The sequence below is a fragment of the Caproiciproducens lactatisolvens genome, from assembly GCF_052443335.1.
Taxonomy (GTDB): Bacteria; Bacillota; Clostridia; order Oscillospirales; family Acutalibacteraceae; genus Caproiciproducens.
The window spans coordinates 1,899,760-1,957,430 of record NZ_CP195750.1 but is presented as its reverse complement, the minus strand read 5'-3'; the positions used below and the strand labels follow the sequence as shown (position 1 = coordinate 1,957,430).

The following is a 57,671-nucleotide window of genomic DNA, read 5'->3' as shown; positions in this document are numbered from 1 at the left end:
TTAAGTTGCTGAAATTCTAACCTGCGGCCGTGAATCCGGCCGGGGGACATTGTTAGACGGGCAGTTTGACTGGGGCGGTCGCCTCCAAAAGAGTAACGGAGGCGCTCAAAGGTCAGCTCAGCACGGACGGAAACCGTGCCTTTGAGTGTAAACGCGTAAGCTGGCCTAACTGCGAGGGTGACGGCCCGAGCAGTAACGAAAGTTGGAGTTAGTGATCCGGCGGTATGAGAGTGGAATTGCCGTCGCTCAACGGATAAAAGCTACCCTGGGGATAACAGGCTGATCTCCCCCAAGAGTCCACATCGACGGGGAGGTTTGGCACCTCGATGTCGGCTCATCACATCCTGGGGCTGTATTCGGTCCCAAGGGTTCGGCTGTTCGCCGATTAAAGTGGTACGCGAGCTGGGTTCAGAACGTCGTGAGACAGTTCGGTCCCTATCTGTCGTGGGCGCAGGATATTTGAGGAGAGCTGTCCTTAGTACGAGAGGACCGGGATGGACGCACCGCTGGCGCACCAGTTGTCATGCCAATGGCACAGCTGGGCAACTATGTGCGGATCGGATAAACGCTGAAAGCATCTAAGCGTGAAGCCGGCTCCAAGATTAGATATCCCATAGCGTAAGCTAGTAAGGCCCCTTGAAGACTACAAGGTTGATAGGCTGCGTGTGTAAGTACGGTAACGTATTCAGCTTGGCAGTACTAATAGGCCGAGGGCTTGACCATATTTTTCTTGGCAACCCTCTATTTCTCATTCTGCTTCCCTCCCTTTATTCAGTTTTCAGTGTACAAAAGTACCTGAAAAGCAAAGAGCAGCGGATGAAAATCCGGAGCGTGCAGGCTCAACCTGCCATATGCACCATTAGCTCAGTTGGTAGAGCACCTGACTCTTAATCAGGGTGTCCCGGGTTCGAGTCCCTGATGGTGCACCATTAAGAAGTCGGAACGGGGGCTGGAGCCTCTGGCCTCTGCATCTGACTGTATGAAAGATATGGCCCGTTGGTCAAGCGGTTAAGACACCGGCCTCTCACGCCGATAACGGGAGTTCGATTCTCCCACGGGTCACCATTTTCTGTTCAATCGCAATTGGTTTTTGTTTCCGCTGAGCCGGAGAATCGAACTCCGGTCTTCCACAGGAAAGCAAGGGCAGAGATTTCAAGTGGCTGTCTGAGGTCATCGCCGAAGGCGTGTGCCGACTGCAAAGTCCTCCCACGGGTCACCATTTTCTGTTCAATCGCAATTGGTTTTTGTTTCCGCTGAGCCGGAGAATCGAACTCCGGTCTTCCACAGGAAAGCAAGGGCAGAGATTTCAAGTGGCTGTCTGAGGTCATCGCCGTAGGCGTGTGCCGACTGCAAAGTCCAAAAGTAAATAAGTTGGTGCTGATGACGGTGAGGGTCCACCCGTTCCCATCCCGAACACGGAAGTTAAGCTCACTGGTGCCGAAGATACTTGGCTGGTAACGGCCCGGGACAATAGGAAGGTGCCAACACAAATAATCCTCAATAGCTCAGCCGGTAGAGCATGCGGCTGTTAACCGCAGGGTCGTTGGTTCGAGTCCAACTTGGGGAGCCAGAGAAGATCACCAGTCGAATGATTGGTGGTCTTTATGTTTTATCCGCATATCCTGAAGGAGATTCAGGGCGTTAAGGAAACACCCCCCCTTAGATTTGTTTGGGCCTTGGATCAAGAGACGGGCTAATCCGGAGAGACGAAGGAATCTGTTATTAAGATAATAAAGAAGTTCTTTATATTTTCACGTATCTGAGAGAAAGCCGATCGACGTGGCTGTATTGATCTGCACCTTTTATTCAGTCTCTGCAACGAGGTGATCGCTTATTTGATGACAGCGTTTGGGTTGTAAAAATTACAACTTGAGATTGCATTTTATACGGATTTATGGTATTATATTCAAGCGCTTTGTTAGGCAGAATTCTTTTCTGCCCTTCGTTTTAATACGGGCCATTAGCTCAGTTGGTTAGAGCAACCGGCTCATAACCGGTCGGTCCAAGGTTCGAGTCCTTGATGGCCCACCATGAAAAAGCCGCATCAGATAGCCATTTGTGAGCTGTTTGATGCGGCTTTTTTTATTGCGCACTCTGCTAAAGAAATTTTACGTTTTGCTAAAGTAGGCGGGAGTCTTGCGAAAAGCACCAAAATCGACGGATATGAGCTCGATGAGAAACGGCGTGGGAAAAAGAAAATAATATTTTAAACAGCAAACAGCGCACAGATTTTTGAAGTCAGTGCGCTGTTTCTCGTTTCCGCATTAAGCTGCCGATACTTTAACATATTCTCTCAGGCAAAGACTGTCCTCAATAATATACCATTTCATCTTGTTTTCCGGCAAGGTCCCATCTGACATTTCCCGGATAAAGGGATGCTCTAAATAAGCATTCCAGATATCCATGACCGAATCTGTCATTTGCGGTACAAATCCCATGTTATTTTCCTTCCTTTGCATCAATATGGCTCCCGTAGGAATGTCCACCAAAGTCCATTGACGATATTGAGGATATTACCCGGTATGACACTTATGCCACCGCCTTGAAATTTTTATGTAGCAACACGAAACGGAAAGACGAGGTTAGGGGAGTCGAGCAAATCCATGAAAATGTTTACAGTATTTTGCAACAAGAACAGAGGGAGCAAACGCAAAAGGAAAAGAATATGGAATTGTAATCATTTCATAATCTTTATATATGGGGGTGTGGTTCCTTGGCGCTCCCACATAGCTTTTCGGTATTCCAGGGGCAATATGCCCTTGGCACTACGGAACAGTTCGGCGAAATGCCCGGCGGCGGTATAGCCCACAGCCTTTGCCACCTCTCCTACTGGCAGGTCGGTATAGGCCAACAGATGCTCCGCCTGGTCAATGCGTACCCGCTGGATGTAGTCGGCCACAGTGCAGTCAAAGTAGCTTTTGAAACAGCATTTGAGCTTGGTTGTACCCATACAGGCGATCTTTGCCAGCATTTCGATGGAGAGAGAATCGGCAGGTCAATGTCTACGGCATCCGAAAGAACCGGGCTCGGGAGGAAAATGTCAGCGTCATTACCGAGTATCTCACCGGCAGCCAGACCCTTCGCTCCTATGCGCTGGTAGGCACCAAGAATGAATCGGTGACCGAGGCCATGCGGGAATATTCCAATGTCAGTTACGAATATGAAAAGGCAATTCTGCCAATTGGATTCGGTTTTGTCTTCTGCAGCTATGTGGCGTTGGCGGCGGCCATCATCCTGTCGGTGCAGGGCTGGCTTTCCGGCGCGCTGGAGCCGGCAGCTGTGATTTTACTTATTATGCTGCCCATCTTTGTGGCGAAGCTGAACCTGACTCTGTTTATCGACCTGACAGCCTACCGCAATTTGCTTATCTCCAAAAAGAAGATCAGCGGCATCCTTGCAGAAGAGGAGGAACCGGCCGAAGATGCTTCCTTCTTCCCCAAGAACGCCGAGATTCGGTTTAAGGACGTGGACTTTTCCTATGTGGAGGGAAAGCCGGTGTTGCAAAGGGCCAGCTTTACCATTCCCGCGCGCAGCCTTACCGCCGTCGTCGGCGACTCCGGCGCGGGCAAATCCACCATACTCAACCTGATCTCCAAGTATTACGCGCCCCAGCGCGGGAGCGTCACCATCGGCGGCTGCAACATTGCAAACGCTCCATCCGAGCAGGTACTGTCGTATATCAGCCTGGTGGATCAGGATGTATTCCTCTTCAACGATACGGTCCGCAATAACATCCGCTATGCCCGGCCGGGCGCCACTGATGCGGACATTGAGGCAGCCTGCCGTCTTGCCAACTGTGACGGTTTTATTCAGGCGATGGAACAGGGCTACGACACCGGGATCGGTGAAAACGGAAACCGGCTCTCGGGCGGCGAGCGCCAGCGGCTCAGCGTGGCGCGGGCCATTCTGAAGGACAGCCCCATCATTTTGCTGGATGAGGCCACCGCCTCTCTGGACATTGAAAACGAACTGCTGGTGAAGCAGGCGGTGACAAATCTGCTGGGTGCCGATAAGACCGTGGTGATGATTGCCCACACCCTGCCCATTGTAAAGCACGCCGATAGAATTCTGGTGCTGGATAGCGGCCGCGTGGCAGAGAGCGGTACCCATGACGAGCTGGCCGCCGCCGGCGGGAAGTATGCGGCCATGTGGGCGGCGTCTCAGACGCTAAGATAGAGAGGCACGTTCCAAACGGACGCTTTTTTATCACATTTGGACGAACTCCGTCCGCCCCAATTGCGAAACCGCATACTATTCTGTATGATAAGTTTTGGGTTAGCAATGCCTAACCGGATATATATTGCCTCTTTCATGGATACAGGATGGGGCAATGGCAAGAGGAGGTTTCTACATGGTAAATCAAAAAGTTTCCAATCAAAAGGGACTGACGGTCAAAGACCTGGTGACTACCGGTATTTTTGTAGCGCTCATTTGGGTGACGATGCTGACCGGCGGTCTGCCCTTTGCGCCGAATCCACTGCTGACATTTTATATGCCTTTGGGCAGCGCGCTGCTGGGTGGTCCTGTCTTTCTGCTGCTGGTGGCCAAGGTGCCCAAGCGCGGCCCCATTCCCATCGTCGGCATTTTGGCCGGTCTGATTTTTTTTGCCACCGGTATGCACTGGGACATGGATATAGAATATGTTCTGGGCGGTCTTCTGGGAGATCTGATTGCCGGAACTAAAAAGTACCGCAGCGTGAAGCTCAACATCGTGGCGTATATCTGCCTGTGTCTGGGAGCTACCGGCACCTACATAGCGTTTTTTGCGGATCCCACTGCGTGGAGCAGCCTGATGCTGGGTGGAGGCACGGCCCAAAGTTATCTGGACGCCATGAACGGCGCGGCGCAGGGGTGGATGCTGCCGGTGATCCTGCTGGGCACCGCTGTGGTTGGCGCTTTCAGCGGCTTCGTGGGCGGCAAACTGTTGAAAAAACAGTTTGAAAACCGGCATTACCGCATGAGCGATGGAACAAAAGCGGGACTGCGGTTTGACCCGAGGACAAAACTTCTTTTACTGCTTTTGACCGTACTGGGCGCCACTATGGCGCCCAGTCTTATGTATGAGATAGGTCTGGTGGTGCTGGTGGCCTTGATGGCGCTGGTGTGCGGTGAGTGGAAAAAGGCCGTCCTCGGATTCACGGCTTACGTACTTTTCTACCTGCTGACCCTTGCCGTCACGCGGACAGATGGTTCGTCACTCCAAACCACGCTAATGGCTTTTCTGGGCCTCTTCCATAAGGTCTATCCCTGCGGGTTCCTTGCGGGGATTATGATTGCCACAACAAAAGTAAGCGAGTTTCTCTCCGCCATGAGCCGTATCCACGCGCCGAAAAAGCTGGTGATCCCTTTCGCCGTGATGCTGCGCTATATGCCTGCCATCCGCGAAGACTGGCATTTTATCAAGGACGCCATGCGGCTGCGGGATGTGTCCCCCAGCCTTGCGGGACTTCTGACCCACCCGGTCAGGACGGTGGAGTGCCTTTATGTTCCCCTGATGATGGCGGCCTCCAAGGCGGCGGACGAGCTCTCCATCGCCTCGGTCACCCGGGGGATTGAAAATCCCCGCCCACGCACCTGCCTGGTGCAAATCCGTTTTCGGGCGGCGGATCTGCTCGCTGTTGTATGCTTCACTGCGTATTTTGCGGCAGGACTGTTTTGGAAGGATGTGTTTTTATGATCGAGTGGAAGGACGTTTCCTTTACCTACCCCGGTCAGGAATCCGATGGGCTGCAGCATGTAAACCTCAGCATTTCCCCGGGTGAGTGCGTGCTGTTCTGCGGCCGCAGCGGCTGCGGGAAAACCACCATGCTGCCGGGGAGAAGCAGAAAATCGCTTTCGCCTCCGTCTATGCCATGAACCCGGACATCTATTTGCTGGATGAACCCTCCTCCAATCTGGATATGGACTCCATTCGCGCGCTCAAGGAGTACTTAAAGCTCATCAAGGCCCAAGGGAAAACCATCCTGATTGCGGAACATCAAAAATGTGCGGAATGCGCATAGGCACCGATGCTGGAACTGAAAAATGTAAGGCTATGCTACCCAAAAAAAGCGGTGCTGGAAAATATCTGCCTGCAGGCCGCCCGCGGTGAAATCATCGCCGTGGCGGGGCACAACGGTACCGGCAAGACCACCTTCTCCCGGGCTCTCTGCGGTCTGCACAAGGGCTGCGAGGGGGAGTTCCTTTGGGGAGGGAAGTCCCTCAGCGCTAAGACTCGCCGAAAACGGTCTTATCTCGTTATGCAGGATGTGGGATACCAGTTGTTTGCGGAAAGTGTGGAAAAGGAGTGCGTGTTCGGAATCAAGAACCCGGATGCGGCGCTGGCAGACAGGACGCTAAACGAACTGGGGCTTTCTTCTTTCCGGGAGAAGCATCCAAACACCCTGTCCGGCGGGCAGAAGCAGCGGCTGGCTGTGGCGGTGAGTATGGTGTGCGGCAAGGATATTCTGGTGTTCGACGAGCCGACCAGCGGCCTCGATCACGACAGCATGATCCGGGTGGCAGCCCTGATGGAGCGGCTGGCAAAGCAGGGCGGCGTCGTGTTTGTGGTGACCCATGATTATGAGCTGGTCTGCCGGGTCTGTACCCGGGTTGTCCACTTTGATGAAGGCGAAATGCCGGACGATCTGCCTGTTACGACGGAGAATGAGGGAAAAATACGGGAACTGTTTGGTCTTCAACCATAACCATTGACATTTATGTTTCAAGGCTTGTGTTCTCAAAGAAGAGAGCGCAGGCTTTTTCTATACTGCCGAAACTTGCAGTGACTCGCCGGAGACACCGGCTGACAGTAAAATCAAAAAGTAACAAGTGACGCCTGCAGCTGGCATCACTTGTTATGCTTTGGGGTGCGGCTGGTATTATGGCCCCTGGGGCTGTTGTTCATATCCCACGTTTTGCATGAGCCCTGATTTTAGAATCTTCACAAATATTTAACAGTTTAAAGAGTGTCGGCACTTGACAATAAATGAATGATCGTTTATTATAATAGTAATCCTTCCGCTTTATCAAAAATTTTGGTGGTGCGTATGAGAAAAAAAGATGATGAAAAACAGAGATGTATTAAAACCGCAGTTGTTGAATTAATTTTAAAAGAAGGATTTCAGGGCGCGTCCATCTCTAAAATTGCCCATGCCGCGGGAGTCTCTCCGGCGACGGTGTATATTTATTATGAGAACAAGGACGCGATGCTGCGCGATATTTATCAGGAATATGCCGAAGACACCTTTCAATATCTGCTGGAATGCTTAAACCCGAATATGGAGGGCGAACAGATCATTGAAGAACTGATCCGCAGCTATTATTCCTATATTGTTGAGAATCAGGAGATCTTTCACTTCATCGAGCAGTTCAGCACCTGTCCCGCCCTTCAATCCGGATGTGGGTTTATGAAGGGACCGGGAAACCTGAACCAACTGCTCACGGATTTGAAGAGGAGACGAATTCTCAATAATTACAGCAACGATAACCTGTACGCCATTCTGTTCTCTCCGGTGAAAACCATTGCCGTGAAGCACTGTGACTCCGAGGAGGCCGCAAGAGACCGTCTGGACGAATTAATTGCGATTATTCAGAAAGCATTAATCAGAGGCTATTAAGATTCAAAATCCACCCTGTTTTATTTACAAAGATTATAAACGAACATTCATTTATAAAAAGAAAGGATACTGTTTATGTTGATAATACCAATTGAAGATCTCGTTCTACTGCCCGGTATGGTTTATCCGCTGGCATTCAGCCGGTTAAGCGAAGAGGAGCTGTCCGTCCTGCAAAATAAAGATCAGAAAATCGCAGCGCTGCCGTTAAAGCGTCGGGTGGACAGAAAGGAACTGGAGACGGAGGATTTCTATAAAATAGGAATTGCGCTGCAGGTGCTGGATATTATGTCCGGCGAAAAGGGCCATCTTGTTAAGGTAAAGGCAATGAGCCGTGTGGAAGTCTCCGATCTTGTGATTCGGGAAGACGTCATCACAGGCAATACCGTTGATATTCCCGAAGTCATTGACCTCAATGAAAACAGCCAGAAAGAAATGGCAAGCTATATTCAGAACATCGCTCACCAGATCGGAGCGAATTTCAAGAATTCCGGCGGCGTCATGAAGGCTATCGATGAAATCAGGGACCTGAATGTGCTGATTGGCTACATATGCCAGTTCCTGCCGTTTTCCAGACAGGAAAAGTATATCCTGATGGAAACTTCTTCCCTGAAAGACCGCGGCTTGACGTTTATCGATTATTTCCTCCATTACAAAGAGGAAATAAAGCTTCAGATTGAGATGACGGAGCGCTTCTCCGAAAAGGCAAACAAAAACTACCGCGAGGCGGTCCTGCGCGAGCAGCTTCAGGCCATTCAGGAGGAGCTGAACGAAGGAAAGCCGGAGTCCGCGAAAAAAGGGAAGGACTACAGAACCCGCATTGAGAACGCGCATATGCCGGAAGAAATACGGCAGGCAGCTCTGGAAGAGCTAAGCAAGCTGGAAAGCCAGAATCCCGCGAGTGCGGATTACAACGTCATTCAGAATTATCTTGACCTGCTGGTAGAGCTGCCGTGGGAGACGAAGGAAGAAAAGCCCGTGGATATCAGGGAAGCCCGCCGCATTCTGGACGAGCAGCACTACGGCCTTGAAAAGGTAAAGGACCGCATCATCCAGCAGTTGGCGGTGCTGCATCTGAAAAAGGATAAGCAGGGTTCCATCCTGCTTCTGGTCGGACCTCCCGGTACCGGGAAAACCAGTCTGGGACGGAGCATTGCCGAAGCGCTGGGCAGAAAATATGTCCGGCTCAGCCTTGGGGGAATCCGCGACGAGGCGGAAATCCGCGGACATCGCAGAACCTATATCGGCGCAATGCCGGGACGGATTATCCAGAGCATGAAGAAAGCCGGTACCATGAACCCGGTCATGGTGCTGGACGAAGTCGACAAGCTGATGACAGGCTATAACGGAGACCCGGCAAGCGCATTGCTGGAGGTTCTTGACCCGGAGCAGAACGATACCTTTACGGATCATTACCTTGACCTTCCCTACAACCTGTCCAACGTCTTTTTCATCGCGACGGCAAACTCGCTGGAGACTATCCCCGGACCCCTGCTGGACCGGATGGAGGTCATTCAGCTTTCCAGCTACACCTCAAGTGAGAAATTCCATATCGGGAAGAACCATCTCATTCGCGAAGCGCTGGAAGAGCACGGCCTGACCGAAGACGACGTGCAGATCAGCGACGAAGCCCTTCGGAAGATCATAGCCGATTATACCATGGAGGCCGGCGTCAGAGGGCTGAAGAAAAGGCTGGATTCCATTGCGAGAAAAGCGGCGGAGAAAATCGTTCTTGGGGATGTCGAAAGGCCTTACACCGTTTCCGCGGACGATCTGGAGGAGATTCTGGGCAGCAAAATGTCGAGACACGACGTTGCTCAGGAAATGAATCCTCCCGGAGTGGTTACCGGTCTGGCATGGACGCCGGTGGGCGGGGAAATCCTGTTCATTGAAGCGACCGAGATGCCCGGCAACGACCAGATCATCCTGACCGGCCAGCTGGGGGACGTCATGAAGGAGTCCGCAAGGATTTCGCTCAGCCTGCTGAAATCCCGTCTGCCGGTCAATGCGATCAAGTTCAAGGAAAAGGATATCCATATCCATGTGCCGTCCGGCGCCGTGCCGAAGGATGGGCCCTCGGCGGGCATTACGCTCTTTACGGCCCTTGCCTCTCTGATTACCGGCATAAAAGTCGATTCCAGACTGGCTATGACGGGTGAGATCACTTTGAGGGGCACGGTGCTTCCGATCGGCGGGCTGAAAGAAAAGCTTCTGGCCGCGGAACGCGCCGGAATCAGAAAGGCGTTGATTCCAAAGGACAATGTGGCGGATTTGAAGGATATTCCCGACGAAGTCAAGGAAAAAATCCGGATCGTCGCGGTAGAAACCATAGAGGACGTCCTGCGGGAAGCGCTGGGCATTGCTCTGCCAAAGCCGGAATACGTAATACCGGACCCACGGTTCTTTACCAGGCTGAAGGAGCAGCGCAGCGAAATCCACTGATACAGCTACGACATTATAGGATATAGGCTGACCGGTTAATCGACAGATGCGCTTTTAACCGCGCAGGCAATAGGAACCCCCGGCTTTTTACAGGCCGGGGGTTCTTTTGGGTTGACGGCAAACATAAATATTCCTGTAGGCAATCGGGATCAATATGGGATTGAAGGTGATTGTGTGGGGTATTACGTATCGGTAGAGCAGAACGTCAATATTTACGTTGAAGATTTAAACCCGGCCGGGAATAAAACCATTCTGTTTGTTCACGGCTGGCCCGGAAATCATAATCTGTTTGAATACCAGTTGAACCAGCTTCCCAAGCTGGGGTACCGCTGTGTGGCCATCGACTGCCGGGGCTTCGGAATGTCCGACAAGCCCTGGAGCGGGTACGACTATAACCGGCTGGCCGACGACGTACGCGCCGTGATCGATGCTTTCCAGCTGAAAGACATTACGCTGGGAGGGCATTCCACGGGCGGAGCGATCTGTATCCGCTATATGGCCAGGCACAACGGGTACGGCGTGTCAAAGCTGGCTCTTTTTGCCGCGGCCGCGCCCAGTCTCATTCAGCGGCCCTATTTCCCGAATGGGCTGAAGGAACAGGCCGTGCTGGATATCATTCAGGGTACTTACACGGACCGTCCTAAGATGCTGCGGGATTTTGGGAATATGATCTTTTTCCACCGCGTCGGCATTCCGCTGTCCGACTGGATTTTCCAGCTGGGGCTGCAGGCTGCGAGCTGGTCGACCGCTGCCATCGCAAATACGTGGATCAAAGAGGTTTTGTTCGACGACATGGCGAAGATCAACGTTCCGACCCTGATTTTACACGGCCTGAACGACCGGGTCTGTCTGTATCCGCTGGCCGTCGCGCAGAACCAGGGGATCCGGAATTCAAAGCTGGTTCCTTTTAACCAGTGCGGTCATTTCCTTTTCTACGATCAGATGGAGCAGTTCAATAAAGAATTGATCGCCTTTACAAAGAATTGACCGGGCCCGAACGGGTACAAAGCAAAGAGCCGGAAAGAACGTCAAACCACGTTCTTTCCGGCTCTTTGTGTAATTTTATTTTCGGTGTTCTGTAATAAACTCTTTTTGCAAGGCATCTTCTTAGTGCAGGTCGCAGGCGCAGGACTCACACTCCGGAATCTCGCCGACCAGCGGGCCGGGGTCAATCCCTTTCTTTTTGTAATAGTCCGCGACAGCGGCTTTAATTGCCTGTTCGGCCAATACGGAGCAGTGCACCTTGACCGGCGGAAGGCCGTCCAGCGCTTCCATAACCGCTCTGTTTGTCAGCTTTAAGGCGTCCTCGATTTTTTTCCCCTTAATCAGCTCGGTCGCCATGGAGCTGGTCGCGATCGCGGCGCCGCATCCGAAGGTCTTGAACTTTACGTCCGAAATGACGTCGCCGTCAACCTTAATGTACATCCTCATAATATCCCCGCACTTCGGGTTGCCGACTTCGCCGACACCGCTTGCGTCCGGAATTTCACCGACGTTGCGCGGATTCGCAAAATGGTCCATCACTTTTTCGCTGTATGCCATGTTCATTACCTCTCTTAGTAATTATAAATAGGAACCTGTTCCTTAAAAAATGTTCTGAGAATAGGACTTCTGTCCGGAGACGATTTCTTCCCACAGCGGGGACATGGAACGGAGATACTCTATGATTTTCGGAAGCACCTCCAGAATATAATCAACGTCTTCCTCCGTGTTCTGTTCGCTGAAGGTGATTCTCAGGGAACCGTGGGCAATCTCATGGGGAAGGCCGATCGCCAGCAGTACGTGGCTTGGGTCGAGGGAACCGGAGGTGCAGGCCGAACCGGAGGAAGCGCAGATTCCGTTCAGGTCAAGCCTTAACAGAAGCGATTCGCCCTCAATGCCCTCAAAGCACATGTTGATATTGCCCGGCAGACGTTTTACCCGGTCGCCGTTGATGTGGGAACGGTCGATTTTCAGCAGCTCGCCGATCAGCCTGTCCCGCATCTTTGTGAGGCGTTCGGCACGCTCGTCGATGTTTGCGCAGGCTTCTTTCAGCGCAACGCTCAGGCCCACGATTCCGGCGACGTTTTCCGTTCCGGCTCTGCGGCCGCGTTCCTGCGCGCCGCCGTCGATCAGGTTCGGCATTTTGATGCCGTTGCGGATATACAGCGCGCCGACGCCCTTCGGCGCGTGGAATTTATGGCCGGAAAGAGACAGCAGGTCGATATTCTGCTTCTTCACATCGATGTGGAGGTTGCCCACTGCCTGCACCGCGTCGGTGTGAAAAATCACGCCGTGCTTTTTGCAGATGGCCCCGATTTCGGCAATCGGCTGGATGGTGCCGATTTCGTTGTTCGCGTACATAATGGAAACGATCGCAGTATCGTCACGGATGGCCGCTTCCAGCTCTTCCGGCCTGACAAGGCCGTCGCTGTGAACGTCCAGATAGGTGACCTCAAAACCCTCTTTCTCGAGCGCTTCGCAGGAGTGGAGGATCGCGTGATGCTCAAACTTGGAAGTGATAATATGTTTCTTGCCTTTTTTCGCCTGCTCGTGGGCAACGCCCTTCAGCGCCCAGTTGTCGCCTTCGCTGCCGCCGGACGTGAAAAAGATTTCATTCGGCAATGCGCCTAAGCACTGGGCGACGGTCTCCCGCGCCTGCTCAAGCGGCTTTTTGGCCGTCCGTCCCACAGAATACAAACTGGAGGGATTTCCATAATACTGGGTATAGAAAGGCTCCATCGCTTCCAGAACGGATTTGGAAACAGGAGTCGTCGCGGCGTTGTCCGCGTAAACAAAACGTGCCATCTTATCACCTTTACTTAATATATTATTGAATTGATAGGAATATGTCCTGCACATAATATACACCAAATTGGTATATGTTTCAATAGTCTAACGATGATTATTTGAATTTTTCTGCCCCGGCTACGGCAAGCCGGTCGCAGCGTTCGTTTTCCGGATGGCCGGCATGTCCCTTAATCCACTGGACGGTCACCCGGTGCTTTTCGAGAAGCGCCAGCAGCGTTTCCCACAGGTCCGGATTGAGAGCGGGCTTTTTGTCGCCCTTGCGCCAGCCGTTTTTTCGCCAGCTTTTTGCCCATCCCTTACTGATCGCGTCGCAGACATACTTGGAATCGCTGCACAGGATCACCTCGCAGGGCTCCTTTAACAGACGGAGCGCTTCAATGACCCCGGTCAGCTCCATCCGGTTGTTGGTCGTGTCGGCCGCGCCGCCGCTGATTTCCTTTTCGACGCCGTTGTACCGAAGCACGGCTCCCCAGCCGCCCGGGCCCGGATTTCCGCTGCAGGCGCCGTCGGTATAGATTTCAACCTGTTTCATGTGAACCATCCTTTAGTATAACCGAATATTTTTTCTATTATATCATACCGACTTTCTACAAACAATGTCAACTTTGGTTTAGGATGTTCTTTTTTGGCCATAATATAAATTATCTGCACGAAGACGCAATCGCTTGACAGTCATAACGAATCAAGGTACAATGATAACGATATTTGTGTCCGGATTTATTTTTTATATTGCATTATATTTAGACATTAAATATATTTGAAACCGCATTTTCTGCGGTTGACTCTGCTGCCTTTCGCAGCTGCCCGCGCAGTGCGAAGGAAGCGAAAAATCGAACAGGGAGAAACCACGCCCGCTCAGGCACCGTTTGCCGGCGGACTTTATTGGTTGCACCCTAATTCACAATGGAGGTTATTTCGTGTCAGAAAAAAATCAAACAAATTCCGCGGAGCCAAAGGAGCCAAAGGAGAGCGCAGAAAAGCGCCGCGGCGCTTCGGGCGAGGGCCGCTCTTCTCTTTATCAAAAGGTGGTACCGCCGCAAAGACCGGCACGCAGGCCGGAACCGGCGGCGAAGAAGAAGCCGCAGAAGCCTGCGGACCAGGTCATCGGCGGGGAGGCCGTTCCGGTAAAGGAGCCTGCCGCCCAGTCCGCTGCTCAGCCCGCAAAACCCAGACGGAGACGCCAGCCGCAGAAGCAGGCCCAGCAGAGCCCGTCAAAGGCCCCTCAGGTACTGGCGCAGCTTACCAGGCAGAAATCGGCGCAGCAAAAAAAGACAAGCCAGCGCCAGCAGGGTAAACGGGGCAGGCAGGGCCAGCAAAAGCCGTCGATCAAAGCGTATTTTCTCGGCGGATTAAATGAGATCGGAAAGAATTTCACACTGTTTGAATGTGAAGACGATATGATGATCGTCGACTGCGGCATGGCTTTCCCGGACGGGGATATGCTCGGCGTCGACCTGGTTTTGCCTGATTTCACTTTTGTGGAACGCAACGCCGATAAAATCCGCGGAATCGTGCTGACCCACGGCCACGAAGACCATATCGGAGCGATGCCCTATCTGCTGAAAAAAATAAATCTGCCCGTTTACGGCACTCCGCTGACCCTCGGCCTTGTGGAAGGCAAGCTGAAGGAGCACGGGCTGTCCAATAAGGCGAAGCTGAACGTCGTCCACCCGGGCAGTCAGATCAAGCTCGGCTGCATGACGGTCGAACTGATCCATGTCAACCACTCCATACCGGATTCGGTTGCTTTGGCGATCCATTCCCCGGCGGGCACGATTGTCCATACCGGAGACTTTAAAATCGACTGCACCCCGGCGCAGGGGGACATGATCGACCTCGGCCGTTTTGCCCAGCTTGGGCAGGAGGGCGTTCTGGCTCTGTTCGCGGATTCCACAAACGCCGAAAGGCCCGGCTACACCATGTCGGAGAGCAAGGTGAACGATTCCTTTGAACGCCTGTTCAAGCAGGCGGAAAACAGCCGGATCATCATTGCCACCTTTGCTTCCAATATCAGCCGCGTACAGCAGATCATCAACTGCGCGGTCAAGTACGGGCGCAAGGTCGCCCTTTCCGGACGCAGCATGCTCAACGTAATGGGCATCGGCGTGGAGATGGGGTATCTGGAGGTTCCCGACGGGGTGCTGATCGACCTTGACCTGATCAACCGGTATCCGAAGGATAAGATCGTTCTGGTTACCACGGGCAGCCAGGGCGAGCCGATGAGTGCGCTGACCCGCATGGCTTTTGCCGACCACCGCAAGGTGGAGGTGGGCCCCGGGGACTTTATCATCATTTCCGCGCGGCCGATTCCCGGCAACGAGAAGACGGTCGGCACGGTGATCGACGAGCTGATGAAGCGCGGCTGCCAGGTGGTCTACGAATCCATGTACGAGGTGCATGTTTCCGGCCACGCCTGTCAGGAAGAGCTGAAGCTGATGCAGGGGATTACCAAACCGAAATTTTTCATTCCCGTTCACGGCGAGCAGAAACACCTGCGCAAGCACGCGGGCCTGGCCTACGCCATGGGTAAGAATGCCGCGGACGTGTTTATCGGCGATATCGGCGACGTTCTGGAACTGAATCAGGATTATATGAAAAAGCTTTCCTCCGTTCCGGCCGGCAGGGTGCTGGTGGACGGCCTTGGCGTCGGGGATGTGGGCAGCATCGTGCTGCGCGACCGCAAGCATCTGGCCGAAGACGGCCTGATCGTGGTGGTCTGCACCATTTCTCAGGGCGACGGGCATATTGTTTCCGGGCCGGACGTTGTTTCCCGCGGATTTGTCTATGTGCGCGAATCCGAACCATTGATTGACGAGGCGAAGGTACTGGTCAATTCCGTACTCGAGAACTGCCTTGAAAATAAGATCCATGACTGGGGCACGCTCAAGACCAAAATCAAGGATGAGCTTTCCCGCATGCTCTATGACCGTACAAAACGCAGTCCGATGATCCTTCCGATTATTATGGAAGTTTAGGTTGAAACGCCAAAGGGGTAATCATTTTGAAGAGAAAAGTATGGGTGTCTTCGCCGGTATTCTTTGTCATCACAGCGGTTATGCTCATTATGGCCAGCGTCAGCTATTTTTACAGCCATATTCTGTTTGCCGTCGAGATGACATTTGCCATCGGCTCCGTCATTGCCGTCATCCTTTCCACGGAACGTTTCAAGGCGCATGTAGCCACCGCGGTGAAAAGCGCTCAGAAAATTCTGTCCGGAGAGGAGTACCGCGCGCTGCAGGAATTCACGATGCCGGTTGCGGTGATTGGCGAGGAAGGGGACATCATCTGGGTCAATAACGCCTTCGCGGAAAAAGTCAGCGTCAAGCGCGAATGCCGCGGGGAAAATATTTTAAAGTTCATTTACCCGAAAACGATCCGCCAGATTATCACCGAAAGCGGAACGGATATTACCGTAGAGAACAGGCAGTACACCGTCTTTGCCGCAAAAACGGAATACGGCAGTGTGGTCTATTTTGTGGACGACACCTATTACAAGGAAATCAACCGTGAATATATCGAACGCCGCCCGGTTGTCGCGCTGGCAAGCTTCGACAACCGGGAGGAGCTCGCCCGCGATTCCAGCGGCAGCGAGGATTCCCGCATCGCGTCGGAGGTGGAGGGCGCGCTGATTACCTGGGCGCAGAGCATGGGCGGCTTTCTCAAGCGGCTGAGCGGCGGACGCTATCTGATTCTGACCGACGAAGCCCACACCCGGGACGCCATGGAAAAGCGCTTTCAGATTCTGGACACCATCCGCGGAATCAAAGCGGGGGAAAGGCGCAGCGCCACGGTTTCCATCGGTGTGGGGCGCGGCGCGGAATCCCTGTCGGAGTGTGAGGAGTGGGCGCGCAAAGCGCTTGACATGGCGCTTGGCCGCGGCGGAGATCAGGTGGCCGTCAAACAAAAGGACGATACATACGAGTTCTTCGGCGGCCTTTCCAAAGGGGTGGAAAAACGCGACAAGGTGCGTACGCGGGTCATCGCCGCAACCCTTACCGACCATATTAAAAACAGCGACAACGTTTTGGTTATGGGTCATAAATTTTCCGATCTGGACAGTGTGGGCGCGGCTGTGGGCATGTGGAGCGCGGTGACGAAGGCGCTGAAAAAGCCCGCCTTTGTCGTGATCAACCGTTCGCAGAGCCTTGCGTCCCCGCTGATCGCGTCCATGGAAGCCTCGGGCGCGGGCAACGGAAAAGTCTTTATTTCTCCCATGGAAGCGCTGTCCATGGCGACGCCGAAATCGCTGCTGATCGTTGTGGATACCCACTCCCCGGAATTCGTGGAAAGCGCGGAACTTTTAAACGCGGTTTCCCGGGTGGTCATTATCGACCACCACCGCATGATGGTCAAGCATATCGAAAACGCGCTCGTTTTCTATCACGAACCTTACGCAAGCTCCGCCTCCGAAATGGTGGCCGAGCTTGTCCAGTATATCGGTGAAAACACGCTCACGCAGACCGAGGCCGAGGCGCTGCTTTCGGGCATTATGCTCGACACCAAGAATTTCGTGCTCAAAACCGGTGTCCGTACCTTTGAGGCGGCGGCCTATCTTCGCCGGCGCGGCGCGGATACGGTGGAAGTAAAACGCATGTTTTCCGACACGATCGACACCTATAAGGCAAAGTATCAGATCGTTTCCGGAGCGGAGATTTTCGGCGACTGCGCAATCGCTTCCGCCGACCATGAATTTCCGGATATCCGCATCACCTCGGCGCAGGCGGCGGACGAGCTTCTGTCCATTCAGGGCGTGAACGCCTCGTTCGTGCTGTTCCCGACCGGAAATAACGTGGTGAATGTTTCCGCCCGTTCGCTGGGTGAAATCAACGTACAACTGATTATGGAGGCTCTGGGGGGCGGCGGCCACCTGACGATGGCGGGCGCGCAGCTCACCGGCGTTACGGTCCGGCAGGCACGCGAAAAGCTGATCGCCGTTTTACAAGACACCATGGCAAAGGCGATGCAATAAATCAATTTCAGATAATGGAGGTAATCATCAATGAAGGTAGTTCTGCTTGAAGACCTGAAAGGGACCGGCAAAAAAGGGGATCTGGTCAATGTCAGCGACGGCTATGCCCGCAACTTTCTGTTTCCCCGCAAGCTGGCCAAAGAGGCGAACGCCCAGGCGATGAACGAACTGAAAAACGCCGCGGAAGCGAAGGCCTTTAAAATTCAGTCGGAAATAGACGCCGCGAAACAGACCGCGGAGAAAATCAATGAAAAAAGCGTGAAGCTTTACGCGAAAGCGGGGCAGGGCGGTAAGATTTTCGGCTCCGTCACCGCGAAGGAAATTGCGGAAGAGCTCAAAAAGGCCTATCATGTAGATATTGACAAGCGCAAGATTGTTCTGGACGCCGACATTAAAGCGTTCGGCACCTATGAATGTGAAATCAAGCTTTACAACGGAATTACCGCGAAGGTTTTCGCTGTCATCGGCGAAAAGGAGTAACGATCCGTTAAAGAATGACAGAACCAGAGAGGGGAAAAGAAGATGGATGAGATGGTAACGGGCGGTTACAGCGCGCTGAATCTGCCGTTCAGCCCCGAAGCGGAGCAATCCGTTCTGGGCGCCGTCCTTCTGGATTCCTCCTGTCTGGACCGCGTCGCGGAGATTCTTCCGCGCCCGGAATATTTTTATCAGACAAACAACAGCCTGATTTATTCCGCCATGCTGGAGATGTTCACCGTGGCCCAGCCGGTGGATTTCGTCACCCTTCTGGAACGGCTGAAGGGAACGCCGGGCTTTGACGAGGCAAGCGGAAAGACCTATCTGCTCCAGCTTGCGCAGCTCGTTCCCTCCATTTCCAATGTGGAATCCTATGCCCGCATCGTGCGGGATAAATATGATGTGCGAACCCTGATCACCGCTTCGCGCGATATCATCGAGGAGGCTTCCTCCGGCGCGGCCGACGCGGCCACTCTGCTCGATTCCGCAGAGCAGCGCATTTTTGATATCCGGCGCGGAAAAAATATGCAGGGGCTGCAGCGTCTGGACGAGATTATCGTGCAGACCTTCGACCGGCTCGATCTGCTGAATTCCCCGGACGCCGATCTGTATAAAGGCGTGCCGACCGGCATTAAGGAGCTGGACGACACCATCACCGGCCTGAACCGCACCGACTTCATTCTGCTCGGCGCGCGTCCCGGCATGGGAAAGACCAGCTTCGCGCTGAATATCGCGCGGCACGCGGCGGTAAAGGCGAACAAGCGGGTCGCGTTCTTCTCGCTGGAAATGAGCAAGGAACAGCTGGCGTCGCGCCTGCTGTCCACCGAGGCTCTGGTCGGGGGCACCAAGCTGCGCACCGGGAAATTGAGCGAGGATGAATGGATCCGCATTATCGAGGCGGGCGACGTCCTTTCCAAAACCCAGTTTTATATCGACGACAATCCGTCCATTACGGTGGGCGAAATGAAAGCCAAACTCAGACGGCTCAGGGATGTCGACCTTGTGGTGGTCGACTATTTGCAGCTGATGACCGTCGCCGGAAAAACCGACAACCGTGTTCAGGAGATTTCGGCGATTACCCGTAATATGAAGATCATGGCGAAGGAGCTGAACGTGCCGGTGCTGATGCTTTCGCAGCTGGCCCGTGACAGCGAAAAGCGCACCAACCACCGCCCGGTTCTGTCCGACCTGCGTGATTCCGGTTCCATTGAGCAGGACGCGGACATCGTTCTGTTTTTGTACCGCGAGGACTACTATCAGGACGCGGAAACGCCAAATGAAAACGCCGACCGCAACAGCGGGGAATGCATTGTCGCCAAAAACCGCCACGGGGAAACGAAGACGATCCCTCTGCACTGGCAGGGTGAGTTCATGCGCTTTACGGCGCAGGAGGTTGTCCGCAGTGAACAGTGACATTTTAAATATTGAAAATAAGATTCAAGGAGTAATCGTCAGGTGGAACATGCTGCCCCCGGGCTGTACCGTTGTGGTCGGCCTTTCCGGCGGCGCGGATTCCCTGGCGCTTGCTCATTTTCTTTTAAAATATGGGAAATTCCGTCATATTCATCTGATCGCGGCGCATATTAACCATGGGCTGCGCGGAAAAGAAGCCGACGGCGACGAGCGCTTTGTTTCCCGGTGGTGCGGGGAAAACGGAGTCGGGCTGAAAATTCTGCGAGCCGATGTGCGCGCTCTGGCTGCGGAGAAATCCGAGGGCCTTGAGGAGTGCGGGCGCAGCGTGCGCTACAGATTTTTCAAAGAACTTGCCGGCGAAAACGGGAAAATCGCAACGGCCCACACGCTGTCCGACAGCACCGAGACCGTTCTGATGAACCTGGCAAAGGGCGCGGGGACGCGCGGCCTGCGCGGAATCCCGCCGGTGCGGGAAAATATTATCCGCCCGCTGATCGGCATTACGCGCGCCGAGGTGGAAGCCTACTGTGCGCATTACGGCCTGCATTATGTGACGGACAGCACGAATTTTGAAGCGGAGTATGAGCGCAATAAAATCAGGCTCGGCGTCATCCCTGTTCTGCGCGAAATCAATCCCGCCTTTGAGTCGGCGGTTTTCGGAATGACCGGCCGTCTGAGTGAGGACGACGAATATCTGAACGCGCTTGCGCGCGAACGGCTAAAAGCAGCCGTCTGCCCCGGCGGGTACCGCCTGGAAACGCTGCGCGGGCTGCCCGGTCCGCTGCTTTCGCGGGCAATCGCCATGGGTGTGGAAAAGGTGCGCAGGGTAAGGCTGGGAAGCCGCCATATTGAGGCCGTCGCCAAAATTGTGCGCGAAGGCGCCGGCTCCGCAACCGTTGCGGGAAGAATACAATGCACCGCACAGGGCAATACTCTTTCTATTGCCGCCGGAAGCGGCCCGGCTTCTTTTGGGGAGTGGAGCGTACCTTTCAGCGCCCCAAAAACCGTTTTGCCGGACGGAAGAACGCTCAATATCGTAAAACTGACCGAAAAAGAATTGGAAAAATGCCACAAATTTAATAAATTGTTATTTAATAATCTAATTAACTATGATACAATATCTAGTACTACCTCTGTTAGGAACAGACGGAGCTGCGACACTTTCCGTCCTGCCGGACGCGGTGTCACAAAGAGCCTCAAAAAGCTTTTCAACGAAGGGGCAGTTGCGCCGTCTCTGCGCGGTAAAATTGCAATGCTTGAAAGCGGCGGGGAAATTCTCTGGATAGAGGGTTTTGGTGTTTCACAGCGCGCCTGTGTCACCGAAGGCACTCACAATATAGCGGAAATAATAATTAAGGAGTTCGAAACATGAGAAATGATATTCAGTCCGTACTGTTCAGCGAGGAGCGGCTTGCTGACATTGTACAGACAATGGGCAAACGGATCAGCGAGGACTACAAGGATAAAAACCTTTTGATGGTCAGTGTACTGAAAGGCTCCGTGGTTTTTATGGCTGATCTGATGCGCGCAATCACCATTCCCTGCAGCATTGATTTTATGTCCGTTTCCAGCTATGGTTCCGGAACAAAGACTTCCGGCGTGGTGAAAATCGTTAAGGACCTGGACATTAACTTGGAAGGTTACGATCTTTTGGTCGTTGAAGATATTCTTGACAGCGGGCTGACCTTAAGCTACATACTCGAGTTGCTTCAATCCCGCTCCCCGAAGAGCATTAAGGTCTGCACTCTGTTTGATAAACCGGACAGACGGACTGCCCACATAAAAGCTGATTACGCCGGAACGGTCGTTCCGGATGAATTCATCGTCGGCTACGGCCTTGACTTTGATGAAAAATACAGGAACCTTCCGTTTGTGGGAATTCTGAAACCGGAGGTTTACGAGGAAGCCGACCGAAAGGCATCAGGCGACTCAGGTAAGGAGTGAACTTCATTTGGATAACAAAAAAACACTGAAAAATATCGGCCTGTTTATTGGAGTGCCTATTTTGCTGTTTATCCTGATTGCCATGATTTACGGCAACAGGCCGCAAAAGACCTATAATTATTCCGATATTCTGCATTACTTCCAGAATCAGCAGGTTCCGGAGTTTTCCATGGACATGGGCAGCGGCGAAATGATCATCAAGCTGAAGGACAAGACGCAGATATCCTATGTGGCCCCGAACGCCCAGCTGCTCTACGACGATATCCGCGATGATATCAAACGGTACGACGAGGATCATCCGAATGCCCAGATGGTCTATAACCTGAAGCATCCGGCGGAAACGTCGTGGCTTGCCAGCATGCTTCCCATGCTCGTCACCCTCGGTATCATGGTCCTGTTCTGGTGGTTTATGATGAAGCGCCTGAATACCAGCATGGGCGACGCGGGCAAGCAGATGAATTTCGGCAAGGCCAAGATCAAACAGATGGCGGACGAAAAGCGCAAGACGACCTTTGCCGACGTGGCGGGCGCCGACGAGGAAAAGGAAGAGTTGCGTGAGATCGTCGAATTCCTGAAGAACCCTAAAAAATATAACGAGCTTGGCGCCCGTATTCCGAAAGGCGTGTTGCTCGTGGGCCCTCCGGGCACCGGTAAAACCCTGCTGGCGCGCGCTGTGGCCGGAGAAGCCGGCGTGCCGTTCTTCTCCATTTCCGGCTCCGACTTCGTTGAAATGTTCGTCGGTGTCGGCGCCTCCCGTGTGCGCGACCTGTTTGAACAGGCGAAAAAGAACTCTCCCTGCATCATCTTCATCGATGAAATCGATGCGGTCGGCCGCCAGCGCGGCGCCGGTCTCGGCGGCGGGCACGACGAACGGGAACAGACCCTGAACCAGCTGCTGGTGGAAATGGACGGCTTCGGTGCGAACGAGGGCGTCATCATGATCGCCGCCACCAACCGCCCCGATATCCTCGATCCCGCCCTGATGCGTCCGGGCCGTTTTGACCGTCAGGTCATGGTCGGCTATCCGGATATCAAGGGCCGCGAAGAAATCCTGAAGGTCCACGCGCGCGGCAAGCCGATCGCGCCGGACGTCAATCTGAAAACCATCGCGAAATCCACCGCCGGCTTCACCGGCGCGGATCTCGAAAACCTTCTGAACGAAGCGGCGCTCCTGGCCGCGAGAAAGAGCCTGAAGGCCATTACCATGGAGGAAATCGAGGAGGCCACCATCAAGGTGGTGGTCGGCACCGAGAAAAAGAGCCATGTGATGACGGAAAAGGAAAAGACCCTCACCGCGTATCACGAAGGCGGCCACGCGGTTTCCACCTATTTCTGCCACACACAGGACCCCGTTCACCAGATTTCCATCATCCCCCGCGGCATGGCCGGCGGCTATACCATGCAGATTCCGACCGAGGACCGTTCCTACAAATCCCGCAAGGAGATGCAGGAGGACCTGGTGGTGCTGCTGGGCGGGCGTGTTGCCGAAGCGCTCGCGCTTGACGACATTTCCACGGGCGCTTCCAACGATATTGAGCGCGCCACAAAGCTTGCGCGCAGCATGGTCACAAAATACGGCATGACCGACGCTCTTGGCCCGATCACTTACGGGCAGGATCAGGGCGAGCCGTTCCTTGGCCGCGATATGGGCCATATCCGGAACTATTCCGAAGAGACGGCGTCCATGATCGACCAGGAAGTCAAAAACCTGATGACGACCGCTTACAACCGAACGGAAAGCATTTTAAGCGAGCACATGGATAAGCTGCACGAAGTAGCGAAATTCCTTTACCAGAACGAAAAAATGTCCGGCGAACAGTTCAAAGAGATGATGGAAGCGAAGGGACCCGAACCTCCGGAGGAGTTTTCCGATGGGGGCCAGCTGTCCGGCGCTACAGCAGAATAAGAAATTCAGGGGGGAATGTTGCCACATTTCCCCTTTTGCTGTCCGGAATCTTTGTGTATAATAAGAGTCGATACGATTGTGCGGAAAGCGAAAATCACGGTGTTCTGCAAAAGGAACTTCAAAACAGCGAATAGATTTTAGGAGCGATATGTTGGTATGACTAAGAAAACGGAATATGGAAACGAGAGTATTTCCTCCCTGAAAGGCGCGGACCGCGTGCGCAGGCGCCCTGCTGTCATTTTCGGATCGGACGGCATAGAGGGCTGCGAGCATTCCATTTTTGAAATACTGTCCAATTCCATCGATGAGGCGCGCGAAGGCTACGGCAAACAGATCACCATCACGCGTTTCAGCGACAATTCGGTCCAGGTAGAGGACCACGGCCGCGGCTGTCCGGTCGATTATAATCAGAAGGAACAGCGCTTTAACTGGGAGCTTGCGTTTTGCGAGCTTTACGCCGGCGGAAAATACAACAACGATTCGGACGAAAGCTACGAGTACTCCCTCGGCCTGAACGGCCTTGGGCTTTGTTCCACACAGTACGCTTCGGAATATATGGATGTGGAGGTCCGCCGCGACGGGTTCCGCTATACCCTGCATTTTGAGCACGGGGAAAATATCGGCGGGCTGAAAAAAGAACCGTACAATAAAAAGGATACCGGTTCCATCATCCGCTGGAAGCCGGACCTGCAGGTATTCACCGACATCAGCGTGCCGGTGGAGTATTATCTGGACGTGCTCCGGCGTCAGGCGATCGTCAACGACGGCATCCGCTTTTTGTTCCGCAACCAGACCGCTTCCGGCTTTGAAGAGACCCAAATGCTGTATCAGCAGGGGATCGTGGACCACGTCAGGGAAATAGCGGGGGAGGACGCTCTTACTCCCGTTCAGTTCTGGCAGGCGGAGCGCAAAGTGCGCGACCGCGCGGACAAGCCCCTGTACAAGACGAAAATCAATGTGGCGGCGGCGTTTTCCAACCGCAGTAAGCTGATCGAATATTACCATAATTCCAGCTGGCTGGAGCATGGCGGCGCGCCGGACAAGGCGGTGCGCAACGCGTTTGTCTATCAGATCGACGCTTATCTGAAGCAGACGGGAAAGTACAACAAAAACGAAAGCAAAATCACTTTTGCAGACGTCGAGGATTGCCTTGTGCTGATTATTTCCTCGTTCTCCAACCGGACTTCCTATGAAAATCAGACCAAAAAGGCGATTACCAATAAAGGCATCCAGGAAGCGATGACGGAGATGCTCCGCCATCAGCTTGAGGTGTATTTCATCGAAAATCCCGCCGACGCGGACAAAATCGCCGCGCAGGTGCTCATTAACAAGCGCAGCCGCGAGGACGCGGAGAAAACCCGCCTGAACATCAAGAAAAAGCTCACCAGCAATATGGACATCACGAACCGCGTCGCCAAGTTCGTGGACTGCCGCACCCGCGATGTGAACGAGCGGGAAATCTTTATCGTGGAGGGGGATTCCGCCCTCGGCGCGTGCAAACAGGCGCGCGACCCGAATTTTCAGGCCATTATGCCGATCCGCGGCAAAATCCTGAACTGCCTGAAAGCCGACTACGACAAGATTTTCAAGAACGATATCATTACCGACCTGATCAAGGTGCTGGGCTGCGGCGTCGAGGTAAAGTCGAAGGCAAACAAGGATTTGTCCTCTTTCAATCTGTCGCTGCTTCGCTGGAATAAAATTATCCTCTGCACCGATGCCGACGTGGACGGCTTTCAGATCCGGACCCTGCTTCTGACCATGCTGTACCGCCTGACCCCTACGCTGATCGAAGAGGGGAAGGTCTTTATCGCCGAATCCCCGCTTTTTGAGATCGCGGCGAAGGACAATACTTATTTTGCCTATACCGAACGGGAAAAGGACGAAGTGCTGAAAAAGCTGAGCGGAAAAAAGTTTACGATCCAGCGGTCCAAAGGATTGGGTGAAAATGAGCCGGACATGATGAACCTGACTACGATGAACCCGGCGACGCGCCGCCTGATCAAGGTGATGCCCACGGACGCGGCCGGAACCAGCGCAATGTTTGACCTTCTACTCGGCGACAATCTGAGCGGCCGGAAGGATTATATCGCGGAAAACGGATACAGCTATATTGATTCAGCGGATGTAAGCTAAGCTGAAAAATGAATACGGATAAATTTTAATGAATGTGGGTGTAAACCAGAATGCCAAAAAAGAGAACGGAGCAGTCGCCGCCGCCGCGCGGGCACGGCGTCATTGAGGGCGCGGGCGCGGTTGTGGAGCAGCGGATCACCGATACGCTTGAAAAAAATTACATGCCTTACGCCATGAGCGTGATTATGTCCCGGGCTATTCCCGAGATCGACGGCTTTAAGCCGTCCCACCGCAAGCTTTTATATACCATGTACAAAATGGGGCTTCTCGGCTCCGCGCGCACCAAAAGCGCGAACATCGTAGGCCAGACCATGAAGCTGAATCCCCACGGCGACGCCGCCATTTACGACACCATGGTGCGCCTGAGCCGCGGCTACGAGGCGCTTCTGCATCCCTATGTGGATTCCAAGGGCAACTTCGGAAAGTTCTATTCCCGCGATATGGCCTGGGCGGCTTCCCGTTATACGGAAGCGCGCCTGGACGACATCTGTCAGGAGCTTTTCCGGGATATCGATAAGGATACCGTCGATTTTGTAGACAATTACGATAATACTTTAAAGGAGCCGACCCTGCTGCCGGCTACGTTCCCGTCCGTGCTGGTCAACGCGAACACGGGCATCGCGGTCGGAATGGCAAGCTCCATCTGTCCCTTCAACCTGAGCGAGGTGTGCCAGACCGCCGCCGCTCTGATGCGCGACCCGGAGCACGACGTTGCCTCCACCTTGCTGGCGCCCGACTTCCCGGGCGGCGGCCAGCTGGTTTACGACCGGGCCGCGATGGAGGAAATCTATCGCACCGGGCGCGGCGGCGTGCGCATCCGCTCGCGCTATGCCTATGATAAGAGTGCGAACTGTATTGACGTTACCCAGATCCCTCCCACCACGACGGTGGAAGCCATTGTCGAGAAGGTCGTCGATCTGGTCAAGCAGGGCAAGCTCAAGGATATTTCCGATATCCGCGACGAAACGGGTCTGGACGGCTTAAAGATCACCATCGATCTGAAGCGCGGCGTGGAGCCGGACAGGCTGATGCAGCGCCTGTTTAAGATGACTCCGCTGGAAGACAGCTTTTCCTGTAATTTCAATGTTCTTGTAGGCGGCGTTCCGCGCGTGCTGGGCGTCCGGGAGCTGCTGGAAGAATGGACCGCGTTCCGCGTCGAATGCGTCCGCCGCCGCACCTTCTACGATCTTGCGAAAAAGAAGGACAAGCTGCATCTGCTCAAGGGCCTTCAGGCCATTTTGCTCGATATCGACAAGGCGGTCGCCATTGTCCGCCGTACGGAGGAAGAGAGCGAGGTCGTGCCGAACCTGATGATCGGCTTCGGCATCGACGAGACGCAGGCGGAATTCGTCGCGGAAATCAAGCTGCGCCACCTGAACCGCGAGTATATTCTGAAACGCACCGAGGAAATCGGTCAGCTGGAAAAAGAGATTGCCGAGCTGCAGTCCGTGCTGGACAGCAAATCCAAGGTAAAAAGCATTATTATTTCGGAGCTGGACGCCGTGGCGAAAAAATACGGCCAGCCCCGTAAAACCATGATGATTTATCAGAACGAGATCGAGGAGTATTCGGCGGAGGAGGAAGTGGCGGATTACCCGGTGAACCTGTTCTTTACGCGGGACGGCTACTTCAAGAAAATCACCCCGCTTTCCCTGCGCATGAGCGGGGAGCAGAAGCTCAAGGAGGACGACGAGGTCGTACAGCATATCGAGGACAGCAACTCCGCCGACCTGCTGTTTTTCACCGACCGGTGTCAGGTCTATAAAGCGAAGGCCAACGATTTCGGAGATACCAAGGCGAGCGTCCTTGGAGAGTACATCCCGGCGAAGCTGGGGATAGACGAGGGCGAGAACGCGCTCTATATGGCGGTTACCCACGACTATGACGGCTATATGCTTTTCTTTTTCGAAAACGGCAAAGCCGCAAAGGTCGACATGTCCGCCTATGCCACAAAAACGAACCGCCGCAAGCTTTTAAATGCCTACTGCGACAAATCCCCGGCCGTGCGGATTGCGTATGTAAAAGAGGACTGCGACTTTATGCTGACGTCGCTTCAGGGCCGGATCCTTCTGGTTCATACCGGCGCGGTTCCCAGCAAGTCCACGCGCAGCACGCAGGGTGTCGCCGTCATGACGCTCCGCAAGGGCAGCAGGCTGCTTCGCGCGGAGCCGTACAGCGAAGGGATGCTGGTCAACCCGAACCGCTACCGCAAAAACATTCCGGCTTCCGGGTCCCTTCCCACTGCGGAAGAAACTGCAGGGGAGCAGCTGAAGCTATGAAATAATAAAAAACGCCGCTGAAAAGCCAATAGCAGTCCAGCGGCGGGTCAGGTCAAAGCGGCAAACGCAGACGCTTTGATGAGTCCGTACTTAGATTGCCCTTTTGCCTTTTCCATATGCATAAAACTTGAGAATGCACATAAAATATGCTTGCAAAAACGCACTTTTTATGTTAGTATAGTTTAAGTTGTTTATGCAAGAATATTCGGAGGTGCGCTATGTCAGCTGTCGAGGTTATATTCGGGATTATATTATTAATATTTTCAGTTGCTATAACGATTGTCGTCCTTCTTCAGGAAGGGCATCAGCAGGAACTCGGGGCGATTACAGGCGGTGCCGATACTTTTCTTTCAAAGAATAAGGCCCGTTCGGTAGATTCGTTTCTTGCCCGGTGGACAAAAGTGATTGCAATTGGATTCTTTGTACTGGTGATCGGTATCAACGCGTACATGTACTTTTTGAAGTAACTTGAATGCTAAAGCCCCGCTTGTGTAAAGCGGGGCTTTTCTTATCGACGCGCCGCCTCGTTTTACGCAGGTTGTTTAAAAATGGGAATCATAAAATTGATCATAAATTCGGAGGAACCATGTTAGAGGAAATCAAGAGGAAAATTATACAATACATGCAGGCTTATCCGCAGAGCGTCACTTCTCGCGGACTGCTCAAAAAGCTTGGGGTAAAAGATAGCAAAAACTTTTACCGCGCGTTAAATCAGCTGAGGGACGAGGGCGCCGTGGAGGTCAATAAAAAACACCGCGTCCGTCTGCCGGAGGAAAGGAAAACCGTCAAGGCGACCATCGTGTCCCTTTCCAAAGGCTTTGCTTTCGCACGCCCGTCGGACGGCGGAGAGGATCTGTTTATTCACGCCGACAATCTGAAAAAGGCCTTTATCGGCGACACGGTTCTCCTGAAGCATGTGAAGCAGAGCGCCAAAGGGCCGAGCGCCCACGTGGACGAGATTTCGGAAAAAAGCAGCCGGGTCATTACCGGTACGCTCAGCAGGGGCAAGGGACTGTGCGAGATTGCCCCGGACGATGCGATCCGCTACCATATCCCGGTGGAAAAGAGCTCCGCAAAGAACGTGAGGGACGGGGACAAGGTCCAGGCGGAAATATTCCGTGCGCCCCGCACCTCCCTGCTTTCTGCGCGGATCGTCAAGGTCTACGGGAAATCGAGCAGCGCAAAAATCTGTGCGGACGCCATCATCGACCAGAACGGAATCCGGACCAAATTTCCGGACGAAGTCCTTTCTGAAGCGCGAAAAATCGCCGCGGGTACGGTTACGGAACAGGATCTGAAGGGCAGGCTTGACCTGCGCGACGTTAGCATCTGCACCATTGACGGCGCGGACGCGAAGGACCTGGACGACGCTATTTCCGTCAGCCGGACAAAAACGGGCTACAAGCTCGGCGTCCATATCGCGGATGTCAGCCATTATGTAAAAGAGGGCGGCGCCATCGATGCGGAAGCGCTGGAGCGGGGGACCTCCGTTTATTTCGCCGACCGCGTCATCCCCATGCTTCCCAAGGAGCTTTCCAACGGGGTCTGCTCGCTGAACGCCGGAGAGGACAAGCTGACCTTTTCGGCCATTATCCAGCTGAACGGACAGGGGGAAATCCTTTCCTACCAGTTCCGGAAAAGCGTGATCCGTTCCAAGGTGCGCGGCGTTTATTCGGAAGTGAACCAACTGTTCGACAAGACGGCCGGCGCCGATCTGCGGAAAAAATACGCTCCGGTCATCCGCTCGCTCAACGCGGCAAAGGAGCTCGCCGATCTTTTAAAGGCGCGTTCCATTCAGAACGGAACAGTGGATCTGGACAGCACGGAATCCAAATTCACGCTGAACGAGGAAGGGGTCTGCGTCAATGTGGAGCCCCGGAAGACGGGCGTTTCCGAGCAGATGATCGAGCAGCTGATGATTACGGCCAATCAGGCCGCCGCCAAGCTGGCCAAAGCGAATGCCATTCCGTTTGTCTACCGCGTGCACGAGCAGCCCAGCCCGGAGCGTGTGGAGAACCTGGCGCAGCTCGTGGGGGCGCTCGGGCTGAACGCGCGCAGCCTGAAACACGAGGGGGACGTTACCACCGCCGACTTTGCCGATATCATGCATCAGGCGGAGGGCACGCCCGCGCAGAAGGTCATTTCCCATCAGCTTCTGCGGACGATGGCAAAGGCGCGCTACGATACGAACCCGATCGGACATTTCGGACTTGCGCTTGCGGACTACTGCCACTTTACCTCTCCCATCCGCCGCTATCCGGATACGGCTATCCACCGCATCCTTTCCGCCATGCTGGAAACGAAGGACAGGGCAGAGCTGAACAGAAGGTTCCTGACCTTTGCGAACGCCGCCGCCTCCGCTTCCTCTTCCGCGGAAGTCCGCGCCATGCAGGCCGAGCGCAGCGCGGAGGACTGCTATATGGCGGAATATATGACGCAGCATATCGGCGAATGTTATACCGGAATCATCAGCGGGGTGACCCAGCGCGGCGTTTTTGTGGAGCTGCCGAATTCCGTCGAGGGCTTTGTGCCGGTCGACAGCTTTGAAGGTGCACGTTTCCGCTTTGACGGCGTTATCACGCAGGTCGACGAGAACACCGGCCGCAAGCTGACCATCGGGCAGGAGCTTGCCGTCCGGGCGGTCGCCGCGGATGTGACGAGCGGCAGAATCGACTTTATTCCGGATACTTCCGTAAACGAGGAACCTTAATTGCGTTTGTTTCCATAAAAAGTCCCTCTTCATTGGCAAAATATTGAAACATTGGTATAAATTTTGGCATATTTGACCATCATACTAACATAAATATAAAACCGAAAGGCGGAGCTGTTAGTATGGAATCTGTTTTAAAACTGGTGCAGCGCACGGATTGCGCAGCTGTTCAGGAAAATGATGATAAAAAACAAATCCTGGAAGAAATCAAGGAAGTCTGTCGTCTGATCGCCTGCAACGACTGCTGGTTTGAACTGGAATGTGACGAAAATTTGATAGACGCCTGTATTTATCAGCGCGAAGAACTCCATTCCCGTTACAAATATCTGCTGAACCTGGCAAAACAGCGGGAAATCAGTTGTACTCCTTTCAAATGCAAGGAAATGGGGGTGTGATTTTGCCCGATCTGATTCTTATGCTTTCCATGTGCGGGGTATTTGCGCTTCTCGTGGTGATTCAGGTGATCGTCAAGGCAAAAAAGCCCGTGCAGCGTGCGGCGGGCGGTGTCATCATGGGCCTTTGCGCGCTTGCTGCGGTGAATCTGACCGGATTTTTTACCGGAGTCAGCCTGCCGCTCAGTCCGCTTACCATAGGGGTTTCCGGCGCCGCCGGTCTTCCGGGGGTGACCCTGCTGCTGCTTTTGAATCTGATTATAAAATGAGACGAAGAAAAGGCCCCCTCGGGGAGGGGGCTGGCAGGCGAAGCCTGACTGGGGGAGTCCGGTTCCCTCAAGCTTCCCACTCCTTCAGTCGCGCCGGGCGCACCAGCTCCCTCAAAGAGGGAGCTGAAAGAGGAGAAGTGAATTTATCGACAGCTTGAGGCGGGCTTTGCCCGTCTTTTTTATTTTATTTGAGCGCCGCCGTGTGGTCCTTCAAAATATCGGCGGCCATTTCGCTGTTTCCGGTCACCAGCGCCAGCAGCATCCTGTAGACATTTTCCGGCGACTGGTGAAAGTTGTGCTTTACCATGTTGGCCTGATACAGATCCGGGACATGCAGGGTAAAGTTCATCAGATCCATATCGCCGCCGGAAATATGGCAGACGACGTTGTAGCCGCGTTCGGTTTTTGTAATCTCCACCTTGTTTTCCCGTTCGCGCTTTGTCCTGGCCAGCAGGTTGATCGCGGCCGCGACCGCTTTGTCCCGTACAACGTGGGGGAGCGCCCTGTCCAGCTGTTTGGCGATCATCCGGGCGGTGCCGCTCGCCGAGCAGAGCTCGTCCTTTTCTCCGCTGACAATGATATTCCCCTTTTCGATCAGCTCCGCCAGCGCGTCGGTGACTTCAAAATAGTTTGCCAGTCCGTTGTCCTGAATGATATTTACAATATCGCTTTTTGAAAGCGGTGCATCCAGGCTTGACAACAGATAGCAAATTAAAATGCGTATCTCGTTCTTGCTGCGGAGTCCACCCGGCTCGATCCCTCCGGTAAAAGCGTCAAAATCCATAAACAACACCTCCGGCAAATATTTTATTCTACGCAAAAAAGCCAAAGCAAACGTACTCCCCAATCGCCGGAGCAGGCTTGGCTTTGACTCGGAACGTGTACTGCTGTTATTTTAACATACAACCGGATTTCTTTCAATCCGGATTGCGGGGCTTCCGTTACTTTTTTATATTTTCCTTCAGGTATTTCAATATTTTTTCCTGTTCCTGCACCGTACAGGAACGGAACACGCCGACCAGGATTTTTTCATTGCCGGAAAGCTCGTAAATATGGCTTGTATTTTTTTTGCTGTAAATAAAATTGGATTTGGCCCCGCTGTCCGCTACCGTTTCCGGTGTTCCTTCATCGGCCAGCAAATCATTTATGGCAATATTGAAGACCTTGGCGAGGGTCATCAGTACGGTTATATCGGGTGTTGTTTTGCCAATTTCATAGTACGAATAGGTTGAGCGGTCAATGTTTAATATTTTTGCGATCTGCACCTGTGTGTAGCCGCTTTTTATACGCAGCTCGCGTAACCTTTCGTTTATATGGATTTTTTCAATAATAGGTCACACCACCTTTATAAGAAGTGCCGACGGGCTTACATTAATCAAGATTATATAATATATCATGCCGTCACGATAATAACGTGATATTTATTCACCTAAAAATAATCCTTTAACAATAAATTTATTTGATTAGCTCTTGACGTGTGCATTTTGATTTTGTATAATATCTTAGTTGGCTGTTCAGACAAGCATTTTCAGTGCAAAGAGCAGTTCCCGAGTTCGGAAAATGAAAGTGCTTATGCCTTTTCCATTACGCTACTGTGGCTCAATGGTAGAGCAGCTCATTCGTAATGAGCAGGTTGTCAGTTCGATTCTGACCAGTAGCTCCACCAGCCTGAAGCTGGACGCAATCGCGCACTTCACTTTGTGAGGTGCGTTTTTTGTTTTTTACCCGAGCCAAACGCTGCGTCTGCCTTTTTTGATTTTCTATCCTTTTTTTTATTTTATATCATCTCTCCGGCCTATTATTTCATTTATTTCATTACGGCGAAAATATTTGCAGTTTGTGTATCGGAAGGCAGACAAAAATGCATGAAATCTTCCGTATCCCTTTAAAAAAAATCCTCTATGTGTTATGATTTTGCCGTAAGAAAATACAGAATGTACCAGATGATTGAAAATGTATCTTACGGATACAATAACAGGACAGGAGGGAAAGCATGACTACATTCAATGAATTATACGAAAGACTTGTAAAAGCTTCGGTGGAAAACAGGGAACCGCAGGAGCTTGAAAAAATTCGGGAGCAGGAATTCGACCCGCATCACCTTGACTGTCTGCTGAATCCGGAAAAGTACGCGCCGGTGCTTCGCATTGGAGAATGTAAATGCTCCAGCAGCGAGCAGGCGCCCTGCGAGGGGAAATGCCTTTTTGACGCCCTTTACAGGGATGAAAAGGGAAACGTTCAAATTAAGAAAGACCTGTGCGTCGGCTGCTCCGAGTGTATTGAGAGCTGCCAGGCCAAAAAGCTGACGGCCAGCCGCGACATTCTGCCCGCGCTTGCCGCCGTACATGAAGCAAAGGCACCCGTTTACGCAATGATTGCCCCCGCCTTTATCAGCCAGTTCAGCAAAGACGTGACTCCCGGAAAACTGCGCACCGCCTTTAAGATGCTCGGGTTTGCCGGCATGGTCGAGGTTGCCCTTTTTGCGGACATCCTTACCCTGAAAGAGGCACTGGAATTTAATAAAAATATCGTTAAGGAAACCGACTTCCAGCTTACCAGCTGCTGCTGCCCCATGTGGATCGCCATGATCCGCAAGGTGTACCACGAGCTGATGCCCCATGTGCCCGGTGCGGTTTCCCCCATGGTCGCCTGCGGCCGCGCCATTAAAGCCATTCATCCGGATGCACTTACCGTCTTTATCGGGCCCTGCATCGCCAAGAAGGCCGAGGCGCGCGAGCCGGATATTTCGGATTCCACGGACTTTGTCCTGACCTTTCAGGAAATACAGGATGTTTTTGAATTCGCAAAGCTGGATCTTGCCGCGCTGCCGGAGGACGAACGCGACCATTCATCACGCGCGGGAAGAATTTACGCCAGAAGCGGCGGCGTCAGCGAGGCGGTCCAGAGGACGTCCAAACGTTTAAGCCCCGACCGGAAAATCACCGTCCGCGCCCATCAGGCCGACGGGGTTCCCGCCTGCAAGGCGATGATCAACGACCTGCTGGCCGGAAAAATCGACGCGAACTTCCTGGAGGGTATGGGCTGTGTCGGCGGCTGTGTCGGCGGGCCGAAGGCTTTGATCCCCCGCGGGGAGGGCCGCGAAAACGTGAACCAGTACGGCCAGGAAGCCGTCTATCAGACCCCGATAGACAACCCCTATGTGATCGAACTGCTGCACCGACTTGGCTTTGACACGGTGGAAAGCCTGATCGAACACAGCGATATCTTTACCCGCAAATTCTGAGAAGTTTGATTTGTAATTTAAAAGCAGGGTCTATGAATGCCCTCGTTTCTATGATATAATAATACCATAGAATGGGGGCATTTGTTATGGGATACAAAGAGGACTTTGAAAAAATATACATATCCAAAATCACGAGGGCCGGGAGCGCGGAGCTGCTGGAATGGCTGAAAACCACCGACTTTTTTACCGCGCCCGCAAGCACGAAATTTCACTGCGCCTGTCTGGGCGGACTTGTTCAGCACAGTGTCAGCGTGTACCGCGTGATGATGGATAAACACTTCAACGCGGAGACGGACAGTGAAGAAAGCTTTGCCATCTGCGGGCTTCTGCACGACGTCTGCAAAGCCCAGTTTTATAAAGAGAGCACCCGCAATGTGAAAAACGAAGAGACCGGCGCGTGGGAAAAGCGCCCGTACTATACGATAGAGGACAGCTATCCGTACGGTCACGGTGAAAAATCGGTCTTTCTGATCGAGCGGTTTATGCGCCTCAAAACCAGCGAGGCGATTGCCATCCGCTGGCACATGGGCGGCTTCGACGAATCCGTCCGGGGCGGAAGCTTTTCCATCGGTCTGGCGTGGCAGAAATATCCTATTGCCGTGAAGCTGCATCTTTCGGATCTGGAAAGCACCTATCTTTGTGAAAAGGGGACGTCTTCCGTACACGGGAAATAAATTTCAAAACATGCGCCGGAGGGAAGCTTCCGGCGTTTTCTTTTATTTTTTTTGAAAAGCTATTGACAAATTGAAAATATGATGTATTATTGTATTAAGTTATTAGTACAATAATACAGAACGGAGGTGGATCCATGGCCTGGAATTTGAAATCCGACAGACCGATTTATGCGCAGCTGATCGAACAGATAGAGCTTTTGATCGTATCGGGCGTTTATCCTGCCGGTTCAAAGCTGCCGTCGGTCCGCGACATGGCCGGAGAGGCTTCTGTCAACCCGAATACCATGCAGCGCGCGCTGGCGCAGCTTGAGAATGACGGCTTATTATATTCACAGCGTACCAGCGGCAGATTTGTAACAGAGGATGTGGAGCGCATTATGCAGACGAAAAACAGTCTGGCTCAGGGACTGATTGAAGAATTTATAGAAAACATGGGCAATTTAGGCTATGACAGGCAGCAGACAATCTCTCTGCTTGAGAGGATCTCGAAGGAGGAAAAATAATGGAGAACATTTTGGAATGCCAAAATCTGGTGAAATTCTTTCCCGGATGTCTGGCACTGAACTCGATCAATCTGGCCATACCCAAAGGCAGGATTGTCGGCTTGCTCGGCCCGAACGGCAGCGGCAAAAGCACCATGATCAAGCTGGCCAACGGCCTGATTACACCGACCAGCGGAAAAATCCTGATCGAGGGGATGGAACCGGGCATAGAAACAAAGAAGATGGTTTCTTATCTTCCGGAGCGGACCTACCTGAACGACTGGATGAATGTCAACAGTATGATCAATTTTTTTGCTGATTTTTATGAGGATTTCAATAAGCAGAAGGCGTATGACATGCTCCGACGGCTCGGCGTGGACCCCGCCCAAAGGCTGAAAACCATGAGCAAGGGCACAAAGGAGAAGGTACAGCTGATTCTGGTCATGAGCCGCGAGGCAAAGCTTTATCTGCTGGATGAGCCGATCGGCGGAGTGGACCCTGCGGCAAGGGACTACATTCTCGACACGATCATCAGCAATTACAGCGACGAAGCCACTATCGTGATCTCCACCCACCTGATTGCGGACGTTGAAAAGGTACTGGATGAGGTCGTCTTTATCAATCAGGGCAACATCGTGCTGACCTCCACGGTCGACGACATCCGTGAAAAAGAGAATAAGAGCGTGGATGCGCTGTTCAGGGAGGTATTTAAATGCTGAGGAAACTTTTGAAATATGAAATACAGGCGACGGCCAAAATCTTTCTGCCGATGTATGCGCTTCTGATCGTTTTCGCGCTGCTGAATAAGTTCTTCATCGCGGTGAACGCCGATTACCTGAGAATCCCGCAGGTCATTTCCGCAACGGTTTTCGGGATCATTATTATCGGCATCTGCGTCATGACGCTGGTGGTCACCATTCAGCGCTACAACAAGAATCTGCTGTCCGACGAGGGCTACCTGTCCTTTACGCTGCCGGTGAAGATTCACAGCCATATCGACTGCAAGATGCTCGTCTCCCTGATGTGGACGGTTCTGAGCGTTCTTGTATCATTGGCGTCCGTTTTTGTGCTGGCGGTAAACGATAAGACCATTCTGTCCCTCCAGCAGTTTTTCACGGCCTGTATGGACCTTTTAAGCAGGGTGGGTCCCGGGGCTTATATGATCCTTCTGGAAAGCCTGCTGTTGGCGGTTGCCGGTGTCCTTTGCCAGGTCCTTACGATCTATGCCTCCATCACGGTGGGCAACATGAGCTCCAAACATAAGATCCTGCTCGGCATCGGCGCTTATCTGGGCTTCGGCGTGATCGAGCAGATTGTCACTTCCATTCTGCTGACGTCTTTCGGCGGAAACTTTACCCGCTATTTCAACTGGCTCAGCACGGCGGCCAATTCCGACCAGATTCTGGCGGTCCAGTATTTGCTGCTGGCATTGCTGGCGTATATGCTTGTGTTCGGAGCGGCGTATTATTTTCTGACCAACTGGATGCTGAAAAAGAAACTGAATCTGGAATAGGCTGAACGCAAATACAGCTTTTGGGGCGCGCCGTGCGGCGCGCCCGCTTTTTTATGGGAAGGACTGTAAATGCGCTAACCGTATTGAAATTAGCCTTGAAAAACTTTATAATAAATACAAATACAGCCTGCAATACCTTTCCTTGTAAGACCTTTGTCCGAAAACTGCTTGTGAGAACAGGCGGAGCATGTTATAATAATTATGCGTTAAAAAATTAACAAATGATGAGTGAGAGGGATGGCAACTTTGGAAATCACGATCTGTATAGGAAGTTCCTGTCATCTGAAGGGTTCGCGCGACGTCATCAAAATTTTTGAAAGGCTGATAGCGTTTCATCGTCTGGAGGACAAAGTTACGCTCAAAGGGTCGTTCTGTATGGGGGAATGCTCCAAGAACGGAGTATGCATCTGTGTGGACGAGGAGCGCTTCAATGTTACTCCGTCCGAAGCAGAATCATTTTTTAACTACGAAATTGTGCCGAGAATCAAGTAACTGAGTAAAGCGGAAGTGGGGACATAAAATGGGGATTATCGGTTTAAAGGCGGCAAACTGTAAAAACTGTTATAAGTGCGTAAAGGTTTGCCCGGTTAAATCCATTAAAGTGGAACATGCACAGGCGCAGATTATTGAGCGGAACTGTGTTTTATGCGGAACCTGCCTGGAGCAGTGCCCGCAGAATGCAAAGACGCTGAACAGCGATGCTGCGGCTGTCAGGGAAATGATCGGGAAGGGCGTCCGGGCCATTCTTTCCGTGGCCCCGTCCTACGTGGGCTCCTTTGATTTTGATGATGTGCAAAAGTTTGCGGGGGCTGTGAAAGCTCTGGGCTTTTACGGCGTAGCCGAAACAAGCATGGGAGCGGCTTATGTGACGGCGGAGTACCACCGGCTGATGCAGGAGAACTGTATGGAAAACATCATTACCACCTGCTGCCCTTCGGCAAACAGACTGATCGAGCATTATTATCCGTCCCTGGTCGGCCAGATGGCGCCCGTGGTTTCTCCGATGATCGCGCACGCCAGGCTGCTGAAAAAGACCTTTGGATACGGTACCCGCGTCGTATTTGTAGGCCCGTGCATCGCAAAGATCGGCGAGGCCGCCGATATCCGCCACAACAATGATGTGGACGCCGTGATTACCTTTGACGATCTGGCCAGATGGATGGAGGAAGAGCATATTTCTATTCATGAAGCGCAGCCGGCATCCTTTCTCAACCCAAGCTCGCGAATCCTGCGGATGTATCCGGTGACGGACGGAATCATCGCTTCCCTGCGCGCCATGGGCGATACGGACGACTGGAAGATGCTCAGCGTAAGCGGCTCCGCGGAATGCATTGACCTCTGCAAAGCGCTGGAACGCGGCGATCTGCGGCATTGCTTCATAGAGATCAACATGTGCAGGGACGGCTGTGTCAACGGGCCGATTTCCAACAGGGACGCGGCTTCGCGCTTCTCCTCCTCCATGAAGGTCAGAAAATACGCCGGTGAGGACGCCGGTGAATACCCCAATCTGCCGGAGCAGATTCCTATGGGAATGCAGTTTGTGGACTGTTCCGTGCGGGAAGATATTCCTGATGAAGCGACGATCCGCATGATTCTGGCGAAAATCGGCAAGGAGTCGCCGGAGGATGAGCTCAACTGCGGTTCCTGCGGCTATCCGACCTGCCGGGACAAGGCGGTTGCCGTCTACCAGAACAAGGCCGAGCTGACCATGTGTATGCCGTATATGAAGGAACGCGCCGAATCGCTTTCCAACTGTGTGCTGACCGAAACGCCCAACATCACCATCATTGTTGACAAGGACCTGAATATTATTGAATTCAACACCGCGGCGGAGAAGGCGTTTCAGATTTCCCGCCACGAGGCTCTGCAGAAATGCATTTACGAGATTATGGATTCCTCCGATTTTCAGTATGTTTTTGACGCAAGACAGTCCATCCCGGACAAAAAGGTGCATTTCCGGGATTATGGAATTACCACGATGCAGACCATTGTGTATATCGCGAAGCAGAACATCGCCATGGGGATTTACAAGGATATCACCCGTGAGGAAGCAGAGCTGGAAAGCAAGTATAAGCTCCGCAGCGAAACCATGGAGATGGCCCAGAAGGTCATTGACAAACAAATGGTAGCCGCGCAGCAGATTGCGAGCCTGCTCGGGGAAACGACGGCGGAAACAAAGGTCACGCTGACCAAACTGAAAAATATGATTGTGTTTGACGGTGATGAACAATGAAAATGCATGTTGACACCGCGTATCGAAGTCTGAATAAATACGGCGAAGAGCTGTGCGGGGACAAGGTGATCGTCTCGCGCACAAAGGACGCCACCATCGCGGTTCTGGCCGACGGGCTGGGCAGCGGTGTAAAAGCCAATATCCTTTCCACTCTGACCTCCAGCATTATTTCCACCATGCTGGAAGAGGGAGCGACTCTGGTGGAGGCGGTCGAGACCATCGCCAAAACGCTGCCGGTCTGCAATATCCGCAAGCTGGCCTATTCCACCTTTAGCGTCATCCGGGTGTCCGACGACGGCGACGTCTCTTTGGTGGAGTTTGACAATCCTCCCTGCATCTTTGTGCGAAACGGCAGGACCATTGATCTGGAGAACTGCTCGGAAATCAAAGAATGCGCCGGAAAGACTGTAACGGAAAGCCATTTTACCGTCTGTCCCGGAGATGTGATCGCCCTTGTCAGCGACGGCATTGTCTACGCCGGCGTAGGTCAGGCGCTCAATTTCGGCTGGAACTGGGAAAATGTTTCCGCATGGCTTGCCAAGACGACCCTGAAGGAAACGTCCGCGCCGCGGCTTGCAGTTTCGCTGTCGCAGGCCGTCAACGAGCTTTATCTGGGAAAGCCGGGGGACGATTCCACCAATCTGATTTTAAAAGTCACCCCGCGCTGTATGGTCAGCCTTCTTTCCGGGCCGCCGGTCCGCAAGGAGGACGACGCCAGGATCGTCCATGATTTTATGACCTCCCCGGGAAAGAGGGTGGTCTGCGGGGGAACAAGCGCCAATATCGTATCCAGAGTATTGAACCGGAAGATCGAGACCACGATTCATTACACAGATCCGGATATTCCGCCCACCGGAAAAATAGAGGGGATCGACCTTGTGACCGAGGGCGTCCTGACTCTCAGCCGGACGGTGGAAATCCTGAAGGAGTATCTTTCCCACCAGACCGACTCCTACTATTTTCATGTCCTGGACCAGCCGAACGGCGCGGCAATGCTCGCCAGGCTTCTTCTGGAGGACTGTACCGACCTGAAGGTTTATATCGGCAGGGCGATCAATCCCGCCCACCAGAACCCCGGCCTCCCGGCCGACCTGAGCATTAAGATCAAGCTGATCGAAGAGCTCTGCACCCTTGTGCAGCAGCTCGGCAAAAAAGTAGAAAAATATTACTATTAAACGGATGAGGATTATTCATGCAATATAATAATGACGCCAAGCAATTAAAATACGAAGTACTGACCAAGGCCGCTCAATACGCATACGAAGGCACGCTGAAGGAACACCTTGACACCATCCCTTATGAAATCATCCCGGGGCCTCTGCCGGAATTCCGCTGCTGTATTTACCGTGAGCGTGAAATTATCCGGGAACGCCTGATTTCCGCGCGCGGGGAAAACCTGCCCGGACAGGATGACGGCAATATCGTCGCGGTGCTTACGGCGGCCTGCGAGGGCTGTCCGATCAACCGCTTTAACGTCACGGACAACTGTCAGCACTGCCTCGCGAAAAAATGCCACGCGGCCTGCCCGTTCGGCGCCATTTCCATTACTCCCAAGGGCGCATACATCGACCCCGCCAAATGCAAGGAATGCGGACGCTGCGCTGCAGCCTGTCCGTACAATGCGATTTCCGACACCATGCGCCCCTGCATCCGGGCCTGTCCCGTCAAAGCGATTACAAAAGATGAATACAAGCGGGCCGCCATCGACTATTCCCGCTGCATCAACTGCGGCGCCTGCACGAAAAACTGCCCTTTCGGCGCAATCACCGACCGTTCCAGCATTGTCAACGTGATTGAGGAAATCAAATCCGGCAAGCCGGTCTACGCGGTTTTCGCGCCGGCCATTGAAGGGCATTTTGGCGCCGCCAATGTCGGCATGCTGAAATCCGCGATCAAAAAGCTGGGCTTTACAGGCGTCGCAGAGGTTTCCCTCGGTGCGGACGCAACGACTTTCCATGAGGCGCAGGAGCTCCGGGAAGCGCTGGAAAGCAAGCGGAAGATGACCACCTCCTGCTGCCCGGCCTTTGTGGAGATGATAGAAAAGCATTTTCCGAAGCTGGTTCCGCTGATTTCGCACACCGCTTCTCCCATGACGCTGACCGTCCGATACATAAAGGCGGAGCATCCCGGCAGCAAAGTCGTCTTTATCGGGCCCTGCATTGCCAAGAAAATTGAAATCCGGAAGGTTCAGGATACCGCCGACTATGTCATGACCTTTGAAGAGCTTGAGGCCATGTTCAGCGCGAGGGAGATCAACGTCCTTGAGGAAGCGGAAAACGAGCAGGACGGAAGCCGCGCCGGCAAGGGCTTTGCGCAGAGCGGCGGCGTTTCCGGCGCGGTTAGGCAGGCGCTGGAGGAACAGAATTTTGAGCTGCCGTTTACCTGCGTAAAATGCAACGGCGCGGCCGAGTGCAAAAAGACTCTGATGCTCCTGAACGCCGGACGCCTGGAGGAAGATTTTGTGGAGGGCATGGCGTGCGAGGGCGGCTGTATCGCCGGGCCCGGCGGCGTGGAGGAGCTGCAGAAGCTTCTGAAAAACCGCAGCAGGCTGATGGCGTCCGCGGATCACCGCGGCATCCTTGAAAACATTCAGAACATACACGATTTTTCAAAGATTAAAATGACCACAGATTCCCAAGAATAAAGGGGAAAAGGAGGGATCGCTTTTGTACGCAGTCAGCGCAAAAGGTCTTACGAAATCCTATGATGGGAAAACCAATGCCCTGAACGACCTGAATCTGGACATTCCGCAGGGCAGCGTGTACGGCTTCCTGGGCCCGAACGGGGCTGGAAAAACGACATCCGTCAAACTGTTTACGGGGCTCCTGAAACCGACGCAGGGGGAGTGTACGGTGCTTGACCTGAATCCCGTGAAAGCCCCCGGCGACGTCCACCGGCTTTGCGGGGTCATGACGGAATCCGCCAGAATGTACGGCCAGCTGACGGGCACGCAGAACCTTCTCTTTTTTGCCCAGACGGCGGGCCTGAGCCGCGACGAGGGCAATGAGCGGGCGGTCCAGCTTTTAAAAGAGCTTGACCTGTGGGACGCGCGTGAAAAAAAGCTGAGCGAATATTCCACCGGCATGGCGCAGCGCCTCTCTCTGGCCCGCGCGCTGATCAACCGTCCCCAGGTGCTTTTTCTGGACGAGCCCACCAGCGGGCTTGATCCGGAATCCGCACAGACGGTTAATTCCATGATTACGGATCTGGCGGGAAATACCGGTACGACGGTGTTCCTCTGCACCCATCAGCTGCGCTACGCGCAGGACATCTGCGACAGCTATGGAATCGTTGATAAAGGCAGGCTGATCGCCGGGGGCAGCCTCGAGGCCCTTTGCAGCGAGATCGGCTGCCGCGTCAAGGCCGCTTTCCGACTTCCCGAGGGGGATTCCCTGGACGGCTTTGACGCCGACGGCGGATGGTGGCGGACGGAGCTTGAGCGGGAAGATCAGATGCCGAAGCTGCTGAAAACCGTCGTTGAATCCGGGCATGATGTTTTTGAAGCGCGTTTGGTAAAGCCGACGCTGGAAGACATCTATTTTGAATATCTGAAGCGTCAGGAGGAAGCACAATGAAATTGCTGTCGTCAGCCGAACAGGCGGTTGTAAATAAGGATTTCGGGGAGATCTGGAACACCAGAATGGCGCGCAATACCATTATTTTCGTGCCGCTGCTGATGGTTCTGCTCCTGCCCGTCATGTACCTTCTTATGATCCTTTTCGTCCCGGCAGGGGAGATGAACGGCGTTGACCAGATGCTGCAACTCCTTCCGCGGGAAGCGTCGTATTTTTCCGTCAAGCAGGGTATGTTCTACATTATGACAAATGTGGTCTGTCCCATGTTCTTTCTGATGATTCCCCTGATGGTTTCCAGTGTTTCGGCGGCAAGCAGCTTTGTCGGCGAGAAGGAACGCGGAACGATCCAGACGCTGCTTCTGACCCCTTTGAGCGTAAAATCGATTTTCAAAGCCAAGGTGCTCAGCTGCGTCTTTTTATCCGCGATCGCCACGGGTATCTCCTTTGTGGTGTTTGCCTGCGTCATCACGGCGGGGGACCTTTTCCTCGGCATGCCGTTTTTCCTGAACTGGAACTGGCTCGTACTCGTGCTTTTTCTGGCGCCCGGGGTCACGGTTTTCGGAGTGGTCTTTATGGTGCTGGTTTCGGGCAGGAGCAAAAGCTACATGGAGTCCTTCCAGACGTCGGGATACATCGTTCTGCCGCTTGTCCTTCTTTTTGTGGGGCAGTTCACCGGCCTGTTTCAGCTGAACGCGCTGATCCTGCTGATCATTGCGGTGGTTTTACTGGTAGTTGACTGTCTTCTCTGGTTTGTCGCGGCGCGTTCTTTCACACCGGAAAAGCTTTTAAAATAAACCGCCTATTTGCCTTCGCCGTCGGAAAGTATTATAATAGGATTGTAATAGTATGGAAATGACGAAGACTGGAAGGTGATTAAGTGGCTGCAGATTTACATTGTCATACGAAAATGTCCGACGGTTCGGTCAGTATTGACGAGGTTGTTCTACTTGCCAAAACGCATGGGATCCCCACGATTGCCGTCACTGATCATGACACATTTGCGGGATCGACCAGAGCAAGAATTTTTGGGGACAGGCATGGGATTAAAGTGATTTCAGGGGTCGAGTTTTCAACGACGGACCCTGCTACCGGAAGAAAGGCGCATATACTGTGCTACCTTTGCGACAATACCGACCGGCTGGAGGGCCTGTGCAAGCGCACCGGGGACAGCCGCCGCCGCGCTTCCTGCATCATGCTTCAGAAGGTAATGAAGCTTTATCCGATTACTGCAGAAATGGTTCTGCGCCGGGCGCAGGGGAGTACCAATATCTATAAGCAGCATATTATGCACGCGCTGATAGACGCGGGCTATTCCAATGATTTTTTCGGTGAAACATATCACAAGCTGTTTAATTCCAAGACGGGGCTTGCTTATTTTCCCGTCCACTATCCCGATGTCCACGACGTGATCGGGCAGATCCATGACGCGGGGGGTGTTGCGGTTCTGGCGCATCCCGGTGAATACGACAGCTATGATCTGCTGGAACAGCTTGCAAAAGATCATGAAATTGAAGGCGTGGAGGTCTGGCATCCGCGCAACAAGCCGGGCGACGAGGAACGCTTTACCGCCATTGCGCAGGAGTATGGCCTGGTGATGACAGGCGGCACCGATTTTCACGGCATGTATACGATCGTCGCAATGCCGATCGGGACGTGTGTAACGCCGGACAGTCAGCTGGAAGCGCTGAAAAAGGCCAAAATACATTTGAAAAAATAGAGCAGCGGAGGAAACAGCTTGGTGTATCAGTACAAAACAAAGGGGACATGCTCTTCTGAAATCGATCTGGAGCTGGAGGGCGACACCGTCAAATCGGTTAAGATCATCGGGGGCTGCAACGGGAACGGCAAGGGAATCTGCGCGCTTGTAGAGGGAATGAAGGCCGACGAGGCCATCCGGCGCCTGAAAGGAATCAAGTGCGGGTTTAAGTCCACCTCCTGTCCGGATCAGCTGGCGATTGCATTGTTACAGGCAAAAGAGCAGCAGGAGCATAAATAAAGAATGAAGGGCTGCGATTTTACTCGCAGCCCTTTTTGTGCGTTTAGCAGCCGCCACATCCATTGTTGCAATTGCCGCAACCACCGCAATCGTTATCACCGCCGCAGCATACTAAAAGGATGATGATAAGGATGATAATCCAACAGCAGCTGCCACCACCACCAAAGAAATTGTTGCTACACATAATTGTTTGCCTCCTTTCGGTTTACAGTATATAATATTGCATAGGAACAAAACGTGTTACAAATTTTTCTTTTGGGGCCTCACCCCAAAATCAGGCTTTTCTATCTTCTATTCATGATGAATTAATAGTAATATTATATTATGTTTCATAATCTTACGGGGTGATTCTATGCTGTGCGATTCCTGTGGAAAAAATCCTGTTACCACTCATATTAAAACCATCATCAACGGGGAACTGACGGAATATTCCCTCTGCGCCGAATGTGCGCAGAGATTGGGGTATGGAAATCTTCTGACCGGGCTGGGCTGTGATTACGGCAGCCTGCTGGGCGGCTTTTTCGGCGGGACCGAACTGGACGACCCGGTCCGCTGCAAATGCTGCGGCTCGACCTTTGACGATATCATGCGCAGCGGGCAGGTCGGCTGCGCACAGTGCTATCATACCTTTTACGACCGGCTGATCCCTCTGATTCAGCGTATTCACGGCAATACCAGGCACCGCGGAAAGGTTCCGGGCGGCGGCGCTCTTCAGGGCAGGCCGCAGGAGCAGCTCAGCCTGATGCGCCGGGAGCTGCGGGAGGCAATCGACGCCGAAAATTTTGAACATGCCGCCAGCCTGCGCGACCGGATCAAAGAGCTGGAAGGGGGAAAGGTCCATGAATAACCCGAATCCCGGGTGCGAAGAGGATGTTGTGATCCGTACGCAAATTCATCTCATCCGCAATCTGACGGACGTTCCCTTCTGCGCGAAAATGAGCCGCGCCGACCGTCAGAAGCTTTCCGAAAGAGTGGTGGAGGCCTTCAGCGGCAATGAGACCCTGTCACACCTTTTTCAATTTACGGACATGGAAAGCCTGTCCAGGGTGGAAGCGGTTTCTCTGGTGGAACGGCATCTTGTCAGCGCGGATTTCATATCGGACCGCCGCGGAAGGGGCTTCTTTGTAAACGCGGATGAGACGGTCAGCATCATGGTCAATGAAGAGGACCACATTCATCTCCAGTCTTCGGAAGCGGGGCTGAATCCGCAAAAAGCGTTCGCCACGGCGGATGGTCTGGACGACATTCTGGATAAATGCCTCGGTTTCGCTTTTGATGAAAATCTGGGATATCTGACACAGAATCCCGTCAACCTCGGGACGGGGATGCGCGCCTCCCTGATGCTGCATCTTCCCGCGCTGCGGGAAGGCGGGGGGATTTCCCGGATTTCCGCGAATCTCAGTAAGCTTGGCCTTGCGCTGCGCGGTACTTTTGGGTCCGGGGTGGAGCCGAAGGGTGCCGTATACCAGCTGTCCAACCGCGTTACCTTCGGGCTGTCGGAGCAGGAAGCGATCGCGAACCTTCAAAGCATTGCCATGCAGCTGATCGAACAGGAGCGTGCCGCCAGAAAGGAACTGGCGGAAAGCCTTGAAATTCAGGATACCGTCAGCCGTTCCCTTGCCATTCTGCAAAGTGCGAAGATGATGGCGAACGAGGAATTCATGCAGCTGATCTCCAACGTCCGGTTCGGTGTGGCCACGGGCTTGGTCGACCCGATCGATTATGGCGAAATCAACCGCCTGATGGTTCTGGTCCAGCCCGCTACGCTGACGTTTTACAGCGGAAAAAAGCTTACTCCTGCGGAGCGGCGCAGCCTGCGGGCCGAAAAGATCAGGGATTTTTTAAAAAAGGGGAAATATCTATGGCCGAATTAAAAAATGACAATACGGATCTGGCTGCGGCGCTCTTTTTTGTGCTGGGGGAAACCGTGCCGCACCGCCGGGCGCTGGAAGAAGAGGCCGTCGCTCTGAAAGAGAAGATTCAGGACCGGGAAAAAATACTGCTGAAGGTGATCGAGCTCTGTGGCGAGCCGCAGACGCCGGAGCAGCTCTATCTGGCCGCGAAAGCCTACAGCTGGCTGGGCAAAAAATATTATCAGGAAACGATCCGCTATGCCGGAGAGTACCTGCGCACTTCCGGCTGGGGGAGCCTTCCGAACCATATTCGGGAGGAAGACGGTATCACCATCAACTACGCCGCCGCGCAGCGCGCTTCCGTGCTGAGGGACCTTGCGAAGGCCCAGGAGGGCCTGGGGCGCCTTGACGCCGCGCTCTTCAATTTTACCGAGGCGTATCGTTTGGAGCCTTACAGCGCAATGAACGCGATTAAAGCGGCTGATCTGGTCGCAAAGCTGCACGGCAGGGAAGAGGCGCTGGAGTTCTTAAAGCAGCAAAGGCAGAGCCAGTATTACGATCCGGTGAAATATACGGATTCTCTCGGTCATACCCGTAAAAACGATCTCTTCAAGCAGCTGCTGGATGCCCATATATTAAAGCTGCAGGAAAATAAGCCGCCCGTACAATAGCGGGCGGCTGTCATTCAAGGCGAAGTATGGAGTGCGCGGCTCCGCTCTCCATAAATAAAGTCAAAGAATACGGACGTATTCTTTGACTTAAATAATCGGAATTTTATTTTTTCTGTTAATACTTGCCGCCTGCAGCCATCGGCAACTCGAACCCGGCAGCTTCCCTTGGGTATGCTGCCGCTTCCAGCACGGAGGGCTGGCCGTTCAGCCTGAATTTTTCCACCAGGTCTCTCAGAATTTGTGCCTGACTGGAAAGCTCCTCGCTTGCGGCGGCGCTTTCTTCGGCGGTTGCGGAATTTGTCTGGACAACGCTGGAGATTTGCTCCACACCCAGCGTGACCTGGGAAATAGCGTCGGACTGCCGGTTGGTCGCCACTGAAATTTTTTCAACCGTTTCGGTGACCTCCTCCGCCCTGGCAACGACGCGGTGGAGCGACTGGGCGGTCGCGTCCGCGATTTTTGTCCCGTTTTCTACCTGCCTTACGGAGTTTTCAATCAGAGCGGTCGTATTTTTCGCGGCTTCGGCGCTCTTGCTTGCAAGATTCCTTACTTCGTCGGCAACTACGGCGAACCCTTTTCCGGCCGCCCCGGCCCTGGCCGCTTCCACAGCTGCGTTCAGCGCGAGGATGTTTGTCTGGAATGCGATATCCTCAATGGTCTTGATGATCTTTCCGATTTCCCCGGAAGATTCGTTAATCAGGGACATGGCCTTGACCATGTCGTCCATGTGCTGATTGCTTGTCTCGATTTCCCTGCTGACTTCGGCCACGAATCTGCTCGCGTTGGCGGTATGCTCCGCGTTGTCTTTCACGTGGGTGGATATTTCGGAAATGCTGGCGGAAAGCTCTTCCACGGAGCTTGCCTGCTCCGTAGCGCCCTGCGCCAGTTCCTGCGCGCCGCTGGAAACCTGGGAGGAACCGCTGGCGACCTGCTCCGCCGCCTGATCGATCTGGCTGAAGGTGTGGTTCAGAGTGGCGATAATTCCTAAAATAGAGCTCTTGAGCTGGGCATAGTCGCCGATGTAGTCCAGATCCGTTCCCACGGTAAGGTTGCCGCGTTCAATTTCACTGACTATATTTCCGATATCCGATATGTAAGCCCGGATGGAAGCTGTGGATTTTGCGAAAGCTTCTCCCAGCCGGCCGATTTCATTTTTGGAGCTTCCATCAATTTGAACGTTCAGATTGCCCTGCGCGATCTTCTGCGCGGCTTCCGCCATTTCGGCCACAGGTTTGCTGATGCCGCGGGAAATCCAAATGGCGATGATAATGGAAATCAGGAAGCTGATGAAAATGACCCCGACAATGGCAAAATGCGTAAGCTGGGCCTGCTTGGACAGGTCGCCTGCCAATTTGTTTCCGGCCGTCGTCTTTTCCGTAAGCAGTGCCTCGATAGACGCCCGGATGCTGTCGGAAAGAGGAGTGCCCTCGCGGTCCAGCAGCTCGGATGCTTCTGTGTTCCTGTTTTGCTTGGCCAGTTCAACCACCTGACCGCTGACCTGTTCAAATTTTGTCAGATTTTCCTGAATATGATTATAATAATCAAGTTCCTTTTCCGTGAACTGCACCCCAAAAGTTAGACAGTATGATATACTGAAACTAACGGAAGGGGTGCAGTTTTTATGCCCAAAGGAATACCACTCAAGAAGTATACTGGTAAATTTAAGCAGCTGGTAGTAGAAACAGTCCGAAAGGACGGATTAAGCTATCGTGAAGCAATGCGCATATTTGAAATTGGCGGAGCAGAACGAATCAAGAAATGGGAACGAATTTATCTTGAAGAGGGACCGGCAGGGTTGTATGTCGAGCGTCGAGGCCGAGCCAGTGCCGCCAGCGGAACCCAGAAAGGCCGACCACCAAAACTGGACAAGCAGATGGAAGAAGATCTGATCGCAGAGAATCAGCGACTGCGTGCAGAGGTGGCGTACCTAAAAAACTTGCAAGCCTTGGTTTTGGAAGACGAGCGAAAAGCGCGCAAAAAACGCTGGTGATTCGAGGACTGAGGCAAAGTTATTCATTGGAAATTCTGTTGGAAGTGGCTCAGCTTGCGCGCTCGACTTACTACTACCATGAGAAACGGCTGGCAAAGGCAGATAAATACGGCAACGCCAAAGAGGGCATTGCCGCAATTTACCACGAGAACAAAGGGCGCTATGGCTACCGGCGTATTACCGCAGAGCTGCGCCGCCGCGGTTTCCCACTAAACCACAAGACGGTGCAGCGGCTGATGAAGCAGCTTGGCCTTGTCTGCCGTGTACGGATGAAGAAGTACCACTCTTACAAGGGCGCGGTTGGCAAGGTTGCGTCAAATCTGCTGGAACGAAACTTCGAGGCGGAAAAGCCAAACCAGAAGTGGGTGACCGATGTCACAGAATTTAGTCTGTTTGGGCAGAAGCTCTATTTGTCACCAATTCTTGACCTGTGTAGCCGTGATGTTGTAGGTTACTCAATCTCGGACAAACCAGCGCTCTCCATGGTGACAGAAATGCTGGACAAGGCTTTTGCAAGAATTCCAGACGGGACAAACCTGATCCTGCATTCCGACCAGGGCTGGCAATACCAGCACAAGCAATACCAACGTATGCTCAAAAAGAAAGGCGTCCGGCAGAGTATGAGCCGAAAAGGCAACTGCCTGGACAATGCCGTGATTGAGAACTTTTTCGGTCTGCTCAAGAGCGAACTGCTATATTTACAGACTTTTGAGTCCATGGAGCATTTTAAAACTGAACTCGTCGATTATATTGACTATTATAACTACCGCCGCTCCAAGGCAAAGCTAAGGGGCCTGCCGCCTGCTCTTCACAGACAACAAGCCCTCTCGGCTGCCTAATTAAAATATTTGTCTAACTTTTTGGGGTCAATTCACCGTGACCATTCCCTTTTTTATATTTTTCAGGTAAGTATCCAGTTTCTTGCCTGACTGGTCAAGCTCGTTCCCGCTTTCCTGTATTTTCTGTGGTTCCGTGCTGTAAATGATATTGCTGAGAATGGAACGGCTCTCATTGAATTGTGTGTTGAAAAGCCCGATCTCTCCCTGGGAGAAGCCGTAATCCGTCAGCGCTTTGCCGTAAGTGGCATTCAGAAGCGCCGTTGTGTTTACTCCTACGATTCCGCTGATGCTGGAAATGATGGCTACAGCAATCAACGCGATCATCAGTTTTTTAGCGATTTTCATATTCCTGAACATTTTCTCATCCCTTTGACTTTTTTGGGTCATTTTCGCTGATCGGGGTATTCTAATATCCGTAACGTGCCCTGTATCAGGACAATGCCGGCGCCTATATGTCCGCTCCATGTCCAATACTCTGTGCAGATACTGAAATATTTTGTTTACCACCTCTTCTTTTACAGGATCCCTTTTCAATTTATATTTCTACTTCAATATAATCAAACAAATTGCCTTTTTCAGTATACGCGAAAAAAAACGATTTTTCAATACTTATAGTCATTTTTTGTCGAATATCTTTAGGCATTAATTGAGTGTCTGCGAAAAATGTGACTAAAGGATGAGGGAACAGAGGTAAACATGGATAAGGCAAAAATGGAAATCATGCAGAAAACTGCAGAGCAAATCAAACATCTGCGCAAGGCAGCGGGCTTCAGCCAGAAATCGCTCGCAAATTCTGCCGGGCTGGACCCGGCTTTTTTAGGCCATATCGAGCGGTGCCTGAAGTGCCCGACGATCGACACGCTCAATAAAATCGCAATGGCGCTGGATATTTCCCTGTCCGAGCTGTTTGACTTCGGTCATCCGAGGAAATATGAAAAGAAAGAGGCGGCCGTCAAAAAAATCACGACGGTTGCGGAGAGGCTCACCCCGGAAGAAGCCGAACAGCTGGCGGACCTGGTGGCCGGAATCGTCGCGTTCAAAAGGGAAGGGCCCCGCTCATAAAAATCAGGCCGCGGGCCCGTATCGGACCCGCGGCCTGACATCCTATTCCGGTGTAAAATTGGTAGCGATTTCTTTTTCGCTGTCGGGGGGAGAATAGACAAACCGGTCGATCCTGTTTCCGGTGAAGAAATATTTTGGCGCGGAAGGACGGTAGGAGTAGTCGAACGTATCGATAATCACGAGCTTTACCTTCATCCGTGAAGGAATGATGCTTTTTATGTAAACGCTCGCCTGCTGACCGGGTACCACATCCTCCTTGGCTTCCGCCAGCCCGGCAAGGTTGGGGGAAAGCTCGACGAAAATGCCGTAGGACTCGACGGAACGCACGATCCCGGCCACTGTTTCCCCGGCTTTGAACATGGCTACGTTTTCCGCCCAGGTTCCCAGAAGCTCTTTATGGCTTAGGGTAATGCGCCCGTTTTCCACGGACTTTATTACAACACGGATATCCATGCCGACCGTAAACCGCTCGCGTGGGTGGTCAATTCTGGAAACGGAGATGGCGTCGATCGGCAGCAGCGCGATAATCCCGCAGCCGATGTCGGCAAAAGTCCCGAAGCTTTCCAGGTGGGTCACGCGCGCGTTGATGACGTCGCCCGGAGTAAGCTTTTTCACATACTCGGCCATGCACTTTTCCTGTGCGGCCCGCCGCGACAGCAGGGCGGTCATATGTCCGTCCGTATCCTTCTGAAAACCCGTCACGGTAAAGCATACCGGCCGGTTGACTCTGGAAATGATGGCAATGTCACGTACCGTACCTTCGCGAATACCTAAAGCACCCTCGTCGTGCGGAATCACACCCTTCATGCATCCTAAATCGACCAGTAAATTATGCGAGCTGTCACAAATCAGCGCGCGTCCTTCCAAAATTTTTCCATCCCGGCAGGCGTCGTTCAGCGCGGAGATGTTCAGGGTCGCCGCGCGGTTTTCGGGTGTATCGATGATCCAACCCTCAGGATAGTAATCAAACATTTTCCTACCTCCTTTATGTCTTCGCTTATCTATATGCTTAAAATGAATCGGTAATACTATGCTGATTAATTATTAAATTGTTAATTTATGCCCCTTCGGCTTGAATATGATTGCTTTTTATAATAAAATATAATTTATGTATTACGAGAAGGAGTTATTTTTTATGATACGATACATCAGAAAAATGCTTGGGTTTGTTTCTGTTTTCGCCTTGCTTCTGAGTCTGTCCGCCTGTTCCGGCGGCGGCGCCGCAAGCTCCGCGGCATCGTCCTCTCCGGCCTCCTCCGCACCGGTGAGCTCGGCCGCTTCCGGCAGGGTAAAGCCGGACGACGGCAAAAAAATAGGCTATCAGCTTGAAAAGCCCGCCGTCGGCGAAGACATTGCCGTACTGACCACCAGTATGGGCGTGATCAAGCTCCGCCTTTTTGCGCAGGCCGCTCCGAAGGCCGTTGAGAATTTCAAAGGCCTGATTCAGAAGGGCTATTACAACGGGCTGACCTTCCACCGCGTGATTAACGATTTCATGATTCAGTCCGGCGACCCCAAAGGCGACGGAACCGGCGGGGAAAGCGTCTGGAATAAGGACTTTGAAGATGAGTTCAACGCCAACCTGGTCAACATCCGCGGCTCCGTTTCCATGGCGAACGCGGGTGAAAACACCAACGGAAGCCAGTTCTTTATCAACCAGAGGGGAACCTCCGAAAAGATGAACTGGGAGGACTACCAGCAGGCGTACAATGTCTATAAGCAGTATCCGGACGCCTTTATCCAGCAGTACGGCACCTATTTTCTCAACATGGACAAGGTCACAGACGCCTATAAAAAGCTGTATGACGACAACGGCGGCAATCCCAATCTGGACGGCGCGTACAATATTGTGGAACGGGGACACACCGTTTTCGCACAGGTGATCGAGGGAATGGATGTCGTCGACAAAATTGCCGCGGTTCCCGTTTCCGAAAACGATCAGGGGGAGAAGAGCAAGCCATCTACCCCGGTTACCATCCAAAAAGCGGGGATAGAAAAATACCAGCCGTAATACAGGCCGTTATGCAGGGTGCACAGGTCGGTGGGGTACTCAGGCCGATTATTGGCGGATTGTTTCAAATCTTGTAAGAACAGCGTTTATTATCGCCTATTGCATTGACAAGCCAATACAATAGGCGATATAATTAATCTAATTTGGTTTTTGCAGCGGCAGTAAATTCAAGTGCTTATGGAGGGTAACTATGTCAGCAAAATATGTTTTTGTAACAGGCGGGGTTGTATCCGGATTGGGGAAAGGAATCACGGCGGCTTCTTTGGGGCGTTTATTGAAGGCAAGGGGGCTGAGAATTACCATACAGAAATTCGACCCCTATCTGAATGTTGATCCGGGCACCATGAACCCGTTTCAGCACGGAGAGGTTTTCGTCACCAATGACGGAGCGGAAACAGATCTGGATCTTGGCCATTATGAACGCTTTATCGACGAGAATCTGACCCAGAACAGCAATATCACTTCGGGCAGAATTTACTGGAATGTGCTGCAGAACGAGCGCAACGGCGATTACGACGGGGGTACGGTTCAGGTGATCCCCCACATTACCAACGAAATCAAATCCCGCATCTATGATGGGAAGGACAATATTGACGTAGCGATCATTGAAGTGGGCGGTACGGTCGGCGATATTGAGAGCCTGCCTTTTCTGGAGGCCATCCGTCAGTTTGCGACGGAGGTCGGCAGAAATAACTGCCTGTTTATCCATGTTACCCTTGTTCCTTACCTGATCTGTTCCCATGAACATAAGTCAAAACCCACCCAGCACAGCGTAAAGGAGCTCCTCTCCATCGGCATTCAGCCGGACATTATTATTCTCCGTTCCGAAAGGCCGGTCGGCGACGATATCAAAAAGAAAATCGCGCTTTTCTGCAATGTCAATGAAAACTGCGTGATCCAGAACCTGGATCTTCCGCTTCTGTATCAGGTGCCTCTTGCGTTGAAGGACGAGCGTCTGGACGATATTGTCTGCAAACGCTTTGGGCTGGACACGCCCGGCGCCGATCTGAGCGACTGGATCGCCATGGTCAACACGGCCATGTCCCTGACGGACAGCGTCACCATCGGGCTTGTAGGCAAATATGTGGAGCTGCATGACGCGTATCTGAGCGTTGCCGAAGCCCTGACCCACGGCGGAATCGGCAATAACGTCAAAGTAAATATCAAATGGATTGATTCCGAAACGATCACCCCGGACAACGTCGCGGAAATTCTTACCGGTATGGACGGCGTGATCGTGCCCGGCGGATTCGGCCAGAGGGGCATTGAGGGCATGATTACGGCGATTCACTATGCCAGGGTCAACCGGATTCCGTGCCTTGGCATCTGCCTCGGCATGCAGCTTGCGATTGTGGAGTATGCCCGCGATGTGCTGGGCCTTGCGGACGCGAACTCGGCGGAATTCGATCCGCAGAGCAGCAACCATGTCATCGACCTGATGCCGGAGCAGAAGGACGTTGTCCAGATAGGCGGCACCATGCGCCTTGGGCAGTATCCGTGCAAGCTGACCGCGGGCACAAAGGCGGCTGCGCTTTATGGCAACGAGCCGCTCATTTCCGAGCGTCACCGTCACCGCTTTGAGGTGAACAACGATTACCGCGAGCGGTTTGAGCAGGCGGGCGTGGTCTTCTGCGGGAAATCGCCGGACGACCATATCGTGGAAATGATGGAAGTCCCGGAGCATCCGTGGTTTCTGGGCTCCCAGTTCCATCCGGAATTCAAGTCCCGTCCGAACCGCCCGCACCCGCTTTTCAAGGGTCTGGTCGGCGCGGCAAAGGAGTACAAGGCGGGCCAAAAGAAATAGCCGCCGGTATCCGAAATCTGAATTTTTATCGCTGTCTTCCATTTTCGATGGGAGGCAGCATTTTTTGCAGTTTTAATTTTATTTAGAATTTGTTTAACAGCGTTTCCAGTCGATTTAGCCACAAGGGTGTGTTCCTCCCCCCGCCGAAGGCGGGGGGAGGAACGTGTTTTGTCTCGCAAACCGAAATGAAATTGCTGTAGGGATTGCTTTGCCGGCTGCTTGACTGGCAATAAAAAGAGAACCGCCGGAAACCAAACGGTTCCCAACGGTTCTTTGTGCTGTTATCCGGTTATCTGGCGCCGCCGCCACCGCCGCCGCCAAAGCCGCCGCCGCCTCCTCCGAAGCCGCCGCCGCCAAAACCACCGCCGCCGAAGCCCCCCGAGCCTCCGGATTGGGGCGGGTGCGCAAGGCGCGTAGCGGAAGTGCTGATGTTGCTGATCGTGTTTCCCAGCGAGGCGCCGAAATCGCTGCCGATGTGGCTGAACCCGCCCATGCCGATGGAACGGCCGAACATGTAGTACATGTAGCTGCCTCCGTAATTCGTGTAGAGGTAGCCGTCGTCATTCAGCTGCGGATAGACCATTCTGAGCTGATCGCAGACCTTTTTGGAAATGCCCATCATGGTTGCGTAAACAAGGTATTCCTCCCAAAGCGTAAGCTCCGGAACGCCGTATTCCTTCATGCGCGAAAATTCGAGCATGTATTTTTTCAGTCCCTGCCATACGGCGTAATCGTATTCTCCCTTTTTGCTCAGCCTTGTTTTTCCGCTCGAAGCAATGATCAGCAGGACTCCAAAAACGATGAATCCCACGGGAATGTAGACCAGCCAGCCGCCTGAAAGCAAAAGGATCGCGATGGCTCCCACAATACCGAGAATTCCCAGAACGGAGCTGACCGTCAGAAAAGCGGGCCGGCGCTCATAATACCCGCGCGAGGCGATTTCCCTCTTTGTCTGCGACAGAAAGAGTTCCATTTTGCTGTCGATCGATTTGTTGTGATCCTTGGCGTAATTTTCAAATTGCTTCATGGTAAACCGGCCGTCAAATGACGACGCCACGGCGGAAATCATATCATAAAACGTCTGCTCGCTTTGCGTAAGCGGCATCTGTTTTGTATTTTCCGCTATGCTTACCACAAAATCTTTTTTCTCGTTGGAGTCAAACCGGACGTACCCCTTGCGCGCCAGGCTCATCAGCGTAGCGCTGAAAACACGCCCTTCTTCTTTGCTGGTGACCCCGCCGCTGTAATAATAGAACAGGTTTGCCGCTCCGCCGGGGGAACTGTCCTCCGGTATCTCGCGGGTGTATTCGGGAGCGTCCACCTGATACGGTCTGGCTTTCTTTTTCAGCCATATCAGAATGAAGATTCCGGCTATCACCAGAACAACTCCGCCCACGGCATCCACTACGCCGACCGTGTAATTCAGCTTCTGCTGGTTCTCCCAGTCCTGCGCCCATTTATTCTCTTCCTTTTCAATATCGCTCAGCACGTTGACCGTACTGATCCTTGTCGAATCCGGGAACAGGGAAACGGGCATGCAGACGCGCGTTTCCACCAGCGTCTCCGGCGGAACCTGGCTTGCGGTAAAGGAAATCCGGGCAGGGGAATCGATGGTTAACTGACTCTGCGCCGTACAGTGCAGCCATCCCTTCACTTCCTTATCCTTCGCGCCGGACGGAATCAAGATGGTGCCGTACAGCTGGGTGATCGGAATACTGAAGTTCTTTCCGATAAAGGCGTTGTACAGGACGGAAGTATCTCCGTATACACTGACAAGGTTCCTGATAGTGTACGATACCTTGAAGTTTCGTACGCCGCTGTCGATCGCCGGCAAAAACCAGCCGATTTCGATGTCCTTCGCCGTGTTGTAAATATAACAGACGTTATCCTCAGAAAAATAGCCGCTTGTCGGATTGATATCGTCACGGAAGCTGTACTGAACGTTTTCATCCATGTCGTACACGGATAAATTTTCGATTCCTACGCTCTGGCTTCCGTTAACCGGGAAGGTTTTATACAGGTTGCTGTAGGGCTTGCCGCGGTCTTCCAGATTGATGCGCCAGGTTTCCGTCACCTGCATATCGCCGTTACTGTTCAGCTGAGAAACGATATCCAGATTTTCCAAAGTCTGCTTTGCGCCGTGCTTGTAACCGCCGGCGCCGATGATAAAAAGAATCAATAGGATAGCGGCGACGGCCGCAGCCATCCCGCCAAAAAGCTTTTTGGCCAATCTGTATGCTCCCTTCGTTCGCCGAAAATCAGAATTTCACCTGTGGTACGGCTTTATCGGCTTCCTCGATCTCAAAGTATTTTTTCTGTCCGAAATGGAACAGGGAAGCAATGATATTGGACGGGAAATGCATGACGTACTCGTTGTATTTCATTGCGGTGTCGTTATAAAA

Annotated in this window: 52 protein-coding genes, 5 tRNA genes, 2 rRNA genes and 1 pseudogene (2 of these 60 only partly in view); 48 read left to right on the top strand and 12 right to left on the bottom strand. The window is 53.0% G+C overall.

Annotation, left to right across the window (positions count from 1 at the left end; translation table 11 throughout):
• The 7 genes from ACRQV7_RS09645 to ACRQV7_RS09615 all read left to right on the top strand — a co-directional run.
• A 23S ribosomal RNA gene (locus ACRQV7_RS09645) occupies positions 1-723 on the top strand (it extends 2,109 nt beyond the left edge of the window).
• A 130-nt stretch (positions 724-853) separates the two neighbouring features.
• Positions 854-929 (top strand) — tRNA-Lys (locus ACRQV7_RS09640).
• 61 nt (positions 930-990) lie between these two features.
• Positions 991-1,065: transfer RNA gene (locus ACRQV7_RS09635), tRNA-Glu, on the top strand.
• A 305-nt stretch (positions 1,066-1,370) separates the two neighbouring features.
• Positions 1,371-1,487, top strand: a 5S ribosomal RNA gene (rrf, locus tag ACRQV7_RS09630).
• A gap of 7 nt (positions 1,488-1,494) precedes the next feature.
• Positions 1,495-1,570, top strand: a tRNA-Asn gene (locus ACRQV7_RS09625).
• 384 nt (positions 1,571-1,954) lie between these two features.
• Positions 1,955-2,031: transfer RNA gene (locus tag ACRQV7_RS09620), tRNA-Ile, on the top strand.
• The gene (locus tag ACRQV7_RS09615) at positions 2,031-2,210 is read left to right on the top strand and encodes a hypothetical protein (protein WP_275717584.1); all 180 of its coding nucleotides are present in this window, start codon (positions 2,031-2,033) and stop codon (positions 2,208-2,210) included. Before ACRQV7_RS09620 ends, ACRQV7_RS09615 begins: the two co-directional genes overlap by 1 nt.
• Before the next feature lie 54 nt (positions 2,211-2,264).
• On the opposite strand, the gene ACRQV7_RS09610 is transcribed toward ACRQV7_RS09615, so the two are convergent.
• Together ACRQV7_RS09610 and ACRQV7_RS09605 are read right to left on the bottom strand one after the other, a co-directional pair.
• Positions 2,265-2,459 (bottom strand): hypothetical protein, encoded by a 195-nt coding sequence (locus ACRQV7_RS09610; RefSeq protein ID WP_444657959.1) that lies wholly within the window; start codon positions 2,457-2,459, stop codon positions 2,265-2,267.
• A 218-nt stretch (positions 2,460-2,677) separates the two neighbouring features.
• Positions 2,678-2,950: a helix-turn-helix domain-containing protein gene (locus ACRQV7_RS09605; RefSeq protein WP_444657958.1), complete on the bottom strand. Its 273-nt coding sequence runs from the start codon at positions 2,948-2,950 to the stop codon at positions 2,678-2,680.
• An 11-nt stretch (positions 2,951-2,961) separates the two neighbouring features.
• Here ACRQV7_RS09605 and ACRQV7_RS09600 point away from each other — a divergent pair, with 11 nt between their 5' ends.
• From ACRQV7_RS09600 to ACRQV7_RS09575, 6 genes and pseudogenes are all read left to right on the top strand, one after another.
• Entirely contained in the window at positions 2,962-4,176 is a 1,215-nt protein-coding gene (locus ACRQV7_RS09600) for an ABC transporter ATP-binding protein (RefSeq protein ID WP_444657957.1), read from the top strand.
• A gap of 175 nt (positions 4,177-4,351) precedes the next feature.
• Entirely contained in the window at positions 4,352-5,677 is a 1,326-nt protein-coding gene (locus ACRQV7_RS09595) for an MptD family putative ECF transporter S component (RefSeq protein ID WP_444657956.1), read from the top strand.
• Positions 5,674-6,686 (top strand): annotated as a pseudogene (locus ACRQV7_RS09590) (ATP-binding cassette domain-containing protein). The gene ACRQV7_RS09595 and the pseudogene ACRQV7_RS09590 overlap by 4 nt, the downstream one beginning before the upstream one ends.
• 342 nt (positions 6,687-7,028) lie before the next feature.
• Positions 7,029-7,598: a TetR/AcrR family transcriptional regulator gene (locus tag ACRQV7_RS09585; protein ID WP_275717587.1), complete on the top strand. Its 570-nt coding sequence runs from the start codon at positions 7,029-7,031 to the stop codon at positions 7,596-7,598.
• A 75-nt stretch (positions 7,599-7,673) separates the two neighbouring features.
• Positions 7,674-10,037 (top strand): endopeptidase La, encoded by a 2,364-nt coding sequence (gene lon / locus ACRQV7_RS09580; RefSeq protein ID WP_444657955.1) that lies wholly within the window; start codon positions 7,674-7,676, stop codon positions 10,035-10,037.
• Positions 10,038-10,211: 174 nt separating this feature from the next.
• Positions 10,212-11,024, top strand: a complete 813-nt coding sequence (locus tag ACRQV7_RS09575; RefSeq protein ID WP_444657954.1) for an alpha/beta fold hydrolase — start codon at positions 10,212-10,214, stop codon at positions 11,022-11,024.
• Between the two features lie 120 nt (positions 11,025-11,144).
• On the opposite strand, the gene nifU is transcribed toward ACRQV7_RS09575, so the two are convergent.
• The 3 genes from nifU to rnhA all read right to left on the bottom strand — a co-directional run bounded on the left by nifU (position 11,145) and on the right by rnhA (position 13,359).
• Positions 11,145-11,579, bottom strand: coding sequence for a Fe-S cluster assembly scaffold protein NifU (gene nifU, locus ACRQV7_RS09570; RefSeq protein WP_275717590.1), 435 nt, complete (start codon positions 11,577-11,579; stop codon positions 11,145-11,147).
• 42 nt (positions 11,580-11,621) lie between these two features.
• Positions 11,622-12,824 carry a cysteine desulfurase NifS gene (gene nifS, locus ACRQV7_RS09565; RefSeq protein WP_444657953.1) on the bottom strand — a complete coding sequence of 401 codons (1,203 nt, stop codon included), beginning with the start codon at positions 12,822-12,824 and terminating at the stop codon, positions 11,622-11,624.
• A 97-nt stretch (positions 12,825-12,921) separates the two neighbouring features.
• Positions 12,922-13,359, bottom strand: coding sequence for a ribonuclease HI (rnhA, locus tag ACRQV7_RS09560; protein WP_444657952.1), 438 nt, complete (start codon positions 13,357-13,359; stop codon positions 12,922-12,924).
• 385 nt (positions 13,360-13,744) lie between these two features.
• On the opposite strand from rnhA, the gene ACRQV7_RS09555 reads away from it, so the two are divergent.
• The 13 genes from ACRQV7_RS09555 to ACRQV7_RS09495 all read left to right on the top strand — a co-directional run bounded on the left by ACRQV7_RS09555 (position 13,745) and on the right by ACRQV7_RS09495 (position 31,322).
• Positions 13,745-15,802 carry a ribonuclease J gene (locus ACRQV7_RS09555; protein ID WP_444657951.1) on the top strand — a complete coding sequence of 686 codons (2,058 nt, stop codon included), beginning with the start codon at positions 13,745-13,747 and terminating at the stop codon, positions 15,800-15,802.
• A 26-nt stretch (positions 15,803-15,828) separates the two neighbouring features.
• The gene (locus ACRQV7_RS09550; RefSeq protein ID WP_444657950.1) at positions 15,829-17,796 is read left to right on the top strand and encodes a DHH family phosphoesterase; all 1,968 of its coding nucleotides are present in this window, start codon (positions 15,829-15,831) and stop codon (positions 17,794-17,796) included.
• Positions 17,797-17,826: 30 nt separating this feature from the next.
• Positions 17,827-18,276, top strand: coding sequence for a 50S ribosomal protein L9 (gene rplI, locus ACRQV7_RS09545; protein WP_444657949.1), 450 nt, complete (start codon positions 17,827-17,829; stop codon positions 18,274-18,276).
• A gap of 42 nt (positions 18,277-18,318) precedes the next feature.
• Positions 18,319-19,686, top strand: a complete 1,368-nt coding sequence (dnaB, locus tag ACRQV7_RS09540) for a replicative DNA helicase (protein WP_444657948.1) — start codon at positions 18,319-18,321, stop codon at positions 19,684-19,686.
• The gene (gene tilS, locus ACRQV7_RS09535) at positions 19,676-21,058 is read left to right on the top strand and encodes a tRNA lysidine(34) synthetase TilS (RefSeq protein ID WP_444657947.1); all 1,383 of its coding nucleotides are present in this window, start codon (positions 19,676-19,678) and stop codon (positions 21,056-21,058) included. The genes dnaB and tilS overlap by 11 nt, the downstream gene beginning before the upstream one ends.
• A complete protein-coding gene (gene hpt / locus ACRQV7_RS09530) occupies positions 21,055-21,630 on the top strand; it encodes a hypoxanthine phosphoribosyltransferase (protein ID WP_444657946.1) in 576 nt (191 codons plus the stop codon). Before tilS ends, hpt begins: the two co-directional genes overlap by 4 nt.
• Positions 21,631-21,637: 7 nt before the next feature.
• Entirely contained in the window at positions 21,638-23,536 is a 1,899-nt protein-coding gene (gene ftsH, locus ACRQV7_RS09525; RefSeq protein WP_444657945.1) for an ATP-dependent zinc metalloprotease FtsH, read from the top strand.
• Between the two features lie 156 nt (positions 23,537-23,692).
• Positions 23,693-25,672 carry a DNA gyrase/topoisomerase IV subunit B gene (locus ACRQV7_RS09520; RefSeq protein ID WP_444657944.1) on the top strand — a complete coding sequence of 660 codons (1,980 nt, stop codon included), beginning with the start codon at positions 23,693-23,695 and terminating at the stop codon, positions 25,670-25,672.
• A gap of 50 nt (positions 25,673-25,722) precedes the next feature.
• Complete coding sequence (locus ACRQV7_RS09515; RefSeq protein WP_444657943.1) at positions 25,723-27,951, top strand: DNA gyrase subunit A; 2,229 nt, start codon at positions 25,723-25,725, stop codon at positions 27,949-27,951.
• Positions 27,952-28,169: 218 nt separating this feature from the next.
• Entirely contained in the window at positions 28,170-28,418 is a 249-nt protein-coding gene (gene secG / locus ACRQV7_RS09510; protein WP_275717601.1) for a preprotein translocase subunit SecG, read from the top strand.
• Positions 28,419-28,537: 119 nt separating this feature from the next.
• Complete coding sequence (gene rnr, locus ACRQV7_RS09505; RefSeq protein ID WP_444657942.1) at positions 28,538-30,661, top strand: ribonuclease R; 2,124 nt, start codon at positions 28,538-28,540, stop codon at positions 30,659-30,661.
• A 122-nt stretch (positions 30,662-30,783) separates the two neighbouring features.
• A complete protein-coding gene (locus ACRQV7_RS09500; protein ID WP_444657941.1) occupies positions 30,784-31,056 on the top strand; it encodes a DUF2508 family protein in 273 nt (90 codons plus the stop codon).
• Positions 31,057-31,058: 2 nt separating this feature from the next.
• Positions 31,059-31,322, top strand: coding sequence for a pro-sigmaK processing inhibitor BofA family protein (locus ACRQV7_RS09495; RefSeq protein ID WP_275717604.1), 264 nt, complete (start codon positions 31,059-31,061; stop codon positions 31,320-31,322).
• A 184-nt stretch (positions 31,323-31,506) separates the two neighbouring features.
• Here the strand turns inward: ACRQV7_RS09495 and ACRQV7_RS09490 are convergent, their stop codons facing one another.
• Both ACRQV7_RS09490 and ACRQV7_RS09485 read right to left on the bottom strand, forming a co-directional pair.
• Positions 31,507-32,106 carry a DUF4364 family protein gene (locus tag ACRQV7_RS09490; protein ID WP_275717605.1) on the bottom strand — a complete coding sequence of 200 codons (600 nt, stop codon included), beginning with the start codon at positions 32,104-32,106 and terminating at the stop codon, positions 31,507-31,509.
• A 157-nt stretch (positions 32,107-32,263) separates the two neighbouring features.
• On the bottom strand, positions 32,264-32,635 hold the full coding sequence (locus ACRQV7_RS09485) for a helix-turn-helix domain-containing protein (protein WP_444660259.1): 372 nt from the start codon (positions 32,633-32,635) through the stop codon (positions 32,264-32,266).
• Positions 32,636-32,910: 275 nt separating this feature from the next.
• Between ACRQV7_RS09485 and ACRQV7_RS09480 the strand changes: the two genes are divergently transcribed.
• The 17 genes from ACRQV7_RS09480 to ACRQV7_RS09400 all read left to right on the top strand — a co-directional run bounded on the left by ACRQV7_RS09480 (position 32,911) and on the right by ACRQV7_RS09400 (position 47,563).
• Positions 32,911-32,985: transfer RNA gene (locus ACRQV7_RS09480), tRNA-Thr, on the top strand.
• 330 nt (positions 32,986-33,315) lie between these two features.
• Entirely contained in the window at positions 33,316-34,566 is a 1,251-nt protein-coding gene (locus ACRQV7_RS09475) for a [Fe-Fe] hydrogenase large subunit C-terminal domain-containing protein (protein ID WP_444657940.1), read from the top strand.
• Positions 34,567-34,652: 86 nt separating this feature from the next.
• The gene (locus ACRQV7_RS09470) at positions 34,653-35,240 is read left to right on the top strand and encodes a hydrolase (protein WP_275717607.1); all 588 of its coding nucleotides are present in this window, start codon (positions 34,653-34,655) and stop codon (positions 35,238-35,240) included.
• Positions 35,241-35,374: 134 nt separating this feature from the next.
• Positions 35,375-35,743: a GntR family transcriptional regulator gene (locus tag ACRQV7_RS09465; protein ID WP_038324705.1), complete on the top strand. Its 369-nt coding sequence runs from the start codon at positions 35,375-35,377 to the stop codon at positions 35,741-35,743.
• Positions 35,743-36,441 (top strand): ABC transporter ATP-binding protein, encoded by a 699-nt coding sequence (locus ACRQV7_RS09460; RefSeq protein ID WP_275717609.1) that lies wholly within the window; start codon positions 35,743-35,745, stop codon positions 36,439-36,441. Before ACRQV7_RS09465 ends, ACRQV7_RS09460 begins: the two co-directional genes overlap by 1 nt.
• Positions 36,435-37,235: a hypothetical protein gene (locus ACRQV7_RS09455; protein WP_444657939.1), complete on the top strand. Its 801-nt coding sequence runs from the start codon at positions 36,435-36,437 to the stop codon at positions 37,233-37,235. Before ACRQV7_RS09460 ends, ACRQV7_RS09455 begins: the two co-directional genes overlap by 7 nt.
• Positions 37,236-37,472: 237 nt before the next feature.
• The gene (locus tag ACRQV7_RS09450) at positions 37,473-37,727 is read left to right on the top strand and encodes a (2Fe-2S) ferredoxin domain-containing protein (RefSeq protein ID WP_329493235.1); all 255 of its coding nucleotides are present in this window, start codon (positions 37,473-37,475) and stop codon (positions 37,725-37,727) included.
• A 28-nt stretch (positions 37,728-37,755) separates the two neighbouring features.
• Positions 37,756-39,468, top strand: a complete 1,713-nt coding sequence (locus tag ACRQV7_RS09445) for a [Fe-Fe] hydrogenase large subunit C-terminal domain-containing protein (protein ID WP_444657938.1) — start codon at positions 37,756-37,758, stop codon at positions 39,466-39,468.
• A complete protein-coding gene (locus tag ACRQV7_RS09440; RefSeq protein WP_444657937.1) occupies positions 39,465-40,643 on the top strand; it encodes a SpoIIE family protein phosphatase in 1,179 nt (392 codons plus the stop codon). Before ACRQV7_RS09445 ends, ACRQV7_RS09440 begins: the two co-directional genes overlap by 4 nt.
• Positions 40,644-40,660: 17 nt before the next feature.
• Complete coding sequence (locus ACRQV7_RS09435) at positions 40,661-42,112, top strand: 4Fe-4S dicluster domain-containing protein (protein ID WP_275717613.1); 1,452 nt, start codon at positions 40,661-40,663, stop codon at positions 42,110-42,112.
• A 22-nt stretch (positions 42,113-42,134) separates the two neighbouring features.
• Positions 42,135-43,043 (top strand): ABC transporter ATP-binding protein, encoded by a 909-nt coding sequence (locus ACRQV7_RS09430; protein WP_444657936.1) that lies wholly within the window; start codon positions 42,135-42,137, stop codon positions 43,041-43,043.
• A complete protein-coding gene (locus tag ACRQV7_RS09425) occupies positions 43,040-43,837 on the top strand; it encodes an ABC transporter permease subunit (RefSeq protein WP_444657935.1) in 798 nt (265 codons plus the stop codon). The genes ACRQV7_RS09430 and ACRQV7_RS09425 overlap by 4 nt, the downstream gene beginning before the upstream one ends.
• A gap of 83 nt (positions 43,838-43,920) precedes the next feature.
• The gene (locus tag ACRQV7_RS09420; protein ID WP_444657934.1) at positions 43,921-44,760 is read left to right on the top strand and encodes a PHP domain-containing protein; all 840 of its coding nucleotides are present in this window, start codon (positions 43,921-43,923) and stop codon (positions 44,758-44,760) included.
• Positions 44,761-44,781: 21 nt separating this feature from the next.
• Positions 44,782-45,039, top strand: coding sequence for a TIGR03905 family TSCPD domain-containing protein (locus tag ACRQV7_RS09415; protein WP_275717636.1), 258 nt, complete (start codon positions 44,782-44,784; stop codon positions 45,037-45,039).
• A gap of 352 nt (positions 45,040-45,391) precedes the next feature.
• Positions 45,392-45,886, top strand: a complete 495-nt coding sequence (locus ACRQV7_RS09410; RefSeq protein ID WP_444657933.1) for a UvrB/UvrC motif-containing protein — start codon at positions 45,392-45,394, stop codon at positions 45,884-45,886.
• The gene (locus tag ACRQV7_RS09405; RefSeq protein ID WP_275717618.1) at positions 45,879-46,913 is read left to right on the top strand and encodes an ATP--guanido phosphotransferase; all 1,035 of its coding nucleotides are present in this window, start codon (positions 45,879-45,881) and stop codon (positions 46,911-46,913) included. Before ACRQV7_RS09410 ends, ACRQV7_RS09405 begins: the two co-directional genes overlap by 8 nt.
• Positions 46,901-47,563 carry a hypothetical protein gene (locus ACRQV7_RS09400; RefSeq protein WP_275717619.1) on the top strand — a complete coding sequence of 221 codons (663 nt, stop codon included), beginning with the start codon at positions 46,901-46,903 and terminating at the stop codon, positions 47,561-47,563. Before ACRQV7_RS09405 ends, ACRQV7_RS09400 begins: the two co-directional genes overlap by 13 nt.
• Positions 47,564-47,678: 115 nt before the next feature.
• Here the strand turns inward: ACRQV7_RS09400 and ACRQV7_RS09395 are convergent, their stop codons facing one another.
• Complete coding sequence (locus ACRQV7_RS09395) at positions 47,679-49,130, bottom strand: methyl-accepting chemotaxis protein (protein WP_444657932.1); 1,452 nt, start codon at positions 49,128-49,130, stop codon at positions 47,679-47,681.
• A 54-nt stretch (positions 49,131-49,184) separates the two neighbouring features.
• On the opposite strand from ACRQV7_RS09395, the gene ACRQV7_RS09390 reads away from it, so the two are divergent.
• Positions 49,185-49,553: a helix-turn-helix domain-containing protein gene (locus ACRQV7_RS09390; protein WP_444657875.1), complete on the top strand. Its 369-nt coding sequence runs from the start codon at positions 49,185-49,187 to the stop codon at positions 49,551-49,553.
• Between the two features lie 26 nt (positions 49,554-49,579).
• Positions 49,580-50,392, top strand: a complete 813-nt coding sequence (locus ACRQV7_RS09385; protein ID WP_444657876.1) for an IS3 family transposase — start codon at positions 49,580-49,582, stop codon at positions 50,390-50,392.
• A gap of 27 nt (positions 50,393-50,419) precedes the next feature.
• Here ACRQV7_RS09385 and ACRQV7_RS09380 read toward each other — a convergent pair whose 3' ends face one another.
• Positions 50,420-50,749: an MCP four helix bundle domain-containing protein gene (locus ACRQV7_RS09380; protein ID WP_444657931.1), complete on the bottom strand. Its 330-nt coding sequence runs from the start codon at positions 50,747-50,749 to the stop codon at positions 50,420-50,422.
• Positions 50,750-51,088: 339 nt separating this feature from the next.
• On the opposite strand from ACRQV7_RS09380, the gene ACRQV7_RS09375 reads away from it, so the two are divergent.
• Positions 51,089-51,454 carry a helix-turn-helix domain-containing protein gene (locus ACRQV7_RS09375; RefSeq protein ID WP_275717621.1) on the top strand — a complete coding sequence of 122 codons (366 nt, stop codon included), beginning with the start codon at positions 51,089-51,091 and terminating at the stop codon, positions 51,452-51,454.
• Positions 51,455-51,496: 42 nt separating this feature from the next.
• Here the strand turns inward: ACRQV7_RS09375 and ACRQV7_RS09370 are convergent, their stop codons facing one another.
• Positions 51,497-52,426 carry a S1 RNA-binding domain-containing protein gene (locus ACRQV7_RS09370; RefSeq protein WP_444657930.1) on the bottom strand — a complete coding sequence of 310 codons (930 nt, stop codon included), beginning with the start codon at positions 52,424-52,426 and terminating at the stop codon, positions 51,497-51,499.
• A gap of 163 nt (positions 52,427-52,589) precedes the next feature.
• Here ACRQV7_RS09370 and ACRQV7_RS09365 point away from each other — a divergent pair, with 163 nt between their 5' ends.
• Together ACRQV7_RS09365 and ACRQV7_RS09360 are read left to right on the top strand one after the other, a co-directional pair.
• The gene (locus ACRQV7_RS09365; RefSeq protein WP_444657929.1) at positions 52,590-53,465 is read left to right on the top strand and encodes a peptidylprolyl isomerase; all 876 of its coding nucleotides are present in this window, start codon (positions 52,590-52,592) and stop codon (positions 53,463-53,465) included.
• A 190-nt stretch (positions 53,466-53,655) separates the two neighbouring features.
• Positions 53,656-55,269 carry a CTP synthase gene (locus ACRQV7_RS09360; protein WP_444657928.1) on the top strand — a complete coding sequence of 538 codons (1,614 nt, stop codon included), beginning with the start codon at positions 53,656-53,658 and terminating at the stop codon, positions 55,267-55,269.
• Positions 55,270-55,558: 289 nt separating this feature from the next.
• Here the strand turns inward: ACRQV7_RS09360 and ACRQV7_RS09355 are convergent, their stop codons facing one another.
• Together ACRQV7_RS09355 and ACRQV7_RS09350 are read right to left on the bottom strand one after the other, a co-directional pair.
• Entirely contained in the window at positions 55,559-57,499 is a 1,941-nt protein-coding gene (locus ACRQV7_RS09355) for a DUF2207 domain-containing protein (RefSeq protein ID WP_275717625.1), read from the bottom strand.
• 28 nt (positions 57,500-57,527) lie between these two features.
• On the bottom strand, positions 57,528-57,671 hold the final stretch of the coding sequence (locus tag ACRQV7_RS09350) for a LemA family protein (protein ID WP_038324681.1). The gene runs 414 nt beyond the window's last position; the window shows 144 of its 558 coding nt (coding positions 415-558); the start codon falls outside the window, past its right edge; its stop codon occupies positions 57,528-57,530.

Excerpts from the sequence above, each read along its gene's own strand:
- nifS (WP_444657953.1), bottom strand. The coding sequence starts at position 12,824 with ATGGCACGTTTTGTTTACGCGGACAACGCCGCGACGACTCCTGTTTCC.
- ACRQV7_RS09460 (WP_275717609.1), top strand. The coding sequence starts at position 35,743 with ATGGAGAACATTTTGGAATGCCAAAATCTGGTGAAATTCTTTCCCGGA.
- ACRQV7_RS09380 (WP_444657931.1), bottom strand. The coding sequence starts at position 50,749 with ATGTTCAGGAATATGAAAATCGCTAAAAAACTGATGATCGCGTTGATT.
- nifU (WP_275717590.1), bottom strand. The coding sequence starts at position 11,579 with ATGGCATACAGCGAAAAAGTGATGGACCATTTTGCGAATCCGCGCAAC.
- lon (WP_444657955.1), top strand. The coding sequence starts at position 7,674 with ATGTTGATAATACCAATTGAAGATCTCGTTCTACTGCCCGGTATGGTT.
- ACRQV7_RS09470 (WP_275717607.1), top strand. The coding sequence starts at position 34,653 with ATGGGATACAAAGAGGACTTTGAAAAAATATACATATCCAAAATCACG.
- ACRQV7_RS09490 (WP_275717605.1), bottom strand. The coding sequence starts at position 32,106 with ATGGATTTTGACGCTTTTACCGGAGGGATCGAGCCGGGTGGACTCCGC.
- ACRQV7_RS09365 (WP_444657929.1), top strand. The coding sequence starts at position 52,590 with ATGATACGATACATCAGAAAAATGCTTGGGTTTGTTTCTGTTTTCGCC.
- ACRQV7_RS09410 (WP_444657933.1), top strand. The coding sequence starts at position 45,392 with ATGCTGTGCGATTCCTGTGGAAAAAATCCTGTTACCACTCATATTAAA.
- ACRQV7_RS09390 (WP_444657875.1), top strand. The coding sequence starts at position 49,185 with ATGCCCAAAGGAATACCACTCAAGAAGTATACTGGTAAATTTAAGCAG.
- ACRQV7_RS09520 (WP_444657944.1), top strand. The coding sequence starts at position 23,693 with ATGACTAAGAAAACGGAATATGGAAACGAGAGTATTTCCTCCCTGAAA.
- ACRQV7_RS09440 (WP_444657937.1), top strand. The coding sequence starts at position 39,465 with ATGAAAATGCATGTTGACACCGCGTATCGAAGTCTGAATAAATACGGC.
- ACRQV7_RS09455 (WP_444657939.1), top strand. The coding sequence starts at position 36,435 with ATGCTGAGGAAACTTTTGAAATATGAAATACAGGCGACGGCCAAAATC.
- ACRQV7_RS09425 (WP_444657935.1), top strand. The coding sequence starts at position 43,040 with ATGAAATTGCTGTCGTCAGCCGAACAGGCGGTTGTAAATAAGGATTTC.
- ACRQV7_RS09445 (WP_444657938.1), top strand. The coding sequence starts at position 37,756 with ATGGGGATTATCGGTTTAAAGGCGGCAAACTGTAAAAACTGTTATAAG.
- ACRQV7_RS09610 (WP_444657959.1), bottom strand. The coding sequence starts at position 2,459 with ATGCAAAGGAAGGAAAATAACATGGGATTTGTACCGCAAATGACAGAT.
- ACRQV7_RS09585 (WP_275717587.1), top strand. The coding sequence starts at position 7,029 with ATGAGAAAAAAAGATGATGAAAAACAGAGATGTATTAAAACCGCAGTT.
- rnhA (WP_444657952.1), bottom strand. The coding sequence starts at position 13,359 with ATGAAACAGGTTGAAATCTATACCGACGGCGCCTGCAGCGGAAATCCG.
- rplI (WP_444657949.1), top strand. The coding sequence starts at position 17,827 with ATGAAGGTAGTTCTGCTTGAAGACCTGAAAGGGACCGGCAAAAAAGGG.
- rnr (WP_444657942.1), top strand. The coding sequence starts at position 28,538 with ATGTTAGAGGAAATCAAGAGGAAAATTATACAATACATGCAGGCTTAT.
- ACRQV7_RS09615 (WP_275717584.1), top strand. The coding sequence starts at position 2,031 with ATGAAAAAGCCGCATCAGATAGCCATTTGTGAGCTGTTTGATGCGGCT.
- secG (WP_275717601.1), top strand. The coding sequence starts at position 28,170 with ATGTCAGCTGTCGAGGTTATATTCGGGATTATATTATTAATATTTTCA.
- ACRQV7_RS09515 (WP_444657943.1), top strand. The coding sequence starts at position 25,723 with ATGCCAAAAAAGAGAACGGAGCAGTCGCCGCCGCCGCGCGGGCACGGC.
- ACRQV7_RS09360 (WP_444657928.1), top strand. The coding sequence starts at position 53,656 with ATGTCAGCAAAATATGTTTTTGTAACAGGCGGGGTTGTATCCGGATTG.
- ACRQV7_RS09500 (WP_444657941.1), top strand. The coding sequence starts at position 30,784 with ATGGAATCTGTTTTAAAACTGGTGCAGCGCACGGATTGCGCAGCTGTT.
- ACRQV7_RS09465 (WP_038324705.1), top strand. The coding sequence starts at position 35,375 with ATGGCCTGGAATTTGAAATCCGACAGACCGATTTATGCGCAGCTGATC.
- dnaB (WP_444657948.1), top strand. The coding sequence starts at position 18,319 with ATGGATGAGATGGTAACGGGCGGTTACAGCGCGCTGAATCTGCCGTTC.
- ACRQV7_RS09370 (WP_444657930.1), bottom strand. The coding sequence starts at position 52,426 with ATGTTTGATTACTATCCTGAGGGTTGGATCATCGATACACCCGAAAAC.
- ACRQV7_RS09450 (WP_329493235.1), top strand. The coding sequence starts at position 37,473 with ATGGCAACTTTGGAAATCACGATCTGTATAGGAAGTTCCTGTCATCTG.
- ACRQV7_RS09375 (WP_275717621.1), top strand. The coding sequence starts at position 51,089 with ATGGATAAGGCAAAAATGGAAATCATGCAGAAAACTGCAGAGCAAATC.
- ACRQV7_RS09405 (WP_275717618.1), top strand. The coding sequence starts at position 45,879 with ATGAATAACCCGAATCCCGGGTGCGAAGAGGATGTTGTGATCCGTACG.
- ACRQV7_RS09435 (WP_275717613.1), top strand. The coding sequence starts at position 40,661 with ATGCAATATAATAATGACGCCAAGCAATTAAAATACGAAGTACTGACC.
- ACRQV7_RS09475 (WP_444657940.1), top strand. The coding sequence starts at position 33,316 with ATGACTACATTCAATGAATTATACGAAAGACTTGTAAAAGCTTCGGTG.
- ACRQV7_RS09595 (WP_444657956.1), top strand. The coding sequence starts at position 4,352 with ATGGTAAATCAAAAAGTTTCCAATCAAAAGGGACTGACGGTCAAAGAC.
- ACRQV7_RS09605 (WP_444657958.1), bottom strand. The coding sequence starts at position 2,950 with ATGGGTACAACCAAGCTCAAATGCTGTTTCAAAAGCTACTTTGACTGC.
- ACRQV7_RS09400 (WP_275717619.1), top strand. The coding sequence starts at position 46,901 with ATGGCCGAATTAAAAAATGACAATACGGATCTGGCTGCGGCGCTCTTT.
- hpt (WP_444657946.1), top strand. The coding sequence starts at position 21,055 with ATGAGAAATGATATTCAGTCCGTACTGTTCAGCGAGGAGCGGCTTGCT.